We start from the raw sequence: 57,671 nt of genomic DNA on the forward strand, positions 1-57,671 counted from the left end.
GCATGAGCTTTGTCAAGAGCAACACGAGAAGAAAGTCTTTCCAGATCCAAAACTGATTTTAACATATCACGTATAGAGGAAAGCATAATCTGACTGTGATACAGCTCTGCCACAGCATTCTGTCTTTTATGTATCTCATCCACATTCACAAGAGGAAAAAGTATCCAAGATCGTAAAGCTCTTGCACCCAGTGGAGTACAAGTATTATTGATAACAGAATATAAAGAAAATTTTTCTGTAGAATCCGAAAGATTACACAATAGTTCCAGATTCCTTATTGTAGTCTCGTTTAAAACAAGGAAATCCTTATTATCATAGGGAACTATTTTCTTTACATGTCTTAAAACAGATTTGAGATTCTCCTCCACATATCTCAGTAATGGTCCCAGACTTACAAGTTCGGAAGAATCATAATCAAGTCCGTAAGCCTTGAGATTTATAGTACCAAATATATCCAGCAGCTTTTGATAAGACGAATCCTTATCAAAATACCAATCTGGGAATCTATTAATATACAGATTGTTTATTTCCAGAATATTTCTTACGGACTTAGATTCAAAAACAGATTCAGGGATAATAAGTTCGCTAGGAGAAAGCCTTGCTATTTCTCTTGAGAGAGTTTCTTCTATATTTTCTTCAAAAACAGTAGAAAAAAGATCACCTGTAGACACCTCCATACAAGAAAAAGAAACTCCTTTTTTTACAGGAGACAAACAAACTATATAATTATTCTTATCTCCCTCAAGAAGATTCTCATCTATCACTGTTCCAGGACTTATGACCTCAATTACTTCTCTGTTTACAATCTTGTTACCTTTTTGAGGCAACTCTGTCTGTTCTGCAATTGCTACTTTTTTACCAGCCTTGATAAGCTTGGATATATATCCCGAAGCAGCATGGAACGGAATACCACACATAGGTACTCCGTTCCTCTGGGTAAGTGTTATCCCAAGTATTCTACTTGCGACCTTTGCATCTTCGGCAAACATCTCATAAAAATCCCCCAATCTGAAAAAAAGTATTTCTTCCCTGTGCTTCTTTTTAAGTTCGGCATATTGACGCATCATGGGGGTATCCGTGCTTTTTGCCATAATATTACTTTGTTAACACCTCGATAACTTTTTCTGTTATGTCAACTTCTTTATTCCACCAAAGGAGATTAGGATCCGTGCTCTTTAAAATCACACTATATCCATTGTTCTCAGCAACATAAGATAAAGCATTCTGAAGCTCCTGCAAAAAAGTAGAAGATTCTGCAAGTTGCTTCTGTTTTTCCGCAAGCTGTTGAGATTTTACCCTATAATAATCTTGTATGTATTTTTGCTTATTAAATATGTCATTATCCAAACGCAAAGCTTCTTCCTGATTACCAGCCTCCTCTGCAAGGAGTTTCTTGTTTTTCAAATCATTGAGCTCATCTTTTAATCTGTTAAGAGTAGTTTGGATTTCCTGCTTAAAAGATTCTATCTGCTTTACAGCATAAGAGTTTTTAAAAAAAACCATAGCAACTTTATTTATATCAACAACAGCTACGGTTGTTAACTCCTCTGCAAAAGAATACAAAGGCAATATTAAAAATATTAGCAATATAAAAAACCATTTTTTCATACTCACCCTCCATCAATACAATTGATATCCAATAGTAAAAACAAAATCCAGCCCCAGAGAATCGGGAGACACTGTTCCTTCCTGCCATTGAATAGCACCATCAACAACTTTAAACCTCTTTGTAAGGAAAAAACCTATGGGGAATTGTGGGATTACAAATTTAAATCCGCCACCTATACCAAATCTGTAATTTTCTATGGATATATTCCATGGAGCTTTCACATCGATATCAAAGGCAGGAAATTCAAAGTAAAAATTCCACCATACAATCTGCTCTATTATAGGCATCCTTATCTCTGCCCAGTTATCCCAGAGAGTTCTGCCCCCTCCAGAAGGCTCCTGAGTCCAGCCTTTGCCAACAAAATAACCATCAATATACATTTGATCAAGAGAAGTGGCCTGATAAAGCTCACCTTGGGGAACCCAGAATTGATCTAAATTATACATCAATTTTGTATGTAAAGCAAAAACCCATTTAAAACTCCAATTATCAAACACAGGTATGTCAAATAAAGTAAAATATCCCTCCGCAGTAGAGGAAGACTTTATATAATGCCTTGAGCCTCCCAAAAATCCGCCCGTAAAAACAAAAGACTGACCAAGATAATAACCATTACTAGGAGCATATACTATATCCCTAGAATCAAGACCAATACCAAAAGACAGCTTATTGATAAAAGACCATTTCCCTCTACTTTCTCTTGTAGTTTCATCAAAAGGCCTGTAAATATCCGCATCATAATCAAGAAAAGACAAAGAAATATTAAGAGAAGAAGATGGAGTCAATCTTCCAAAGGGAGTATCAAACCTGTAAGAAGTATTTAAACCCAAACTCACCTCCCATGTCTGATAGCTCATGAGAAGAGAATCAGGAATACTAAAACCATTTGCTATTGCATATGCGTAATCCGTTATGACCTCACCGCTATCTATCTGTGTCTGAGAAGGATTGTCGACTACTTCACCTGTGGAAGAATCAACCCACTGTCCAGTATACAAACCATTATCAGGAACAGCATTGTCCTCAGAACCAGTAAAAATAACACCATCAACAGCTGTATCCTGAGGAATTGTATTTCCTGTATCCTTATGAGATACATTGAAACTAACACCTCCCGTAAGTCTCCTACCAAATAACCACCCATCAGTGTAATGAAAACCAACTGTTTGCTCATCCGGAGAAGCAACTAGGTTGACACCAAAATCCAAGCCTTTACCCATAAAATTCACATCAGACCAGTCCACAATAGCTTGAACAGGGAATTCAGACGACCCGCCAAAAGTAGCTCCAAAACGTATATTTGCAGTAGCACCTTCCTCAACATTGATGATAAGATTCATAAGGCCATCCGTACTACCCGGATAAGTTTCCGGCACTATGTTGGAAAAATACTGTAAGTTCCTAAGGTTTAACAATCCCTGTATTATCTTGGTTTTACTAAACACATCCCCAGGTTTTAAAGGAATTTCTCGTAATATGACATTTTCATCTGTTTTTGTATTTCCTTTTACTATTATGTTTTCTATATGAGCTCGGGGACGTTCTGTGATATTTATGACATATTTTACAGTTAGTGAGGATTCATCTTTTATCTCTTTTTTTTCTATGGTATTAAAGATATATCCGTTTTCGTAATATAAATCCAACACACGTCCATAATCAGCATTAAATCTTACCTCATTAAAAATATCCCCCTCTTTGGAATGTATGAGTTCCTTTAATTTATCTGTGGGGAAAATATTATTACCATTAAACTCCACCCCGCCAAATCTATACTGTCTACCTTCTGTGATAGAAATTGTTATATCGTAAAATACAGCGTCTTCTGTTTCTTCCACATCTTTTTTGACATCCTCTATCTTTACATCTATATATCCGTGCTCAGTATAATAATCTACTATTTTTTTCAAATCCGCCTGAAAAACAGAATCATCATACACTCCAGTAACGAGAAAACCTCTTTCCTTTGTCTTCATTAATCCTTTTAAAGTCTTTTCCGCAAAAACAGAATTACCCGAAAAACTTATTTTTCTAACTACATTCTTTGGTCCTTCCTCAATAGAAAAGACTATTCTAATTCCTTTTTCCTCTTCTGTCTTAGAATAAGAAACAACAACTGTAGGATATCCCTTCTCAACATAATAATTCTTTATTGCATCCAAATCCGATTTCAATTTTATTTCATTCAACAGGTCTCCAGGCTTGGTTATTATTTTATCCCTCAGATCATAAGAACTTATAGAGATATTACCTTCAAAATCTATACTCAATATGACAGGAAACTCTTTTACTATAAATCTTAAAATTACAGAAGAATATGATTCATCCCCTGGTTCTGCCTTTGGCTTTATCTCCTCAAAATAGTCAAGAGCATAGAGCTTTTCCTGCAATTCCCAGAAAAGTTCATTGGAAAAGTTCTTACCTATATATTGCTTTACTATACCGTTTATTTCATTTTCCGATACATAGTTTAGTCCATCAAAAACTATATTAACAATGGGTTTATCTATATACCAGTCCGGTGAAATATTATTCTCTTGTGGGAAAAGATCAAAAAGACCTATGATAATAAAAAACAATAAAAAATATGATTTTCTTTTTAACATAATAACTCCTTAATGATTAATTAATTTAATATGAAAAACCCCAATTAATAGATATAGATTGATCAGTAACAAATAAAGTATCCCAATTTTCAGGTTTTAACCTCCATGACAATAAGAAGAGTGGAGTATCAAGCTCAACTAATAACTCTGCAGATGCCTTAACACCTCCTAATAACAGAGCACTATTATCAAGGCCGTTATTATTACTTATGTTAAATGCCAATTCTCCAAATGCACTCTGTCCTATGTATTTTCCCATAATAATAGTAGTATTATCAAGATACCTACCTATAGAATCTTCCCCTGCTTCATAAGTTACATTATTTTCCTGGATATTGGAACTCGATAAGGCAGAAGTCAATATACTCTGAAAAAGATGTGTCCTAACAGAAAAAATATCAAGTCCAAAAGATTCTTTAACAGACTCCTCAAATCCTCTTACAACAGCAAACTGAGTAAAAACATCAGTACCTAAGCCCAATAAGGAAGCCGCTGTTTCTCCTCCTGATGAAACATTATATAAGCTTTTACCCAAAATTATAGCAAGTTTATCTTGGGATAAAAACGGTTGAGATTCAAAAGCCGGAGAGAACTCTGATAGAGGGGATTCGCGGGCAATAAGAAATATTTTGATGGGCTTCCCATCGTAAAAATCTCTCAGTTCTGCTTTTACACTTATACTAGGATCAAACGAATTCTCATTTTCATTAAAGCTTATATTCCCCTCTCTTATGTAAAAACTTTTTTCCAGATAGAAAACCTCCCCTCCTCTCAAAGCTATATTTCCATATAACTTATATTTCCCTGTTTCACTGTCAAGCGTATATGTCAATCTTTGATTAGTATCCGAATATAATTTTAAAACAGGTAAATTTTCAGATGGCCACAAAAAACTCACATTAGAACCGGATAAAAATTTCAAATTGACTGATGTACCTATGTTATATTCATTCGATTCATTGGAAGAATTCTGAGAAATGGTTATTCTCGCATCTTGCACTCTAAGTTCACCATTTATATCCAGATCTCTTGTGGAGGCTCCTATTTTTATATTACCTGTTACAAATCCATCAACATTTAGAATGCCAAAATTATATTTTACATGTACAGGCTGAGGAGTAACAGTGTTTATATTTATCACATAAGAGATATCTGTAAAATAACTTACAGAAAACAAAGAACTTATTAAAGCCGGAGTATCACCGGCATACACATATGATTCCGGAATTTCAATTGTGTTTTTATCAAAAATCAGTGTTATTTTAGAAGCGCTAAGTTTATCAGGAATTAAATCAAGAGAACAAATCGGTGAATCTATGTTTAAGAAACCATCTGCGTTTAACGCATCAATATCTCCATAGAACTTTATACTTCCATAAGCTATTCCGGATTCTATATTAAAATTACCAAATCTAAACAGAACGGATATAGGAGAAATATCTATTCGGGTTAATTCTGTATTTATCTCCAATCTGTTAGCCACTATTTTACCATACATTTTGCCTTGCACAGGCAAGGGACTCAAACAAGATAAAGTAAAATCCCCCTCTCTGGAATAATCAAAAAACAAGCTATCATCAGGAGCGCCTTTCAAAGAAAAATGGTTTCCATCATAAATAACAGAGAATCTCCAAATTGTTTGTTCCGGAACAAGCGTAATATTATCTAGAGAAAAACTGGCTTTAAAAGGAATATTAGATGCATTAATAATCTGCCAAAAATTTTCAAGTTGCTTATCTGTTTTACCAAGTATTGTTAATTTTGACTCATAATTTTTATCTGCTACTTTTAAAAAGACTTGTCCTATACCGGAAAATTCACCAGTATCAATATCGAGTTCTGTATTTATATCTTTTACGGCAAAGTTAAGGTATGAAAAACGTGTAATATTTAAAATTGATTTTTTATTTTCTATTAATAAGGAAAGATCAGCTTCAAGAGGAGAACCATCTATATAAACATTATCTGATTTTAGATTGATATAAAAATCTGGACTTGATCTTACGCCAGAAAAAGAAATAAAAGTAGTTATACTACCTGACGAATTGGAATACAAAAACCTATTAACAGGTACTCCCGTAGCATTGATCCTACCATCTATAAAACCTCTACTCAAAGAAACCGCCCCTTCGTATGTCTCGGTCCTATTGTTATTAGAAAGAAAGAAAACAGAATAAATATTGTCCAAATAGAAAAGAGAATATACATCAAAATAAGCAATAGAAATAGAACCAGCAATTTTAGAAACATCATCACTGAATGAAAAATCAGTAAACTCAATACGATTTGGAAAGACTATAAGAGAAGCTTCTATTTGAGTATTGTTAGTTCTATAAAAATTCCAGTTTTTTAAGACAAACTCATTTACGTACAGCTTCCATGACTTAGAATTATGATATTCTCCTAATGCATTAAAACTTATTAGAACAGGAATATGGGCATTTTTTAACAAAACTGGAAATTTTTCAAATTCCATAGTTATAGCATATGTACCATTATCAGCTTTAGAGGAAATTTTAAAATTATCACCTATTATTTTTATACCGTTCTCATAGGCTTTTCCATAGAACTCATAGAAATTATCAGATAAAGAAAAATTGCCATAAAATGCATTGCCTTCTTTAAAATTAAAGTCTGCTGCTACAGGCAAATTATATACCATACCAGTCAGCTGCTTTATATAAAAAGTTTTGTCTGAATATCCTATATGGAATGAGATATTGTCATCTGCGTTTTCTATAATCAATTTTTCAACACTTTCTAATTTCAAAGAAGAGTCGAAACTCCCGTCAATAACACCAGACACAAAGGTGTCTTTGAAGAAATACTTTATCTTTTCTTGTGATTTTAAAAAATAGAAAACAGAAGAAAGAGAATCATAAAAAGGTAAAACAGGAAAACTATCAGCAATAATTAGAAAAGAAACAAGCTTAGACTTAGCATCCCACCCTCCATCGATAGAAAGGAATCCTTGTTTTCCGGATTGAGCATCAATGAAAATATAAAAAAACATTTCATTAAGATAATTCCATTTTTTTTCTGTATAAAGCTCAAAAGAAATTTTATGTATTTTACTATCATTGATAATAGAATCCCTCAATATAAACTGCGATTTATACGGAGATACCGAAATATTAGAAGAAATAACAAAACTTGCTAATCTATTCTTGTTTGATATAGCATTTAGCTTGCCCGTAAAAGTTTCAGAAGAAAGTTCTAAAAAACCACTTAATTTGGAAGTAAAAAAAGAAGTTGAAAAATCTATATATCTAACATATGTATCATAGTTATTACCATCAATAGAATAATCTATATAATTAATGTTTTTATTTTTTACAACTATAGTTCCCGATGAGTCATAAATAAAACTTTTTTTATCAATATTATATTTACAATTTAAAGTAATCGTATACAAAGATTTTAAAAAGTATTCTCCAAAAGAATTCTTAGCTTTTATATCAGAAACAATAATAGAAGGACTGAAATCCTCTGTTTCCAGATGAAAATTAATTTCTTTATTTTTTAAGGATAATGTTAAATATGCATCATATGGCAACAGAGGATCCAATGAGCTAAATTCTATGCTATCATTTGCAAATCTCAAAAAGAATTTCTGAGGTTTTAAATCCCAATATTTATTTTTCAACGATATCCTGGTCTTAAGACTTATATTATCTTCTATCTTACCTTGTACGCTTAATGATATTTTCAAAGTTTTATCAAAAAGATATTTATCTATCAAATCAGAAATTATCAATATATCAGCGTTTAAATATACTTTCTTATACATATTATCATATTCAAACATTGCATCATTTATAAATATTTCAGAATTATTAACCAGCAAACGTAAGGTGATATTATTGATATGCACATCATAATCTAAGAAATCTGGAATCAAGTTAATGATATTTTTCAAAGAAGATATATAATTATCATAATTTATGTATGGCTGAGTATTTTGTGATATATAATTTATATATACTGTATTTATTCTTATGGTATTTATAAAATTATTTTTTAGATCAAAAAGATTAAAATAAAGAGAAAGTCTATCTATATAAACTACATAATCATTTTTTTTTGAAGAAACTTTAATGTTATTTACAGAAACAAAAGGATATATATATGGAGAGACTCCTTCATATTCCACATCTACATACCAATTATCTTCCAATTTAGATATATAAGATTCTACGTATGCTTCTATTTTGTCTTTAAAAGAAAAAAAGAGAAAATAATGCAAGCCTATTATAAGAAAGAATAATGATATTATTATAAAAATAAAATTAGCAAATTTTATATTAAAATTTTTTTTTGTCATAGCTTTAAAATTGTTAAAGGTCATTGCATAAAAGAAAGCTTTTCTCTAAATTCTACCACATGATAAAAAACATTAAAAGTCAATATTCAATCTTAAAAAATTTTTTTGTCCTGGAAGGAATAGATGGGTCCGGAACAACAACCCAATTAAATAGGGTAGCTGATCTTCTTTTAAAAAACAATATAAAAATATATAAAACTTATGAACCTACCAGAAATAAAATAGGAAGTTTTTTAAGAGAATGTCTATCTTCTCATCTGGATTTGTCAGAAAGAACATACGCACTGTTATTTGCTGCAGACAGACAAGAACACGTATTTGGAAAAAATGAAATAGCAGAAAAACTAGATCAAGGGAATATAGTCCTATGTGATAGATACTTATTCTCTTCTCTAGCATATCAGGGAAACAAGAACGATATGGATTTTGTATCCAGCATAAACTCATACTTCCCTTTACCGGAAGCTGTGTTTTTTATTGATATAGATGAAAAAACAGCACTAAAAAGAGTAGCTTCCAGAGCACAGAAGAAAGATATCTTTGAAGAAGAATCTTTTTTACTAAAAGTAAGAAAATCTTATAGAACCATATTTGAACATTATAAACACAATACTGATATGGAAGTAATTTATATAAATGGAAACTCTGAGATAAGTAACATAACAAATAAAATTTTCAACTTTATAATAAAAAAAATCGATAAACAAATGAATGAATAAAATAAAATTTATTTTTATTACACTGATATTCCTAGCAGTATGTTTTTCAAGTTCTGCATATAAAATATTATATGCAGAACAATGGTATAGATTGTTTCATCTGCATTTTTATCAATATCCAGAAAGGTGTGCAGAAAACATTCATTATCTGGAAGAAGCACTAAGAGCAGATTTTGCCAATCCTCTCAATGCTCTTGCAAAAATAAATAATAAAACAGAATGGGAATTATACAGATATCTTTTTTATACACATGTAAGCTTAAAACTTGTAGAACAATATCTTCTATGGGGTTCAAAATATGATAAACAGGTGGCATATTTTTATAACTACCCGTGGAAACAACAAAATCTAAAAAGCCTTGAAAAAGCAGAAAAACTTTACAAATATGCCTTGGTATATTGGGAAGAAGCAAAGAAATGGTCAGCAAAAGCCGCAAACTTTCAATTCCTATTTCTTTCTGACGTACAGTACTGGCACGATGAAAGCTATAGAATAGAAAATGGAGAGCTAAACTACGAAGAGATAATAAAAGAACATCTTGAAAGATTGGAAAAGGTGCGTTCCCAATTTATGAATATGGATGAAAATACTTATTAACTATAAAATAAGCATTGCATCACCGTAAGAAAAAAATCTATATTTCTTTTCTATAGCTATTCTATATGCCTCTTTTATAAGTTCGGTACCAGCAAAGGCAGAAACAAGCATAAGGAGAGAAGAACCCGGAGTATGGAAATTGGTAAACATAATATCAACAACATTAAAATTATATCCAGGGTATATAAATAAATTTGTTTTTCCATATTTGGATACAATTCTATCAACAGAATTATCATAAGAAGATTCCAGAGTTCTTACAGAAGTTGTTCCTATGGCACATATCTTTTTACCAGAAGCTCTTGCCTGATTTATTATACTAGCTGACTCATCACTCACAAAAAAAGCTTCCTCATGCATATGATGTTCCTCAACATTCTCTGTTCTCACCGGCAAAAAAGTTCCCAATCCCACATGTAGAGTAACATAAACTATGTGGTTATTAGTATTTAACGCTTGCAGCAGCTCATCAGAAAAATGCAGCCCTGCAGTAGGTGCAGCCACCGAACCTGTATTTTTTGCAAAAACAGTTTGATATCTCTCAAAATCTCTAAAATCATCCTCTCTCTTTATATAAGGAGGAAGTGGAACATGTCCATACTTATCAAAATAATCATCATCTACACTAGTGCTAAACCTTACAATCTTCTCTCCGTTTTCACAATCGCTATCAATTTTTACTGTTATACCTCCAGGGAGATAATACCAATCACCCGGTTTTTGTTTTTTTGATTTTGAAGTAATTGCTTTCCATAAAAAATCATTTATTTTTTCAATAAAAAGGAATTCTACTTTTGCTCCCGTCTGTTTTTTTTCTGCAATTATCCTTGCCTTCCTGACTCGTGTATCATTAAAAACAATACAAGCATCTGAGACATAGGAAGGCAGATTTTCCACTAAGCTATGTTCTATTTGTCCTGTTTTTTTATACAAGACCATCAATCTAGATTGCTCGCGTTTTTGAGAAGGATACTGAGCTATTAAATCTTCCGGCAAATTAAAAAAGAAATCCTTGGTCTTCATTATCTATATCATCTCCAGCTATATCATAAACATTTTTTATATGCTCTATTCCTCGAGGAGTTATAATTCTACCTCGTGAAGTCCTCTGAATAAAACCAAGTCTAATTAAATAAGGCTCATAATAATCTTCAAGGGTATCCAGGCTTTCCCCCAGAGCAATTGCAAGATTTTCTCCACCGACAGGTCCTCCGTTAAACTTCTTCAATATAGTGTAAAGTATTCTACGATCATGCTCCTCTAAACCATATGAATCGATTCCCAGTTTTTTCATTGTAATTGTGACAATCTCACTATTTATAAAATCATATTCATATACTTGAGCAAAATCTCGTACACGACGCAATATCCTGTTGGCTATACGTGGAGTACCTCTAGAACATTGGGCTAACAGGAACAGGGCATCATCTTTTATATCCAATTCCATGATAGAAGCAGAACGCTCTATAACCTTGACTATGTCATCTTTATCATACAAGTTAAAGTGAAATGTTATACCAAAACGAGAAATAAGAGGAGTGGATATTTTTCCAGCTTTTGTAGTCGCACCTATCAAAGTAAAAGGCGGTAGGGGGATTCTAACATTTCTAGCAGAAGGTCCCTGACCAATTATCCAATCCAGAGCATAGTCTTCCATGGCAATATACAACATCTCCTCTATTACCGGCTTTAATCTATGTATTTCATCTATAAAAAGAACACCATTGGGTGTTATGGTTGTAAGAAGCCCTGCAAGATCTTTGGGCTTTTCTATTGCTGGAGCAGAAGTAACTCTAAACTCCACCCCTCTTTCATTGGCTATTATTCCAGCAAGAGTTGTTTTACCAAGCCCCGGTGGACCTGTGAGTAAAACATGATCAAGTGCATCACCCCTGCTATCAGCAGCAGAAATAAAAACACGAAGATTTTCTTTTATGATATTCTGTCCTTGAAATTCATTAAGAAAAGATGGTCTAAGCCTTTCTTCATGAGCATCTTCTTCTCTAAAGTTGGGTGAAAGCATGCTATCCATATGTAGATATTATCCTTTTTACTTACTGAGAGCAATAATTGCCAATCTCAACAATTCCTGTTCCTTTTCCATTCTATCCATTTCTGGTGGGAGCGTCTTTTCTATGTCCGGCAAAATTTTTCTTATTTTTTCTTTTTCAAAGCCCATATCGGAAAGTGCCACAATAATATCATTATATATAGAATCAAGATGCTGGCTATCATCGTGCGGATATACTAAAATATCTTTTAAAACAAGAAGTATTTTTTGAGCAGTTTTCTTCCCTATTCCAGGGAGAAGTGATAATTTAGATATATCGTTTTCATTTATTATAGAGATAAAGGTATCAACTGTTGTTGCAGATAAAATCTTTATTGCCTGCTTTGGTCCTATTCCCTGAACCTTTAATAATTGCAAAAAAAGATTTCTAGATTTTACATCCCAGAAACCATAGAGCTGCATCATATCTTCTTTATGATACAAATATGTATAAACAGTGATATTATCCCCCTCTCTTGGCATGGCAGTGGAGTTAGAGGGCATGACTATTTCCCAGACTATGGAGTTATTTTCAAGATAGAGATAATCACCGATAAAGCCTTTATATATACCTGTTATACTATATATCATATCCACCCCTCTGATGTGCATGGCAAATTGCAATGGCCAATGCATCTGTCTCATGATCAGACATACTCTCTGTCGGCACACCCAAGAGCAAAGAAACAAAACGTTGCACATCCTGTTTGGAAGCAGTTCCATTGCCAACAATAGTTTGTTTGACAACCCTTGGAGAATATGCATAGGCAGGAATATTATGTTGTGCACTCAGTAAAAAAACAACTCCCATTGCTTGAGCTACAGAAATAGCACTGGTTGTGTTTCTATTAAAAAATAAATCCTCAATTGAAATAACATTGGGCGAGAATTTATTTATAATATTTTCTATATCATTATAAATTTTTAAAAGCCGCACATTGTGCGGCATCTCAACATCTGTTTTTATCTGACCGTGTGCAATATAAGTATGAGATATAGAAGTAGTTTTTATCAGTCCAAATCCAGTAGTAGCAAGTCCGGGATCAATTCCCAATACTATCATTCAACCAATTCATCCGGCAAATCAAGATTGGTGGAAACAGACTGCACATCATCATTATCTTCTAATGCCTCAACAAGCTTAAGCACTTTAGCTGCTGTATCTTTATCCAAGCTAACCTCCATATCTGGAATCAGACTTATCTCTGCAGTTTCCGGGACATATCCTTTATCCGAAAGTGCTGTCTGAACAGCCTCAAAAGAAGATGGATCAGTATAAACTTCTATAATCCCATCCTCTACACTTACATCCTCTGCCCCTGCATCAAGTGCAACCTCAAGGATATCATCCTCAGAAAACTTGGAAGCATCAAAAGTAAGAAGCCCTTTTTTCTTAAACATATAAGAAACACAACCTGTTTCCCCCAGAGAACAACCATGTTTGCTTAATATATGACGAACCTCAGAAGCAGTTCTATTTTTGTTATCTGTTAATGCCTCAATGATTATAGCTACTCCTCCCGGACCATATGCTTCGTATACAATCTCCACATAATCAGCTCCCCCTGCCTCACCCGTTCCCTTTTTTATAGCACGCTCTATATTATCCTTGGGCATATTTGCAGCACGAGCCTTTAATATAGCTGTTCTGAGCCTCGGGTTGGATTCTGGATCCCCACCACCCATACGTGCGGCAATGGAAATTTCTTTAATAAGCTTAGTAAATATTTTACCACGCTTGGCATCCATTGCACTTTTTTTATGCTTTATTGTAGCCCATTTACTATGACCAGACATTCTAACTCCTATATATCTTTATTGTATATATTCAAAATATTATCATATCAAAAATAGGGATGTCAATTAAGGCCATCTTGGGATGGGGATAACATCAAAACTATCTATACAACTTAAAATATCAAGCAAAATTTTATTTAATACAGCCCTAGCATCAAAAGACAGAAAAAGCTTGCCAGAATCTGTAATTATTTTTTTTTGTTTTACTGCTTGATCTATCATATTTTTTATAAAAAAATCAGGAGAATAACCCCATATAGACTTAAACCGTTCTATATCAATACCATGCGCAGTCCTTAATCCCATCATGAAAAATTCAAAAAGGAAATCACGATTGTCAATAATATCTATATTATAAAATGAGTTATTTTCAGCACAATAATCGGAAACAGAACGCTTTCCAGAAACCCTTATTATTCTTCCTTCTTTATCTTTAAGGGTAGATACAGCAGAAGCACCCAATCCAAGATAAGGTTCCATTTGCCAGTATCTCATATTATGTATACTCTCATTTCCAGGAATACAAAAATTGGATATTTCATAATGGTTATAACCCTTATCAACAAGATAAGAAGATATATCAAACCATTCTTGGGAAGCATATTCTTCATCAAAAATAATATTTTCATCTATGACCATAGAATAAAGAGGAGTATCTTTCTCAACGGTAAGACCATATACAGATATATGGGGAACTCCCATCTTTATAAAAAAATCCATATCATTAATAACCCCGTAAATATGCGAAATGGGTCTATTAGCAAGAATATCTACACTAATATTATTTTCCCAATATCTTTCTATAACAGAAAAAGCAGCTTCCACTGACTTCCTTTTTGTTGTTCTGCCTATAAGTTCTAGAAAACCATCATCAAGAGACTGTACTCCAACACTAAGACGATTTATCCCGTAATCAGAAAACAGTTTTATTTGTTTGCGATTTATAAATTCAGGATTACATTCTATAGTCTGTTCTCTTGAATCTCCTGCTACATCAGCTACACTGCTAAGAAGTTTTTTTAGCAAATATTCTGGAAGTAGATTGGGAGTACCACCACCTATATAAACACTTTCCCAGGAAGTATTAATTGACTTTAGCAAAGACATCTCCTCTATAAGAGTATCGATATAAAGCTCCATAGCGGAGACATCTGTCAAACTGAAAAAATCACAATAAAAACATTTCTTTAGACAAAATGGAATATGAATATATAAAGATAAAGTTCTGTAATCAGTACAGGACAAGACATCTCTTATCATGTTTACATCTTGAAATTCCAGATAATCTTACCTCTAATGCTGTCAAAAGAAATAGGACCATAGACTCTGGAATCCATAACCATATTTCTATTATCGGAAAGAACAAAATACTGGCCTTTTTGTAATTTTATTGAATTGTTTAAATAAGAAAAGAAATCATCAAAATAAAGTTTCTTATCATTATCCGACAATTTAAACTTATAATTAATTAGCAAATCTTCTCTGATAAAATCAGTGTTGTCTCTGGGTTTTATATAAGCAATATTGTCTTTTATATATATCAAGTCACCAGGAATACCTATTATACGTCTCACCTGGTACTTACCTTCCCATGATTCTCCCATATGTAGATTACCTGCAGAAACATAATCTATTATACTATTAAAAAAATCTAAAACAGGATTCATTTTATTCCAAAAAGGAGATAAGAATACAATCACATCACCTCTCTTAGGACTTGAGACAGGAAAAAGATTTATACCAAAAAATCTGGGGCCGTAAACAACTGGACTCACAAGCAAAATAGAGTCTTGCTCTATAGAAGGCTCCATAATACTTGATGAAATTTTATATGTCCTAATAAAGAGCATTGTTATAATATTAAATATTATTAAAGCTAATAAAAAACGCTTTATACGAAGAACAACCCGCTGTCTCTTCCTTTCTTCCATTGAGACAAAATAGGTTGAGCTTTTCATTATTCTACACTCCCTACCCTGGCAGGTGGCCAAAAACGAAAAATAACAACCCCAAGTATATTTTTATTATCTACAGGACCGAAAAACCTGCCATCATGAGAATTATCTCTGTTATCCCCTAGTGGCAAAATCTTGTTGGGGGGGACATATATGCCCCCAGTAACATCCATATAATAAGACAAATACTGCTTCTCAGAAGGATATAAAGCAATATTCATATAATATCCCAATAAGGAAGAAGTATAAGAATCTTCATGAGGAAGCTTTTTCTCATAAAGATTCTCCATTATATTTTGTAGTTTAACAACAGCCAACCTATCTTCTACAGAAGAATAGATTCCCGCTCTGTTTAAAAAAACATATCTGATACTCTTATGCAAAAGCTCATAATAATCTTTGTCAAAAATCCTTCTGCTCGGATTACCACGGAAAAAAGGATTATCTTTTAGAAGCTCTTTTTCTGCAATATCAACACCTTCCCATGGAATAAAAAAATACAGATCACCATTAACAAAATGAAGTATATCGCCAGGAACACCAACAGCACGTTTTACAAGAAGAACAGCCTTAGGGCTGCCATCAGGATTTCTATTGATATCCAATTGCCCCAAAGTAATCATATACAAAAATCTATAGACAATTTCAAAAAGAACTCCGGGACTAACATAAGATGGATTCTCAAATACTATTATCTCTCCCCTTTTTATTTCTCTTAATGCTGGCAATTTACCAACTGTAGGCAACAACTCTGGACCCAGAGTAAACTTATCAACAATCAATCTATCCCTAACAAGTAAAGTATCAACCATAGAAGTAGATGGTATAGTATAGGCTTGCAATATATATTGATTTATTACAAGGACAATAAGAACAACTTCTACAATCTCTCTTATTATACCAAGTATCTTTTTTACAAGAGTATTTCTTTTTTTCCATTTATTTTTTGCCTTGAGTTTTATCTTATATTTTCTGCGTTCTCTCCATGTAAGAAACCTTTCTGTAATTTCCACTGTATTATAAAAAAAACTCATATACCGACACCTTAAAAAAATATAATCAAGACTATCATAAAGGTATCAGCGTTGACAAGAACTAACGCCATTCATATACTTCTCAAGATGAAAAGATATAATTTTTTTAAAGCAAAAAAAGAAAATAACAAAATAAAAGATATAAACGAAATCAATATAAAATTAAAGCCTATATTATTTGTACCTCCTGTTATATATGTTCCTATAATATGGCTAATCCTACTCATAGGGGCTTTTTATGCCATATTTTTCCTGCCAGCCAATCTTAAACCTGGTAAATACATAGAAATAGACAGCATGCCAGCTCCGGTATCTGTCTATGTAAATAATAAATACGCGGGCAAAACACCTCTTTCAATTTTTGTTAAAGACGGTAAAAACTCCCTGAAACTTGTAAAAAACGGATGGGAGGAAGCTGTATCTGAGCTGGAAATAAAATCAAGACGATTTGCCACTCTTATCTTCCCTGACAAAACAAAACTCACTATAAAAATGAAACCATCAAAAATCTCCAGTCTTGCAAATTACAGCCTTGCAGAATATGCAAAGTGGTCAATAGCAGAAAATTCTTCCTATTATACCAAAGATATACCACCTATTATGTCATGGCTTGCAAAAGACATATTACTGACAAGCAGAATCAAAAAAACAGATTTTACAGAAATATTTTTAAACACAGTTAAGCAAGCATTAGCTTTTTCCCAGAAAGAAAACTCCATCAAAGATATTACAAGTGCAACATTGATAGCCAATGGGACATCCCCTCTCTCTACACTAAAAGTCATAAAAAACTTTATACAATATTCAAACGATAATAAGGGGATATATACGGCACTTGCAGACATGCTTTCCGAGCTAAAAATAGAAAAATACAACTCAAGTGTTTTTTATAAATCCCTAAAAAAAGAATTGGAAAAAGAAAACATCGTTAATATCATAACAGAAAAAGCAAACAGTCCCAACAATATAAAAGTCCAAAACTATAATTTTATTCATGTTCCTGCAGGCTACCTTACTCCAGTATCGGAAACAGAAGACATACTAAGTACAACTCAAATATATATAAATGATTTTTACATACTTGATAGAGAAGTCTCTACAGGCCTTTACAGACAATTTGTAAAAGAAAACCAGGAATGGAAACCAGATAATCTGAGCAAACTCTTAGAAAAAAACCTTAGTGACTTTTCGTACAGGTATAACGACAGTCTTACAACCGATGCAGAACCAGTAAGTTTTGTACCTTTGGCTGCTGCACTTGATTTTTGCAAATGGCTAGAAACAAAGCTCCCAGAGCAAATAAAAAATAAATATACAGTAAGTCTTCCTACAGAATACCAGTGGCAATGGGCAGCACTCCTTAACAATCAACAAAAGAAAGTCTACAACCACATAGCAGGGGCTCCTTTGCCGGCAAGCAAAGAAAGAGCAGGAAAACTTGGAATAATGGATATGGAAGGCAATGTTTGGGAGTGGACACTAAGTCCGTACACATATCACATACAGCTCGGATACGATATAGACGTAAAAACAGGAATCTACACAGTAAAAGGCGGCTCGTATTTGGATTCTCAGGATAAGGTAAATCCTTATATAAGAGGTATACAACTAGAAACACAGACAAGTCCCACAGTAGGCTTTAGAGTAGTACTAATAAGGAGAGGCAATGAGTAAGGATTACTATAAAAAGCTGGGAGAAAACAAAAAAGCAAGATTTAACTATCATATAGAAGACTCCCTGGAATGCGGCATGGAGCTTAAGGGTTCTGAAGTAAAATCCCTCAAATCAGGCAAGTTTTCATTCGGTGATGCTTATGTGAGAATAACTAACAATCAGTTATGGCTGATTGGTCTTCACATTACTCCATACAGTTTTGGCACTATTGAGAACCATGAGCCTACAAGAAAGAGAAAACTTCTTGCTCATTCAAGAGAAATAAATCAGCTAAGAAGAAAAACAGAAGAAAGAGGATACACTCTTGTACCTCTTAGCATATACATAAAAAACGGGCTCATAAAAATCCAAATAGGACTAGCAAAGGGAAAGAAACGGCATGACAAAAGAGCTGTGATAAAAGACAGGGATATAAAAAGAGACCTTGCTAGAGAGCTTAAAAAATAAATCCAGCAATATAACAAAAACTAAACTTTATATACTTTATTTTTTTTTAAAACAAGCTATATTATAAATATGGAAGACAATAACACTATTTTCAGAGAAATAGATATTCTATTGGCACAAGGAAGATATCAGGATGCAATACCGTTGCTACTCAATATTCTATACGAAGAACCAGACAACAAAGATGCTCTACACAGAATAGGTGTTGCATATACAGAATCTGGCGACCAGGACGCAGCTCTCAAAACTTTAAAATATATCCTTACCATGGAACAAAATGATGCTGATATTTGGGAAGCATATGGTTGTGCATGCTATAGAAAATCCAATCTTAAAGAAGCAAAAATTGCCTTTGAAAAAGCCATAGAAATATTCCCCCAGCATGCATCTGCCCTTAGAAACCTGGGAGTAACACTCAATATGCTACGAAAATTCAAAGAGAGCTATGAAATTCTCCACAAATCCTTGGAAATCAACGACAATGATTATCTGACTCTTTTTGCCCTGAGTAACGTATGTATAAATCTTGATTATCTGGAAGAAGCAAGAAAAACGCTCAACAGACTGCTCAATATGGACATTCCTGAGGACATAAGGAAACAAGCTGAGATAACTCTGCAAAACGTGGATATACATAGAAAACACTTCTAACGCCAATTTTATCATAAAAAGAACTGTTCTCTTTGTTTCTTTGGGTGTATCATTTATATAAGATGAAAAAACTGATAATAACATTATCCATATATGTACTTGCTTCTCCTTTATTACTAGCAGAAGAGGACTGGATTATACAAAAACGGGAAGAGGCGGATTTTTTTATAACAGAAAACCAAATAAAATCCAACGATCCACTCATGATGCAAAATGCAATAGACAACCTTGAGAAAGAAATAGAAAACAAAGAATCATCAATGAGCACAAGAGAAATATCCTATTTTGTCTCAAGTCTGGCAAAGCACTCCCTGGAGGTAGGTGATATTAGACTCTTGGAACGCACAATCAACATCATAAAAAAAATGGGCGGACTCCAAGCTCACGACACTGCTATAACCATACTCGCACAATACGGAGAAGAATCTGAGGTTGTAATATATTTCCTACCACTAATAGGAGAATACATATCAGCAACAGATGTAGACACTATCGCAAAAATTACAAGATATTATGGCATAATAAAACCATCGCTATCTGTTTTTTCTTTTATTCAAAACAATATAGAGACTCTTTGTAAGGCACATCCCGATTACTTCAAAAACCGCTTTTTTATTGAATCATTGACTATAAGTCTGGATTCCGGATTTCCGGAAACAATCAATAAAAAAACCTACTATCTTTTGGAAGGTATACTCTATGATAACTGGTGATAAACAATGCTTTAATATCTTCTTATATTCCGAACGGCTTTCCCTGCTCCAGGTTGTACAAATAAGATATAAGATGCAGGTAAAGCCTGCCTGCCGGCGCATAATATAAAAATAAAACATACAAAATACTTTCTTTCACAAGAAACAGCCCTGAGAAGCTGTGGTTCTCAGGGCGTTCGGTATAAAATATTATTTTGAAAGAGATGATAGAGAAACCTCTACTATGCTTCCGTCTTCTTTTTGTGCATAGAGATACTCGGGAGTAAAGGTTATCCCGGTGTAGGGTGCAACGCGTTCGCGTGTATATGCCGTGAGTACAAGATTCTGGTCAAAGGCGCCTATGTGCCAAGCAGAGTCCTTCTCAAAAACAGCATATATCTGCCCGTCATGAATCTCTAAAACAGAGTAAATGCTTATTTTCTCGGCAGACTGTTTCTTGATGTCTAGAGTTTTCTTATCCAGAAGGTACATCGTAGCATATGTGGAATCCACAGGAGAGAGAACAAGATACTGCTTGTTATAGTCAGCAGGACTCCTCCCCACTATGTTGACCGCAACACCAGCCACAGGCTCGTATGTAGTGGTATCAAGCAGTACAAACTGGCTTTTTATTGGCCCAGAAGTATCAATAACCTTTACAAGGGGGATCTGTGCCGGGCTACCTCCAGCCTGAGTCTCCATTACTTTTTGCTGATCTTGAGCAATCTCCTGACGTTCCTGCTTGACCTGCTTTTCTTTCTCCGCAACTTGCTGTTCTTTTTGTGCCAGCTCTTCTTTCTTCTGTACTGTTTCTTGCTCTTTTTTTGCCAAATCCTGCTTCTTCGTATCAAGTTGCTGCTTCTGCTCCTCTACAGTTTTAAGCTCCTCTTTTGCCTGCTTTTCTTCCTGGCTACCAGGCGGAGCTGTTTCAAGTTTTTTCTGAGCTTCTTCTTCTTTCTGCGCAAGCTCTTTTTCCTGTTGAGCTATTTCCTGTTTTTGCGTTTCCAGGCTCTTCTTTTGCTGAGTAAGCTCCTGTTTTTGCTCTTCTATAGTCTGCTTTTCCTTCTCAATCTGTTTTTCTTTTATATCTACAAGATCTTTTCTCTCGCTTATAGCCTTGTCTTCTTGCTTTTTAAGCTCCTGGACAACTTCTCTATCAGTAAGCCCCTGCGTATCAACTGCAGTTATATCTCTGTCAGAAAAATTATCCGACAAAGGAATTACTATCTGGCTCTTTCCGGGCCAATCCTTGTAATGAGTGGCAAGCCCTACTTTATCCTCTCTCAGATAAGAATTTACTTCTTGTGTATACATTTGTTCAAAGTAGGTTATATTTCCACGCAGCACAGCGTTATACACTGTGATAAAAAAAGCGAGGGTCTTTGCGTCCTCAGGACTGTAAGAATATGCATCCTCAAGATATCCTGCGATAATTCTCCTGAGGTTGAGTATATGATCCACACCTGCTCCTGGAAGTAGCTCTATGATATCCGCCTTAAGAGTTGCGGGCTCCGTAGAATTGACAGCATGAATAACCCTGTATTTATTTCCATAAGAACGCGTAAAACTAGCAGAATAGTCGGGAGAGGATGCAAGCACTCTTCCTATGCCCTTTATCTGCTCTATTGTATCTATTTTGTCATAGGGCCCCTGATAATTGATAAAAGTTATTTCTGCATCCTGATATATACTAAGCTCGCTTCTCGATACCTCAAGACCATAGACCATGAAAAGACTAAGTAAAACTATAAAAAGCGCCAAGCATATCCTTCTCACACCAGCCTCCTTACCCTATTGTAAAAGCTCAATAGCTTTTTTTCTAATCCCGGCAGGAAAAGGTCCATGTAAAATGTATGCTACCATTTCCGCAGCCTGTTTTTCTGCTGTATTACCTCTATTATACTTTAATATTACAGAAAGTGCAGTAATAAATTCCTCAGATATTGCAAAAATAGTATCGTTGGGAAGTCTCTTGAGCATTCTTGACATGTGTGTGCTTATGACCCCATTGGGATCAAATCCATAATAAGCAATGCCTTTAAGTACTCCCTCTAGGGTGTAAGGCAGAGCCTCGTACTTGAGTCCGGATACAAGGAGATAAAGCATACTGCTGTCACCAACAAGACCTGCAAGCTCATAAGCCTTTGCCCTAACTTGACTGTAACGCCTGGACATATCCGCATCTTCTATACCCTTTTTAACAAGCAAATCTATACAATAGATATAAAAATCAAGCTTGCCGGCAAGATTGCCTTTTTCTATCTGCTTTTCTATTATCCTTGCAGCCCTCATGTTCTCATCTACGTCGCTGCTGTCAACAAGAGACTTGAGATATAAGAACTCATCGGTTTTTTCCCACCATTTATAATTGGCAGAAGACATATCATAATATCCTGTATTATTAAAACCTCTAGGAGAGGTCCAAGAAGACTCCGAAATTACAAAGAAATCCAGACCATAAACAATCCAATCTGTGGTACTAAGGATAACCTGTCCTGTAACAGGATGAGCAGAAACAGACAGGGGAGTACCCCTATAAGGCTGAGACTTACCTGGACTTATATCTTTTACTGCTCCATCAAAAGATACAGCAAAAACCCTGTTTTTTTCCGACACAAGAATCAATGTACTATCAGAAGAAAGATAGCTCAGAGAGGACTTTACGACAAAAGGAGTCCTAAAGGATTTCTCAAGAAGCCCAGTGTAAGAAAAAAAGAAAACATCGCCACTTCCTGCAATAAGAACAATATTACTACTGTTAGAGAGAAGAACAGCATCGTAAAGACCAACAAGCGGGAAGCTCCACTTTATATTGTTATCCGTATCCAGAGAAATAAGAGTCTTGCCTGTATATAGCACTAGTTCCCTGTTACCGTAAGGAGCTATAGAACGCACATCATCTGGAAACTGCCTCTGCCACATTATATGACCACCATAAGTTACGGCATACAGCACATTATCTTGCAAAACAAACACAAGTCCGTAAGCAGATATAACATACGGCACTGACCTGCCAGAAAAATTGATATGCCACAAAGATCTGCCAGAAGGATTGAGCCGTACGAGATTATTGTCTTTTGTTACGGCAAACACATCCCCATATCTTGATAAAGCCGGATAAGAGGCCATACCAAGTCTGTATTTCCACAGCAAAGACAAATCACCAGAAAAGGCATAAAGAGTACCATCCTTATCAGAAAGGAAGACAGGGCCATAAGAGGATAAAGCAGCAAATCCATATGGCCGTATATCCAACCATCCTGCACGCAATTTTACGCCACTATCAGCAAGAAAAACATAGCTGCCATCCCTGTTTACGGAGATAATTCTACCAGAAGGAGAAAAAAGAGGAGAAAGAACCGTATTGGCAGTAGAAACATACCACCATCCTGCAGACTCCTCATCGGAGAAAACAGCAAAGCAAATAAAAAATACGATAAAACATGCAAGCACTTTTTTCATACGCCTAAGATACCCTTATTGGCGATAATTTACAATTAATTTTTGTAATAACCACAATACAAGCTTGACGGCCATGAGAAAACAGAGTAAACTTAAATTGAGCTAGGATTTATAAAGTTGGGTTCTATTGTCCATCGTTCTTTTCTTTTTTTCAGCATGAAACAACTTAAACCCTACTCCCCTATTGTTGATAGGGTGTGATGATGATTCTCTCATATGAGAGAAAAAGGATTTTATTGTATGTCTTTTAAGATTTATGTTGGTAATCTCAATTACCAGACAACAGAAGAAACTCTCCGCAGTACTTTTGAGCAGTATGGAGAGGTTGAGTCAGTAAAAATCATTACTGACAGAGATTCCGGTTATTCCAAGGGTTTTGGATTTATAGAGATGGCAGAGCAGGATGCAGGAGAAGCTGCAATCAATGCTCTCAACCAGCAGGAGCTGGATGGCCGTCAGCTCAGAGTCAACAAGGCTAATGAGCGCGGAGAAAGCAGAGGAAACAGAGGCTCCTTCAGAGGAAATAGATCAAGCTCTTATCGCTATTAAAATATAGTAAACAGACGGCTTTAGAAGAGCCATAAGGCCCGCCAGAAGGTGGGTCTTTTTTTGTACCGAATGTCGGGACTGTATGTCTGCAGCAATATAAAGCAAAAAACTTCACAATCCCTCCTGCCTACGGCAAAGAATAAAAAAACTCCAGCCCAATATGCGCCGCAGGCAGGAAGAGCTGCTATAGCTTTTGTCTTCTCTTCTTATAGGCAAGCAGGTCTGACGTTCGGTATATTTTTATTTTTTTTACTGAAATCTAAAAAAGGCTCCCAGAGAAAGGAGGAAAACTCTGGAAGCCAATATAAAAGGGGGGACTGGAGGTTGTTGATAATAATATAAATAGTTTTGTCAGCTTTGTCAATAAAAAATTGGAGTTTTTAGAGTTTTTTATATGCTTGAAAAGGCCTGCTATTGTTTATATGATATTTATATGAGTAATTCCGGCAGATGGTTTAGACTTGATAATGCTGCTAAAATTTTCCCGTCTGTTATTTCTCCCAGAAGAACTACTCTGTTTAGAGTTTCTGCAAGAATGTATGAGCCTGTAAACCTGGATATGCTTAAGCAGGCTTTGGAGAAGACTTACGAGCGCTTTCCCTACTATCGAGTAAGGATGAAAACAGGTTTTTTCTGGTACTATTTTGAGGAATGCCAGGAGATTCCAGAGATAGAAGCAGACTCAAGATACCCTTGTGTGTGGTACAAGAATCAGAATCCACAGCGTTTTCCCCTACGGGTGCGTGTTTTTGACCGTCAGATTGCTGTTGAGATGTTTCATTCTCTCACAGATGGCACAGGAGCAACGGAGTTTTTAAAAACCCTTATATCTTTATATTTTAACATAAGATATGGCGTGCAAACTCCTCCCAATGAGGGGGTGCTACTTCCTGGAGATGAGTGGTTGGAAGAAGAAGCAGAAGACAGCTTTAGTAAGCATTATAACAGCTCAATTCCAAAGTCTGCACTGCCTCCAAAAGCTTTTCATGTACCTGGCAAGCTGGCAGAACCAGGAGTTTACTATATAACCACTGCGACAATCCCCATGGCACAGTTAAAAGATACCGCAAAAAAACTGGGGGTAACTGTTACTGTTCTTCTTACAGCACTTTACTTTTGGACATTTTATCTGATTCAAAAAACCAGCGATAAAAAAGACAAAAACCCTATAATAATCCAAATACCTGTAAATCTTAGAAAAATACTTGATTCTTCATCAATGAAAAACTTTTTTCTTCTTGTATTTCCATCTATAGACTCCAGGCTGGGCGAATACAGTTTTGAAGAGATATTAAATTATGTAAAATATTACTTTAAATTGGAAATAAACAAAAAAAGCATACTGCAGCAGATAAAAAGAAATGTTTCATCAGAAAAGAATATCTTTGCAAGACTTACTCCACTTTTTATAAAAAACATTATTCTCAGTAAGGTTTACGAAAGCTGGGGGGATATGAGAGCAACAAGCAGCCTGTCCAATATGGGGTTGATAAAACTTCCGGAAGAGATAGAAAAATATATTGAGAGATTTGATTTTTACCCGCCTCCCAACCCCACTATGAAGGTATGCTGTACAGCTGTTGCATTTAAAGATAAAGTCAATATAAGTTTTGGCAGATCCATAGAAGAAACTACCGTGGAAAAAACCTTTTTTGCTATGCTAAAACAATACAGCATGAATATTTTCGTAGAAACAAATTATAAGTACGAAGAGCATAAAGGAGTTATGCTATGAAATATTGCACAAATTGCGGAGTAGAACTCAGTGATTCACATACAAAATGCCCTCTCTGCGGCTCCGAGCTAGGAAAGGAAAAAACAACAAAAAAAGAACCATTTCCAGAGCATGTAACAAGAGAAGAAATGATAAGAAGACCTCCCGCAGGAAAAACAAAAATAGCTTTCTCTGTTCTTTCTTTTATCATACTAACAACTATCCTTCTTTTGTTAACAGTCGATTACGAATTGAACTCCAATATAACATGGTCTGTTTATCCTATTCTTTCTCTCCTTATGGTATGGGCTCTTATTACTACTGGTGTCTATTCTTATAAGCGCCCCTCTCTTATGGTAGTGATTTATTTTTTTATCATATCTCTATTTCTGCTTGCCATTGACTTATACTCAACAGGAAAACTAAGCTGGTCATTGTTTTTGGGGATTCCTATTGTCTTTATAACCTTTTTATCAGGATTTTTTCTCATAGCTTTTATGGCAAAGGGGAAAAAAGAAGGTTTTTTCTTTATAGGAATTTTTATGTTTGCCATAAGTATACTCTGCACGGGTATCAATGCTTTTATCAATTCATATCTTAAAACAGATATGATTATTAACTGGTCACTTATAGTTGATGCCATAACTGTTCCGGCCGGAACGTTTTTTCTATATCTTCACTTTGGACTAAAAAAAGAACTGCATGTGGAAAAGATATTTCATTTTTAAGATTTAAAATGCGTCCAGAGCTGCTTTTGCATATTTTTTTATAGTGATGTTTTTTTCGGTATCAAATATCTGCTGGATTCTTTCTCTGTACTGTGAAAACCTGTTAATACGGATACCTTGCAGTCCATACAGTTTTAAAACAAAATTCTTATGATCAAGCATTTTTTCAAATATCGGAGCAAGCCAAGAAGCCTTTTGCATAGATATCTCTTTTGCAACTTTTTCCAGAAGGACAGATTTATCCTTTTCCCACTCTTCCCTCAAAAGCTCCTGTATCTCATCCTTTATAAGATTGATATCCTTGTCGATAAGCACCGTATAAACGGATAGTTTAATAGCATCAGATGTTTTTTTATCAGCAATCATCTCCTTTAAAGCATTCTTGCTCTGTCCCGTGTTTATATCCGCAAGAGCCTTTATTGCCGCCTTTTTAACAGTGAGTTCCGGATCATTTTTTGCTCTGTAAATGAGTATTGGCAAAATTTTATTATAAGAATCTGGTTTTCCTGATACTACGGAGCATGCCGTAACCCTTACCTTCCAAAAATTATCTCTAAATGCATCAAAAAGAGCCTGGTTGACCTCCTCACCTGCAAAGTTCTTTAGAGCTTTTACAGCTTCTACTCTCAAATAAGGATCAGAATCCTGCATGGCTTTTATGATAACAGGCAGAGAGTTTTCTTCTCCTAACTCGCCCAAGGCCTGACAGGCTGCCCTTTTTACGGATTTTTCATCAGAATCCATAAGCTCCATAAGAGTATCAATAGCAGCATTATCTCCAAGTTTGCCCAATGTTCTTATTGCTTCCAGTCTAACCTGCTCTGCAACACTAGAATCCTCAGAAAGGCTTCTAATCTTCTCAAGAAAGTAGGTAAGTTTAAGTTCTCCTATGTACTCTATAAGCTTTGTGCTTAAGTCATTTTCTTCCAGTTCAAAAAATGACTCAATATAGGCAACCGCCTCTTGAGATTTTATTGATTCTAAATAGTCAATTATATTAACAAGATAGGAGCTGCCATATTGATCATAAACATCATCATAAGTATCCAGCTCTTTTTTTATTGACTCTATAAGTTTATTGGATTTCTGATTTTTATAGTAGCTTATGATTTTTTCTTTTATTGACTTTGACTTTGTCTGGGAGAAAATATCAGGCAGCACAGTATCATATGCAGACTCAGGCTGAGACTCTATTTTATCAAGAACATCCAATATCTCCTGCTCAATACCAAATTGTAAAATTTCAATTCTTTCTTCTATGATGGACTTTATATTTTCTTCTTGAGAAAAAACATAAAAAATATCTATAAGTATTAACAGTATAAATACTGTAATCTTTTTTATCCTCATAATTGCCTCTTAACACTTGCAAAAACTCTTTTTGTGACACCTGCACGCCAATACAAAAATAAAATTAAGATGACAAGAAAAATAACCATGCTCATGACAGCAAAAAAATAAAAAAAGCTACTTCCATCCTTCCATTTATCGTCAAGCAAACGGTATGACAATACTGCAAAAAAAACAAAAACAAGATTTACAACAATAATCTTTATCAGTGTTATAATGCTATCCTTCTCTATTAAAAACGAAGCAATTTTTCTTGCCTTTGTGAAGAGAATAATAAAACCAATAAAATAAGAAATAGAATGCGCAACAGCCAAGCTGAGTACACCAAATCCGATATTGATCATCATTATAGACAGTGCAATATCAAGTATTGCTACCATAGTGAGTATTTTAAAAGGAGTTTTGCTGTCTCCAGAAGAATAAAAAAGCCTCTGGAGAAAATTATACCCTCCTAAAAAAATCATACCCGGCAAATAACCTCGCAATACAGTTGAAGCAATTATAGTATTTTCTGCGGTAAAATTTCCGCGTTGGAGAGCAGCGGATATTATATGCGGAGCAAGAATCCACATGGCAATACCTGCAGGCAAAAGAAAAAATAATATAAAAATGAGTCCCTGTTCTATTGTTTTCTTTAGCTCGACAGCATTCTCTTTTTGAATATTTTCTGCCATTCTGGGGAAAAAAACAGTAGAAATAGAAGTAGAAAATATACCAAAGGGCAATTGCCAGAAAACAATCGCATTTGCAAGAGCCGAGGTGCTGCCATCTGATAAACCGGAAGCTAACAAAAAAGCAACTTGCTGACTTACTACAGATATCAAGGAAGTTAAGGCTATTGGATACCATAAACGAAGAATTTGTCGAAAAGGAGGATAGCTAAATTCTAAATCCGGTAAAAAAGAATATCCCTTTCTTATTACAGAAGGAAGTTGAAAAACTATCTGAAGAACCCCACCTGCAAGAACACCTAATGCCATGGAATACACACCTAATCTACTGGAAAAAACAAAAATACATGTTATCACACTTATGGAGAACAAAATCGGAGTAATAGCAGGAACAAAGAATTTGCTATGAGAATTTAGTACTCCCATAAGAATAGCACTTATGCTCACCAAAAGTACATAAGGAATAAAAAACCGAAAAAGAGAAACCGCAAGCTGCATTTTCTCCGACTCTCTAAACTCCAATAATATATCTATAACAGGTTTTGCAAAAATAATGGAAAGTATAACTAACGGAATAAGTATTATGATCTGAAAGGTAAAGAGAAGTCTTACTGTCTTTCTAGCCCTATATCCTTCAGGATCTATGATATGGCTCTTTGTGAGCTCAGGAATAAAAGCAGAAGAAAGGGCACCCTCTGCCATAAGTTTTCTTAGATTATTTGGAATTGTAAAAACTGCATTAAGAACATCCGCAGCACCGGACGCACCAAAAAAAGAAGCAACCACTGCAATTCTGACAAAACCAAGAAGCCTTGAGAAAAGAGTGGAAAACATAACAACAAGTCCTGACTTTGCAGTAGAACTGGCTTTTATTTTACCTATCACTCTTTTCCTCCAGAGTATGCAGACAAAAAATCAGCCTTAAACTTGGCATAATCCCCCGTTGTAATATGCTCGCGTATTTTATCAACAAGGTTTTTTAAGAAATAAATATTATGATGGGTTGCAAGAACAGAAGCCATTATTTCTCCTGATTTAAAGAGATGTCGCAAGTATGCCTTGGAATAATTCCTGCATGTGTAACAATCACAAGTATTGTCTATCGGAGAAAAATCTTTCTGATACTCTTTTCTCTTTAGAGAAATTCTACCTGTATGAGTAAACACAGAAGCATTACGCGCAGTTCTCGTAGGAAAAACACAGTCAAACATATCAATACCTTTCTCAACTGCAGTCAAAATATATTCTGGCGTTCCAATACCCATAATATATCTGGGCTTATTCTGGGGGATAAAACCTACAGTATAAGCTAGAGTATCTTCAAAAACAGAAAACTCTTCCCCTACTGATAAGCCGCCTATAGCTATACCAGGTAAATCAAGCTGTAAAAGCTCTTCGGCACTTCTTTTTCTAAGCTCAGGAAAAAAATTGCCTTGGATTATGGGGAAAAGTACTCCAGTGTAATCATCATAATTAGCAAGTTCTTTTTTGCTTCTTATTGCCCAGGAAGTAGTCAATTTCACAGCCTCTAAGGCCTCTTTATAACTTATACCCGGAGACGTACATACATCCAGCTGCATCATCACATCGCTCCCCAAGATCCTCTGTATTCTGACGACTTCTTCCGGAGAAAAGAAATGACTGGAACCATCTATATGGGAACGAAAGGCAACACCATCGTCTGTTATTTTCCTAAGCTTTGATAAAGAAAAAACTTGGAAACCACCGGAATCTGTAAGAATGTTTTTATCCCACCCTATAAACTTGTGTAATCCCCCTGCAGCAGAAATAACTTCCATACCTGGACGAAGATAAAGATGATAGGTATTACCAAGAATCATATTAAAGCCCATATCTGTAAGGTCGGAGAAATCTATGGCCTTAACAGTTCCCAGTGTACCTACCGGCATAAAAACAGGAGTATCCACAACACCATGTGGTAAAATCATCTTACCCGTACGAGCATCACTATCCTTGTCACGAGAAACAACAGAAAAAAAACTCACATAAATCTCCCAGATTAAGTTTTTGCATACCTAAAAAGAAGTATACCCAAAATAGTAAATACAAAAAGAGGCAACCATGCTCCCAAAAAAGCAGGGAAATACCCCAGCCTTGCAAAAAGCATGGTAAGCATTTGAAAAACATAGTACAAAACACCAAGAGCAAGGCTTGCACCGAGACTAAAGAGTAAGGCAAAAGCCTTAAATCTTCCGCCTATGGAACTGGCAAGGAAACCAACGATCAAACAGGTAAAAGAAAAAGCTATTCTTCTATGAAATTCCACAAGCTGTTCGCGATAATCAAGTCCTGCTCTCCTTCTGTAATCGATCCACTTTCTTGCTTCCTTCAAAGTCATATAGTCTATAGTATTCTTTGTCTGGAGAAAATCATCGGGAGTAAGTCCTCCCATTGGAATAATAAAATTGGAAACATCTTTTTCTATCAATTTCATGTTATCAAGTCTATATTCCGCAGCAATCCCAAGCCGCCACTTAGATTGGGACTCCAACCAAACAGCGGAATCGGCTTCTATTCTTTTTTCAAAATGACCATCATCAGCTATGTAATATAAAACTAGATCTCTAATCGTATTATTCTTCTCTTCGTATCTTAGAGCACTTATAATCAGCTTGTGCTGATCTGCAATAAGATTGATATCTGTAATAGAAGAAGGAGAAGTCCTTCCTAAAAGTTCTGCAGTAAGGTCTGCTCTTTTTACTTTGGAGGGAATAGCAATACTATCCTGAATAAAAAAATATGAAACACTTAAAAAAAGCCCCAGACACAAAAAGGGAATAACAAATCTGTAAAGAGAAATACCAGCTCCAAAGATGGCAATAAGTTCATTTCTGCTTTGCAATGTACCAAGCGTATATGATATTGCAAACAGCGCGGACAAAGAAAGACTGTTTATAATACATTCCGGAAGATATAAGAGCTGCAAATAAAATATCTCTAACATGGACAGATCGGCTTTTAAATAATTTACAATATTACTAAAGAGATCAATTAGTTGAAAAAAAATAACGAAGGAAAGGAGAGTAAATATAAAAACAGGTAAAACCATCATCAACGCTAGTCTGGTAAAAATTCTCATCCCCTCCCCTTAAGAAGAAACAGAATAAAGGCAATCATAAAAATAAAAATATCAGGAAACCACATAGCAAAAACAGGAGACAAATCTGTTCTTATTCCAAGAGTATTACCAACAAAAAGTAGTGACCAATATATTATGGATAAGACAACACCTATAAGAAACCCTACCCCTCTGCCCCCTCTTATATTAAAAAGACCAAGAGCAACCGCCAGAAGAGAAAAAGGAATACATATAAAAGGTATGGCAAATTTTTTATGGAATTCCAACAAATACCTCTGGAGGCTCCTATCAGTAGTCGGGAGATTGTTAAGGTTTTCATACTGATTATAGGATGTTGCAAGAGAAGAATACTTTGTAACTGGATTTTCTGCCAGAACAAGAGAAAAATACTGATTATTTATTTTGTTTTTTAATTTTTCTATCTCTATTTTTCTGGAAGCAAGTTTTTCCTGTAATTTTTTTTCTTTTTCCTCTATTGCCCTATATACATCCAAAGAAGACATTTTTTCAGGACCGGTGTTTTGTAGGTTAATGTTTATATCTTTCATATATATAGAATAAATAAGAGAATCTGCAAAACTATATTCATAATCACCCCTGTTTTTCTTTATATTGGAAATAAATGTATCCGACATATCAAGGGATAAAAGAGTTCTTGAATCCTTCCCCATCATTAATTGAGCCTTTTGAGCATGTATTATTTCTTTACCTTCATTGTTTTTTTCTATGATTATGAAGTTATCTATGTTTTTATCTTTTACACTACCGGGAATAATAATTGTATTTTTATATTTTTTGATTGAATATGATTCTAGCTCTATTTCTGGAGTGGAATATAATATCTTCCTATAAAGCTTAGAAAAGTTTATATTTCCCAAAGGTAAGAAATAATCATTTGCAACAAAGGACACTCCTGATAAAAGAATACTTAGAACAATAACTGGAACGTATGCTGTATATAAAGAAATACCACCTGCCTGCAAAGCAATGAATTCATTATCAGAACTTAGTCTGCTTATTCCCATTATAGCTCCAGATAAAGAAGAAAAAGGAACCGCTATTGCTATAACAGAAGGTAAAGAATAAATAATCAGCATAATGACATCTATGGGACTCGCATGTTTTGATAATATCCTTTCTGCCAGATATAAAAATTGATTAATAAGTAATATAAAGAAAAAGAATAAAAAAGCTATGAGAAAAGAGAAACCTACTTCCTGAGCAATATATTTGAACAGAATAAAATATCGTTTCCTCATAATGAGAAGCCCTTCCTGACGGAAGGGCAATCCTTTATTTTCTTCTATTATTATAAGGTCTGTTATTTCTTGGAGAAGGAGTTTTGCCTCTTGGCTGTTGTTCTTTATCAACAAGCATAGTCAGATTCACTCGTCCCATTTTATCTATTTCTATTATTTTAACCTGGACACTCTGATCCAATTTTACTATATCGTGAGGCGATTTTACATGGTAATCGGCCATTTGAGATATATGGCACAAACCTTCTTTACCTGGCAAAAACTCTATAAATGCACCAAAATCAACTATTCTCTTGACAGTACCATCATATATTTTACCTACCTCTGGCTCTTCCAGAAGTTTGTCTATATGTTCTCTGGCATTTTCTGCATTCTCTTTTTGCTTGCTATAAATTACAACACTTCCATCATCATCTATATTGATTGTAACGTCGTATTTTTCTGTTATGTGTTTTATATTTTTACCGCCTGGACCTATCAACATACCAATCTTATCGGGATCGACAGCAAAGCGTATTATCCTAGGAGCATACTCTGATATTTCTTCTCTAGGAGAATCTATGGCTTTGTTCATTATTTCCAAGATATGGAGACGACCTTTCTTTGCCTGCTCCAAAGCTTTTCTCATTGTATCAGGAGATATATTTTTTACCTTAATATCCATCTGAAATGCAGTAATTCCATCCTCTGTTCCAGCGACTTTAAAATCCATATCTCCCAGATGATCTTCTTCCCCGAGAATATCAGAGAGAACGACCGTTCTTTCCCCATCTGTCACCATACCCATCGCGATTCCTGCAACAGGCTTCTTTAAAGGAACTCCAGCATTAAGAAGAGATAGTGTACCGCCACATACTGTAGCCATAGAAGAAGAACCATTGGACTCAAGTATCTCAGAAACGACTCTCAAAGTATAAGGAAATTCTTCCTTAGAAGGAATAACAGCCTCAAGTGCCCTATGAGCAAGATGTCCATGACCTATTTCTCTTCTGCCTGTCATCATCCTGCCAACTTCGCCTACAGAAAAAGGCGGGAAATTATAATGCAAAAGGAAATTCTCTCGCTTATCTCCCTCAAGATCGTCCATTATCTGTTCATCAAAAACTGTACCAAGAGTAGTTATGGCAAGAGCCTGTGTTTCTCCTCGAGTAAAAAGAGCAGAACCGTGAGTCCTTGGCAAAACATCTATCTCGCATGTTATAGGTCTTATATCCTCCGGACCTCGACCGTCTGTTCTGAGTTTATTATCAAGTATGGAGCTTCTTACAATCTCCTGCTCTATATCATCCAATAAGCTATAGAATCTCTTTATATCGGATTCTTCCAATCTTTCTAGAAAATATTCTTTTACCTTATCTTTTACTTCTTTTATTGCTTTATTTCTGTTGAGTTTTCCCTTTACAAAGCATGCTTCTTTTAAGAGAGAAAAAGCATAGTCTCTTATTTCATTTTCCAGAGAAAATTCTTCTGACTCAATGAGAGGTAGCTTTTCTTTACCTACTGCTTCCCTTAACTCAAGCTGAGCTTTACATATATCAAGAATACTTCCTCTTGCAAACTCTATTGCCTCTACAAGTTGATCTTCGGAAACCTCCTTTGCTCCTCCTTCTACCATGGTTATACCATCAATAGTACCGGCTACAACTATATCCAACGATGCTCTTTCTACCTCATCAAAAGTAGGATTAATTATGTAATTACCATCTATTAGTCCTACCCTAACTGCACCGACAGGTCCATCAAAAGGTATATCTGATATTGTTACAGCAGTAGAGGCAGCAACCATAGCAACAACATCCGGCGGATTAATTTGATCTACCGACATAGTTGTAGGAACAATCTGGATTTCTCTCTTAAACTGCTTAGAGAAAAGAGGACGCATTGGCCTGTCAATAAGCCTGGAAACCAGAATTTCTTTCTCCCTTGGTTTCCCCTCTCTCTTAAAAAACCCTCCAGGAATCTTTCCCGCAGCATAATACTTCTCATTATAATCAACAGAAAGAGGGACAAAGTCCAAGTCTTCTTTTATATCGCTTCCACAACATACGGTTGCAAGAACACATGTCCCCCCATAAGTTGCAAAAACAGAACCATTGGCCTGCTTTGCAACTTTTCCCGTAGAAAGAATAAGTTCTTCTCGTCCTAGTTTTATCTTTATTATCTTTTCTTCCATCTAAAATTATTTCCTTAATCCGAGAGAGTTAATAAGTGTCCTATATCTCTCTATATCCTTCCTCTCTATATACTTGAGAAGAGATCTTCTCTGACCTACAAGCTTAAGAAGCCCTCTTCTTGTGCTGTGGTCCTTTTTGTGAGTTTTTAGATGTTCGGTAAGGTGATTGATTCTCTCCGTCAGAAGAGCTACCTGTACCTCAGCCTGGCCAGTATTCTTCTCAGAACCACCAAACTTTTCTATAATCTCTTTTTTCTTTTCTTTTGTAAAAGCCATTAATTTTCTCCTTATAATGTATATTTGATTCTAACCTCAGCTATCGAGGTATCTTGTATGTTTTTTTTATCAAAAAAAACACCTTTTTCTTCTATCCTCATCATGGAAGGATAAAAATCACACATATTATGTGTAATATCTACATAATATTTTCCTTTGGGAGGCATGACCTGCACTATCTTCTCCACAGGGAATACTATATATTCTTCAAACGAATCAGGTTCAATGCCGTAAAAATCAAAGCAATACTCTCTTCCTAGTAACTCATTGACTAATAATAAATTGCCTTTTTCTATCTCTTTCCGTATCAAAGAACTGCTTATTTTATTATCTTTATATCTAACATCCTCCACTATCTCTATATTTACTACATTATAAAATAATCCGGAAATTGTATCTATATCAGTATCCAGATTATAGCCACATCTAAAGTCCTGTCCAAGACACAGATGCTTTATGTTTAATTTATCTATAAGTGTGCGTATAAAAACATCTCCTCTGATTTTACTAAATTCATGAGAAAAGTCAATAACGATTATATCATCTATGTTTTTTGATTTTAAGTAGTTGTATTTTTGCCTAAGAGTATTTATTCTGTTTCTTTTATGCTTAAATAAAAGCTCCTCTGGGTTTTTATCAAAAGTTACCACAACTGTTCTAAGGGCGGTTCTCTTTATAGCTTCCAGCAACGCAGTATGCCCTCTATGAACACCATCAAAAACTCCTATTGTTAAGGCAGTCCCTTCACCATTATAATTATTTTTAGTACTACAAAACTCGTACCAATCTTTTACATATTGCATAAGAATAAAAACCTGTCATCTTTATAATCTACAAAAGATAATAACTCTTCATCTCTTGAAAAGATAGCATATACCCCATCTTTTATATGAGGAGTCTCCAGCATCTCTATTTTTATCATCCCGTTTTTTATTTTATACCTGTTATCTTCTTTTATATAACATTTTTTGAATATATCTGGATATATCTCCAAAAAAGAATTGATATCAAGAATATTATCTTTTTGTATCGAGTCAAAACTTACAGCAGTATCAATAGTTATAGGCCCTATAGATTCTCTTCTAAGTTCCTCTACATAAGAACAGGAGTGGGCTGATTTTGCAATATCTCTTGCCAATGCTCTAATATACGTTCCAGAGGAACACAGTACCTTAACCTCAGCATAAGGAGGATTCCATGTGAGCAGTTCCATAGAATATATATTTATCTTTCTAGAAGGTATAACAAAAGCTTCTCCATTTCTGTGTCTATCCGATGCTCTTTTTCCGTTTATTTTTACTGCAGAATACACAGGAGGAGTCTGCAATATTTCTCCAATAAAATTCTTTATGGCATTTGTAAAGCTCTCTCGGGAAGGAACAGGCTCTTCTGAAACGACTTCACCTGAGGGATCAAGGGTATCAGTCTCAAGCCCCAATCTTATTTTTGCCGTATAAGACTTGGGAAAAGTATTAAAAACAGAAGAGAGTTTTGTAAACTTACCTACCAGAAGAAGCAATATTCCTGTAGCAAACTTGTCTAGTGTGCCTGTGTGTCCCAATTTTTCTTTTTTCAAACCAAGCTTTTTTTTTATTCCTATTATAATATCGTTGGAAGTAAAACCAGATGGCTTATCGACTATGAGAAAACCGTTCATATTATGTATTACTATCTTTATTTTTAAAAAGCTCTTCTATTTTTTTTGTAATCTCCAGACCTTCTTCTATGGACATATCCTTCTGGAACACAAACTTAGGCACAACTCTGGTTTTAAGTTTTTTTGCAAAGACAGAACGGATATAGCCTGCAGCATTGTTTAAAGCTGCAACTGCTTTATCAACATCCACATCATCCGAAAACCCGGAGATAAAAACTCTGGCAAGAGAAAAATCTCTCGCCAGTTTTACATGACTTACTGTTAAAAAAGAGCCAATCCTAGGATCCTTTAACTCACCCATCACAATCATAGAAGAAAGCTGCTCCAGGATAAAAGCACTCAATTTATCCAGTCTTTCTTGTGTCATTCTTTTTCCTCTGATAAGGTCTTGGCAACTTCCTTTTTCTCAATAACTTCAAACTGGTCCCCAACCTTGATATCGTTAAAACCTTCTAAGCCTATACCACACTCATAGCCGGCATCAACTTCTCTTACATCATCTTTAAATCTCTTAAGCGATGAAACCCTTGTAGTATGAATCACAACTCCGTCTCTTATGATATTCACCTCAGACTTTCTTTTTATTTTACCATTGAGAACAAAACAACCTGCTATCGTACCTATTTTGGGAACTTTAAAAGTATCTCTTACCTCCACAAGACCTATTACCTCTTCCTTAATATCAGGAGATAACATACCCTCCATAGCCGCTTTAATATCATCAACAACATCATAGATAATATTATATTTTCTAATCTCAACTTTCTCTTTTTCTGCAAGTACTGAGGCCTGATTTGTAGGTCTTACGTTAAAAGCAATTATTATTGCATTGGAAGCAGAAGCAAGCCTTACATCGCTTTCATTAACAGCTCCTGCTGCAGCATGTATAGCCGAAAGTCTTATTTCTCTGGTCGAGAGTTTTTCCAAAGCTGTTTTTATAGCCTCTGCAGATCCATGAACATCTGCTTTTATTATAACCTTGAGCTCAAGGATTTCTCCGTCCTGTATGCTGTCATAAAGATTATCAAGAGTAATCTTCTTGACATTTTTGGACTCTTCCAGCTTCTTGAGCTCCTGCCTTTTGACAGAAACCTGCCTTGCTAATTTCTCGTTTTCTGTGACCTGAAAAGGATCACCGGCCTCAGGCACACCATCACAGCCTAAAATCTCCACAGGTGTAGAAGGTTCTGCTTTATCAACCCTTTTGCCATGATCATCAAACATGGCTCTCACCTTACCGGAATAAACACCTGCTACAAAAGGATCTCCAATTTTGAGAGTACCTCTTTGTACAAGAACTGTCGCTACAGAACCTCTTCCATGGTCTATTTTTGACTCCAGAACCCTTCCTTCTGCTCTACAATCATAATTGGTTTTTAGCTCAAGCAGTTCTGCCTGTAGGAGAATAGTTTCTAAAAGTTCATTTATACCCTTTCTTTTGAGAGCGGAAACTTCGCAAAACAGAGTACTACCACCCCAATCCTCAGGAAGCAGCCCATAATCGGAGAGCTGCTGTTTTACCCTGTCAGGGTTTGCCTCAGGCAGGTCTATCTTGTTGATAGCTACGATAATTGGAACCTTTGCTTCCTTGGCATGGTTTATGGCTTCTACCGTCTGTGGCATAACACCATCATTTGCCGCGACAACAAGAACGACTATATCAGTAACCTGAGCACCACGGGCCCTCATCAATGTAAAAGCCTCATGTCCAGGCGTATCAAGAAAGGTTATCTTACCTTGGGGAAGATTAACCTGATAAGCACCTATATGCTGAGTAATACCGCCAAACTCACCTTCTGCAACATTGGCAGATCTTATGGCATCCAAAAGTTTTGTCTTACCATGATCAACATGTCCCATTATAGTAACAACAGGAGCACGTCCTCTCAACGAATCCTCGGAGTCCTGTTCTTTCTCTATCACAGTCTCATCATAAAGAGAAACAACATTTACTTTACAGCCAAACTCTTCTGCAAGAATAGTGGCGGTATCAGCATCTATCTGCTGATTTATCGTCACCATCATACCCATAGACATAAGCTTGGTTATAAGAGAAGAAGCTTTAAGATTCATCTTTCTTGCAAGCTCGGAAACCGTTATAGCTTCTGTTATATCTATCTCCTTAGGAACGGGATTTGTTTCTATTTTTTTCTTCTTACGCGCAAGCGCAAGGAGCTTTTCCTCCTGTTCCTGCTCTTTATCCTTTTTATAATATTCTTTCTTTTTATCTTTTACCTGGCGGATTTTGGATGCATCCTGCTGTGGCGGTGGAGCAACAGATGGCTTAGGTCTTTTGAATCTGTATTTGCTTCCAGAACCAGCTCTCTGATTATCAGCCCCCCCCTGGTTTTTGTCCTGCTCTTGTCGTGGACCTCTACCTTGTCCCTGAGCACCACCCCTATTGGAATACGGCCTTCTCCCGCTGCTTTGACCTCCGCTCCCCTGACCTCTTCTAAAAGGTCTTCTGTTATCATTAGCGTTCCCAGATGGCTTGTCTACTTTTCTATCAGAAACATTTTTATTTTTCTGTGTTTCTTTTTTTACAGTATCAGGGGTCGTATTTTTCTGTTCTACCACTGAAGAAGTTTTTACTTCTTCTTTTTCTTCTTTAGAGGATATATCCGGCTTTTGCTTCTTCTTTACAGCCTTTTTTACTACAACTACTTTTTTCTTTGGCTTTTTCTCAGAAGCGCCTGTATTTGTATCTGACTCATCAGTCTTAGCCGGCTTTTCCACATCGCTATGCTTTATTATACCGACAAAACTTGACTTGGTATCTTTCTCATTTGCCATAATATAAACTCTACTCCTCTTCTTCTATTTCTTCCTCTGCAAAAATAAGTTCTACTCCGCAATTGGGACACTCTGCCATATCTGTTGATATAGGAGCAGAACATTCCGGACAAAAATACTCCTCATCTGCCTCGACTTCCGGAGCATTCTCGCTCTCTTCATTATCAGGTTCTTCCTCGATAATCTCAACACTATCTTCAAGAACCTTTTCTATAATCTGCATATATTCATCTGTCATTCCGTCAAGAGAAGCAAGCTCTCCCTCTGTAAATCTGTAAACAAGTTCTTCTATCTCTACAATATTATTGTCCTCTAACAACCTGACAAGCTCTGGCGGAAAGCCCGGTAGTTCATCTATCCTTGTTATTTCTTCTGTCTCCTCCTCGGTGTTAGAGAAAACAGCCTCCATAGCTTCTATGGCACCGGAAAGAATACCGTTCTCCTGTGCCTGTTCCACAGTATTGACATCTATTATCCAGTCAAGAAGACGATTGGCAAGCCTTACATTTAGCCCCTGTTTACCTATTGCCAAAGAAAGCTGATTATCTTTAACAATGGCAACAGCATGTTTTTTATCCTTGTCAATAACAATAACTCTTTCTACCTGTGCCGGAGAAAGAGCTTCCTTGATAAAAACAACAGGATCAGGACTATACCTTATAACATCAACTCTCTCACCCTCAAGTTCATTGACAAGTGCCTGTATTCTGCTGCCCTTAACCCCAACACATGCTCCCACCGGATCAACACCTTCTTTACGCGAGAAAACCGCAATCTTGGTTCTGTAACCAGGTTCTCTTACTATCTTATATATCTCAACAGTCTTATCATAGATCTCAGGAACCTCTGCCTCAAGAATCTTCTTTATAAATTCAGGATGAGTCCTGGACAGCACGATCTGAAGTCCAGAAGACCTCTTGTTTACCTCATATACAAGAGCACGTATCTTGTCATTGGCTTTATATACCTCACGCGGAGATTGATACTTCTTGGGGAGAATTCCTTCTGTCTTACCAAGGTCAACATAGATATTACCATTACTCTCTCTTTGATAATAACCTATAATTACCTCACCGACCTTATCCTTAAACTCTGAGTAAAGAGTATCTCTCTGTATATCTTTTATTTCCTGTTGTGCTCTCTGCTTAGCAACCTGAACAGACCCACGGTCAAAAGTCTTGGGATCTATCTCAAGAATAATCTCATCCCCAGCTTCTGCCTCCGCAGTAAGCTCCTTTGCCTCAGTGAGAGGAATTTGTGTAACATCATCATCAAAATCATCGTCATCAACAACAATTTTTTTGGAAAACAAAGAAACCTGATAACCATCATCAGAAAACTCTACAATAACATTTTCCGCGGTACCAAAATGTTTTTTATAAGCTGCAATGAGAAAATCCTCTACAGTCTTCTTTACAAGCTCCTCGGACAAACCGCGCTCATGCATAAGCGACTGCATAGCTTCGGAAAGATCTATAGCCATAAAAGCCTAAGCCTCCTCAAGATAATCTAATTTTGCCTTAAGAATACCAGCAACAGGCACGTCAAAAGAACTACCTTTTTTTTCTATTCTGATACTCTCATCCGTGACAGAAGTAAGCACACCGGATATCCAATTACCATCTTCTGTGAAGACACGGATACCTCTGTTGATAAAAATATAAAACTCATCCAGAGACCGCAGTTTGCGGTTTATCCCCGGAGACATAACATCCATAGAAACATCGGGCGTATCAAGCACGACCTCGGCCACAGGCCTTAACAATCTGGTAATATCCGCACACTTATCAACTGTAAGGTTTTCCGCACTAATAACAAGCTCTATATGATAGGAACCCTTTTTAGCTTTACAGGAAAGCTCCACAATATCTACCTTCTTACCCTGTAAAATCTTATAAAAAGAGTCAAAAAGCTTCTGTTCGTGAGGACTAAAAATCCTCCTAGTAAGCATAAAACCTCCAAGTACAAAAAAGGAGTCGAGAAGCTCGACTCCCGCAGTCCAGCAATAAGTTGTCAATCAAGGATACCAAATATGACAATACAATGTCAATCATAACATAAATAATACAAAAAAATTACACATATGTAAAACAATTATAAAACATACCGAACGGCCTTGCCTGCCCGCTTGATGAAAAACATGAGTAAAAGCTAGGCAAGGCCTGCCTTCGGCATATAAAAATAAAGAAAATAAGTTTTTTATTATTTTTCTCCTGCAGGATGCAGCAGTGCCGCATATCAATGCGGCGCTGCGTTCGGTATAAAAACTAACATGGCAAGCTATTACCAAAATAGAATCAACAGTAAAAATGCTTTTTGTTTTGCAGCTTTTTTTATATATTGAAGAAATGAGAAAAATACTTAAATCACCGGTCTTCTGGACAACTTTTTTGAGCTTTATATTTCTGGGAATGGCACTTACCCTTTTCGGTGCAACGATTCCCAGTCTCAAGAAGGACTTTGGCTGGTCATATCTGGAGAATGGTATAGTTATTGCCGCAGGTTCTATAAGTTTTTTTGTGTTTACTTTTCTTATAGGGAAAATATCCCACACGGTTAGAGTAAGCACTCTTTTCTTTGCCGGTTTTGCCAGCATAATAGCAAGTCTTGCTTTTTTTGCAAGGACTCCGCTTATTCTGCCCAACCTGCTTCTAAATGTTATTATGTCTGCAGGGTTTGCCGCTGTTGAGATTGCAGGTAATCTTGCTATTCTTGACCTAGAAAAGGATGGCTCAGGTAAAGCTCTCAACCTTATGCACGCTTCTTTTGCCGTGGGAGCAATTGGGGGACCTGTTATTGTAAGCAAGCTGATAAGCTCCTCATACTCATGGAAAAATATATACATGATTATGGCTGTATCTTTTGCAGCAATCACTCCGGCTGTAATTGCAATAAGAAAAAAACTGCCAATACCCCAACAAGAGAGAGAAAGCAAAATAAAGAAGACCAGTTTTTCCAATCCTGTATATTGGCTCGGATTCTTTACACTGCTTCTCTATGTAGGGGCAGAACTGGGACTTTCTAACTGGATAGCAGAATACGGAAGAGAGGTCTTTAAGGTAGATATAGCTATCGCACCATTTTTGGTTTCTATGTTCTGGACAGGGCTGCTTCTAGGAAGAATTTTTTCTCCATTTTTTCTGCGCATAGATAATAGGAAAAAAGCTCTCATTATTTCTTCTCTAGTATTTTCCGCAAGCATAGCTATGTTTGCTATACTGGGAAACATCAATCCTTCTGCTTCTGCTGCTCTTCTGTTTTTTCTGGCCTTTCTGGGGGGTACAGGTGCTGCTATCATCTTTCCGACGACTTTGCTTCTTGTAAGCAGCCTGATGCCCGACAAAAAGGGTGACGCCATAGGTTTTGCTACAACAGGAGGGGGTATAGGTGCCTTTGTTTTTCCCTTTATTATGTCTGCCATTTCTGACAGTCTTGGGCTTGAGAAGGGGTTTATAGTATACACGCTGTGTGCTCTCATGCTTACGGCAAGTATTGCCATGCTCGCTTCTCAAAAAACAAGGAAATAAGGTTTATTCATATAGAGAGGCTGGCTCGGTTTACTCGCCAATGAGCCAGCCAATATTGATAACAGATAGATTTAAAATTCTGCAATCATAAGTGCTATGTCACCGACTTCCATAGTACCTTTCTCTACACTTTATATATAATCTCCAGGACGGTAGCATTTAACAGATAACAATATGGTCTATTCCCGAGTATTTTATCGAATGGGAGGGATTACTGATATTAAAAAAATTAATATTATAGTCAATATCAATACTTATTGCATAATTTTTATAGATTTCAACAATAGAATTTGTTGTGGCGACATATGCATAATTCTCGTAAGTTATAATCTGCCGGCACATTGAGGAGGAAAAAGATTTATATCCAATTTCGATGTTTTACAGGGTTTTCCGAGTTACTGACATTAATAACCATGACAATATCTCTTTGAAAGCGTTGTTATGTAAGCCTAATTATCGGATAATGCTATGAATACAGGGAAATCAATATCACAACCGGCTGTTTTCTTAGGATTAGCAGGGTTGCATATATCAACTATATAGACAGGCCATTACATGTTGATGTTATATGTGTAGGTATAATTACAGGAAATGCTTATCCCCAACATATCAACACCCATGTGTTCTTCTGCTATCCAGTGCAGACCTTTTTCCTCTGTATCGGTGACGAATGGGGCAGACAGTCTGTAATAAGCAATAAGAGAAGTGTTGCTGACATAAATAATGTTGTTTTATTTTCATACTTTACTTCTAGATATATTGATATAGCTACATTTTACCTACTTCCTGTATTTTAGAATTATACTTTCGGTATGATTTTGTATTTTTACAGGCTTTTCTTGCGCCAAAGGCAGCGCATGGCGAGCTCTGGGAGCCTATGCGCGTTAGGTTTAATTACAGGTTTATGCAAAATGGCTTTTGTTTCTTTGTTACAGAATATTGTTGCAGTTATGTAAGAAAAAGTATAATCTATGGCAATGAGTTTGCCGCAAAAGACGCTTTCTGTTTCTGAGCTTACCACTCTTATCAAGTCTTACCTTGAGGATTCTTTTCCTTATGTGTGTGTGGAGGGCGAGATTTCCAATTGCAGGCCATCCAGTTCTGGTCATTTGTATCTGAGTCTTAAGGATAATTCTGCTCTTATCAATGTGGTTATGTTTTCTTCCAGATTGCGCAATCTTGGTTTTAGTCCTGAGGATGGGCAGAAGGTTGTAGTGCGGGGTGCAATAAGTGTTTATCCTGCAAGGGGTAGTTACCAGATTATTGCAGAGGAGATGGAACTCAGCGGCAGGGGGGACATTCTCAGGATTATAGAAGAGCGCAAAAGAAGGCTTGCAGAAGAGGGGCTTTTTGATTCTTCGCGTAAGAAACCTATCCCGCTTGTTCCAAAGACGATTGCGGTTGTGACGTCACCTACAGGGGCTGCGATACGGGATATTATCAATGTGCTTTCCAGGCGTAATGCGGCTATAAAGATTATTGTCGTTCCGGCTCCTGTCCAAGGTGAGCATGCGGCACCTGTTATTGCAGAGCAGATAAGGCGTGCTGATGCGTGGAGGCTGGGCGATGTTATTATAGTTGGCAGGGGCGGTGGTTCTCTTGAGGACTTGCTGCCTTTTTCCGAGGAGGTTGTGGTAAGGGCAATTGCTGAGTGCAAGACTCCTGTAATTTCTGCAGTTGGACATGAGATTGATTATGCTTTGAGCGATTTTGCTGCGGATCTCAGGGCTCCTACGCCTTCTGCTGCAGCCGAACAGGTCAGTGCCAACAGAGAGGAGCTTATAACAAGGATTGCCAACGCGCGTTCTGCAATAGAGAATGCGATGTATAGCAGAATCAAAGAATATAGGATTAGGCTTTCCGTACTAAATCCTGATAATCTTAAGAGGTATTTTACTCTGTACACTGCTCCGCTTGCCCAAAAACTTGATGAACTTAAAAACCAGCTTATAAGCTCTATGGACAACAGACTCAAGGATATACGGCATAGACTGCAAATAGCAAGTGCGGGGCTTTCTGCCAGCAGTCCCGATGCCATATTAAAGCGTGGCTATGCTATCGTACGAGACAAAAAGACAGGTAAAATACTAAGAATGGCAAGTGAGACAGAAAAAGGAAATATTCTTGATATAATGCTTTATAGAGGTAATATTATTGCAATTACAGAGGAGGTTACAGATGGCTCAGAAAAAAAGCTTTGAAGAGAGGCTTAAAAAGCTAGAAGAAATTGCAGAGGAGCTAAAAGAGGGAGATATTCCTCTGGAAAAAGCCACAGAATATTATAAAGAAGGAATAAAACTTGCAAAGGAACTGGAAGAAGAGCTAGGTCAGGTAGAAAAAAAGATAGAGATAGTGCTCAATGACCCGTCAAAACCGGAAACAGGACCAGAAAGAAAAAAAGCAGAGCTTGAGCTTTTTGACTTGGAGTGAGAATGTTATGGTAAATAAGATAAGCTGCCTGCTATGTGGTTTTCTAATTACATTTTAATTATAATCTTATCTCCGGGCTTTATACCATGTTTTTTAAAAAAACCGCGGTTCACCTCAAGTGCATATAATACAGGATAATTGGAACGTACCGGCTCTATCGAAAGAGGTTCCAGCTCATATATTTCTCTTATAACACCGTTGTTATCTATAAAAGCAAGAGAGAGAGGGATAATAGTATCTTTCATCCAAAAAGCGGGTTGAGTGACTTCAGGAAAAACAAACAACATTCCCCTGTTCTCCGCAAGCTCTGTTCTGCCCATAAGACCATGTCTACGTTCTTCCAACGTGTCGGCCACCTCTGCCTTTATTTTAACCTTGCCCATATCTATCACCGCCAATCCGTCTTCCTGCAGACAGGAAACGATAAAGAGCAAAAACACAGACAGGCTAAAACTCTTCAAGAAACGCATCACGTGCAACATCCTCCGTACTTTTTAATATCTGTTTGTTTTCTCTTATCTCATCATCTGTTTTTTTATCTATATATTTAACTGTAAGAGGTTTCTCTAGTACAATAATAGTATCCTCATCCTGCCACTTTACAACAGAAGGGCTAAAACTAGCAGCATCACCATATTTCTTTGTCAAGGTCCTGTAAATACCAAAATAATCCAAAATATCTGTATCAAGTTCTAGCACTATCAGAGCCAGCTTTCCTTTATAAAACTGATAGTGCGCTGTCTTTATATATTTCCATGCGCTTGTTTCTATGATTATATCGTCTCTCTCGGGATTCATGCTGACATCCAAAGAATCCCTATAGAAAAAAAGCGTATCCTTTTGCAGCCTTTGCTTTACTGTCTCAACATCATCCCCTAAAAAAACCCCTCTGAAACCACGCTGCAGACTCATCTTTTTTGTATCATCCAAAGCTGTTGAATCAGTAGGAATATCCGCTGACGAGGCAGTATTCTCTTTAGAATCAATAACAGCTAGGGAATCATTGCTGGTTTGAGGGAAACACAAAAAAGCGAGAATAAAAAATACTATTAAAAAAAGCCCCATCCTCTGCATACTATCTCACAACGTCAGATATAGATAAAGCAAGACAAAAAAACCAATCCCCAAAAAACCCATAATTATCCAGAAAACAGGTCTGGAATAATAAGCAATTTTTTCATCCGCAAGATCTATTTTTTTTCCAGAATGCTGTGGAGAGTCTGCCTTAAAAAAGGAAAAACCCCTCTGTCCTGTATTCTTATCATCTGTCCCTGCTGTAAGATAACCACAGCTCGGACAGCCATTAACAAACTCCTTGACATCCCCCGTGTATTCACAACGGGGGCACTTAACGTCCGTAAAGAATCTTCCACAATGAGGACATACTCTATCCTTGGGCCTCACTTCCTTCTGACAATATTCACAATAGAATTTACTCAACGCCATGATACAGTATCCTCAAGCTCAGATAAGGCAGAACTACCTATGATAAATTCTTCCCTATATCCCTTTCCATCCGACATAGCGACGCTTATGATAACACGACTTACCCCATTAAGCAAAGACTCGTCAATTTGCCATCGTGCCTCAATATTTTTATTAGCATAAGTAAAAACACCTACAGGCACAGGTTTGCCATCATCCCACTGTACAACATACCCCTTACCCTTATCCCCTTGGGACAGTACTGGAAGCTCCAAAAGCCACAGGGCATTATCGGAAGAATCATAACCATAGACATATACGGACATTCCCTCTATGCAATCCAGGTCTGCAAACCCCGCATACCATAAGCCATCTTTAAACAGCCACACATAGTCCGGCAGAAAATCATAACCAGCATAACGGGACACCTCAGGCTCAATATCCTCTGACACATTATCAGAAGTCTTTATAATTCGCTCAAAAGCTCTGCCTGTAATGGAAGGCACATAACGTTTCCACTCGGAAAAATCATAATCTGGCATAACAGGCGCAGACGGAAGATTGAGAGCCCACAACGGAATTTCAATTACTCTGCCATGCTCCTCAAGCATGTGTTCATCCCCCACAGAAAACCAGCCGCCAGAAGAAGCAGAAATATCAGCCACAACAGGCACAGCTCTAAACCTTTGTTTATCAAGAAAATACCCCACAACAACAGAATCTTTCTTATCAAGCTCCATCCAACCTCCCGGAGCCAACAAAGAAAGAGAATCAGAATTATCATCCAAAAAAGAATGCAGAAAAGCCGAGTCAGAAGAAGCAATCTTCTCAACAATGGACTCATCCGTAACCTGCATAAGATAAAGCGGCCAATTTGCAGAATTATACACATAAGCGCGCGCATCATCGCCATGCAATGCAGCAAGGACAATAAGAAATAACAGCGCAATCACATAATATCTGATTTTCATTGTTTTTTTATCGGCAAAATGCGCCTAATACTTACACCTCAGTAAACAAAATCCATACAACACATACAATAATAAAAAATACCGAACGGAGTGCCTGTGCCAATAAAGCAAAATAAATCAAGAAAAGCTCAGGCACTCCTGCCTCCGGCAGATATACAGCTGATGTCAGCAAACACTTCACAAGCTTCTGCCAGAGGCAGCAGAGGGACGCATATTTTATGCGTCCCTCTGCGTTCGGTAAAAAAAACATTTATCCTTTAAAATCAGTTATATATGTAATCTCCAATTGTTTCCGCTTTTTCCTTGAGCTTTTTTATTGCCCTAAGCTCTATCTGTCTTACCGTCTCAGGAGAAATTCCCAAGTCAAGGCTTATACCTTTTAACGTTTCCCTAGGACCTCCGTCAAGCGAATACCTGTGAATCAAAACCTTTTGTTCTCTCTCATCAAGAGACTCTTTTATCAGATTGATAGTATCTTCTTTAAAAGCCTTTTTGCATATTTCTTCCTCAGGAGAATCTCCTCCGACACAAATATCCATAAGCACTCCATTGGAGTCGGAAAGCTCAGAATCCAGAGAAGCCATCTCCTGCCCCAGCGACAAGAGCTCAGCAACCTCAAAAGGGTCCATATCCATTCTTTCTGCGATTTCCTCGCAAGTAGGTTCTCTCATAATCCTTTGCCTTAACTCCATTCTTATAGTTTTAATACGCCTTATGGTATCTTCTTTTCTGTTGGGAAGCCGTATGGTTCTTTTTTTGTTCATTAGTGCCCTGTTTATGGACTGGCGTATCCACCAGGCAGCATAAGTGGAAAAACGCACATTTCTTCTGTAGTCAAACTTCTCCGCTGCCCTCATGAGTCCGATATTGCCTTCCTGTATAAGATCCATAACAGGCAAGCCGTGTCCGGTATAATGAAGTGCAATTTTCACAACCAATCTCAGGTTGGAAGTTATAAGTTTTTCTCTGGCATTTTTATCTCCCTTTCTTATAAGACGTGACAGTTCCTTTTCTTCCGCTGCTGACAGGAGAGGCGTTTTCTTTATCTCTCTAAGATAAGCAGAAAGTGTTTCTTCTATTGCAGAATTATTCTTTTTCTCTTTTGCATCCATAACACGCTCCTTGCCTATTAACAAGCAAGAAGCATGCCAACAATAAAAACATTTTCCAAAGATATAACTTATTTGCATATAAAAAAATAGACAACAACAATTCTCTAGGCCAAATTGTTTTTTTTTAAGAATAAAAACTGTATACTTTTTAATACAGGTTTTCCGGCAAAATATAGTAAATTTTTATAGTAAAGCAATAAAAAAGGCAGCCGGATAAGATGGCTGCCACAATATCTATAGAGTTATCTATTTATATTCTTGAAAGTTGCTTGTAAAGCATATCAGCAAGCCCCAAGCTGGAGGTTTTTGCCATTTTTCTTGCGTATTCATCATAAAGCATGTCTTCAAAAACATCCTCAGCCATGTTTCTTTCTATAAGATTACTTCTGTGGACTGTTTTTCTCATTTGATCAAGCATTTTCTTTATAAAAATAGCCTCAAACTCCTGTGTAGCCTCTTTTAATCTTGCTTTATCAGCTTCTTTGGGATTAAGGTTGGGTATATTGGTGTCTGTTATTTTATACAGGTCTGTAAGCTGAATCACGATTTACTCCTATCTCTTGAGGTTTACTGCTGTAGAAAGCATGGAATCCGATGTCTGTACTGCTTTTGAGTTGAGCTCATAGGCTCTCTGTGCGACTATCATTTCTACCATCTCATTTACAACAGAGACATTGGACATCTCCAAAAACTTATGCATAACCTTGCCCATACCATCAAAACCAGGTCTGCCTCCTACAGGGTCTCCTGATGCATTGGTAACCTTGTACATGTTATCACCTATAGCCTGCAGTCCAGATGGGTTTACAAATCTATACAGTTGTATTTGAGCCACATCGATAGGATCATCCTGTCCGGGAACTTTTACAGTAACTCTTCCATCCTGAGATACAGAGAGAGTATCGGGAATAAACCCCTCCGGAAGGGTTATATCAGGCATAACCCTATAACCGTTAGAGGTTACAAACTGTCCATTGCTGTCTATCTTAAAGGAACCGTCTCTAGTATAGGCATAACTTCCATCATAAAGCATAACACGGAAAAAACCGTCTCCCTGTATAGCTATATCACTTATATTGCCTGTATTTTGCAATGCCCCCTGGGTAAACTGCTTTGCACTTGCAGCTACCCTGACACCATGTCCTACTTGCGTAGGAGTAGGAACAACAGTTACCTCTGTTGCAGGTGTTCCCGCCATTCTTACGGTCTGATATATCAAATCCTCAAAATCCACTCTGTTTTTCTTAAAGCCAGTCGTGTTTACGTTGGAAAGGTTGTTTGCAACAGTATCAATGTGGTATTGTTGTCCCACCATTCCGGATGCTGCTGTCCATAAAGATCTCATCATAAACTATACCTCCTACACTCTGAGTGCTTCGTTAATCAGTCTACCAAGAAGGCTGTCCTGGGTCTCTATTGTCTTCTGGTTTGCTTCATAAGCTCTGTTTACTTCTATCATCTGCACCATCTCTGTGACAGGATTGACATTGGATGCCTCAAGAAAGCCTTGTCGTATCTTAGGTCTTCCTTCTTCCATAAGCTGAGCATCACCGCTTTCTGTTGTTGTTTTCCATAGAGAATCACCCTGTTTTGCAAGGTATCTTGGTCGCTTTACTTTTACTATCTTTAACCTATCCAGAAGCTCTGTCTGATCCCATTCGTTTTCTTCCATAGATACCAATCTGTTGGGGTCAGAAAACTTTGTATTTACAAATATTCTGCCGTCCTCGTCGACCATAAAATTGTTTGCTTTTATTTTTATAAAACCATTCTCCCCCATAACAGGATATCCTTCTTTTGTTACCAGCATACCCTCAGGTCCCAGTATGAAAGAACCGTTTCTGGTGTATCTCTCTCCATATGGGGTCATGACAGTAAAAAAGCCCTGTCCGTCAAGCGCAAAATTAAATGGGTCCTGTGTTTCCTTGAGCGGCCCCTGCTCAAAAACTGTGTACACCTCATTGGTTTCCACACCGGTACCCAGCTTTCCTACCACAGGAGTGTTATCAACAGAGCCCATGGGAAACTTATAGTATTTATCTCCCATTCTCCTTATCAGGAGCTCAGGGAAAGCCTTGAAAACAGCTGTATCTCTTTTGTATCCCGTAAGATCAACATTAGCAAGATTGTTAGCTATGGCATCCATCTTGTTAAGCTGGCTTGCCATACCGCTTGCACCTATATAATACCCTCTAATCATACGTTTTTATTATCGTCGCAATAGATGAGAGGTTGATTGTTATTTTTTGTATTATGAGGGTTTTGTTTTTTTTATACGTATTGATTTTGAGACTTTTTTTGAATATACTGCTCTTACTCGCCAGAATAGCTCAGCGGTAGAGCAACGCTCTCGTAAAGCGTGGGTCGTGGGTTCAAGTCCCACTTCTGGCTTAGTATAAAAGGCCAGGTAGCATATAAAGACCTGGTCTTTTTTTATTTGGCACGGATAAAATGCACAATAAGAGCTATCCCTAAAACTCCGGTTACAGTAAGACCTATGATTCCAAGAAGAGAGACTCCGTTTATTAAAGGAGGAATCTTAGACTGTATGATTATTGACGAGCCTATTATAGCAGCAGAAATTATCAAGCTCAGAGAAAAACGTGTCGTGGATTGGTCAATCTTATGAGAAAGAGTTTTGAGGTCAGTATCGCTTAGGTCAACTTCTATCTTGCCTTTTTTAAGACGCTCTAGAAGCTGAGGTAGCTCAAATCCGCTACGGTTAAAGACATCTACAGCCTCGGAGATGATAAAGGGTATGTTCTTTACTGCAGATGCAGGTCTCAGATTATATTTTATAAAATCCTCAACATGAGGCCGCATATAATCTATCAAGACAAAATCAGGATCAAGTTTTCTTCCCAAGGACTCTAGAGTGATAAGTGTCTTTATAAGCATATAGAGAGAAGGAGGAAATAGAAGATTATTATTTATTATTATGTTTAAGAATCGCTGCATTATATCTCTGACATTTAGCTCTCTAAGAGGGAGCTGAGCATATTCCTCTATGAGGTCATACATCTCTGCTTGTATTTTTTCTCTGTTCTTTATATCCACCGTTGAAGCAAGAGATAACAAGCCATAGGTTGCTTTGGCTGCATCCTGATCAGCAACTCCAAGAAGGAGTTGTGCCAAGTTAATACGCATTCTTCTGTCCAGATTTCCCATAGCCCCAAAATCAAGAAAACATATATTGCCATTCTTAAGCACTTTCATATTGCCAGAATGAGGATCCGCATGAAAATAACCGTGCTTAAATATTTGCTGGAGTATGTTATCCGTTCCTATTCTTGCTATATTTACAGGGTCAATATCATACTGCTTAAGCAATTCTATATTCTCGATATCTATCCCTTCTATATATTCCATTGTAAGAACTTTTCTTGTAGAAAGATTCTTATACACAGCAGGAGCTGTTATTCCGGCAGAATTCTTATTTTGCAGATAAAAACGCTCTATTCTTCTTGCTTCTCCCGTAAAATCCAATTCTTTATGCAGTTGTCGTGAGAACTCTTCCAAAACCTCTGTGACAACCACATTTCCCTTTAAAAATAACTTTTCTATTACGCCTGCAAGATGCAGCATAAGGTCCAAATCAATATCAACTATCTCTCTTATGTTAGGCCGCTGGATTTTTATGGCTACTTTTTGTCCAGACATTAGTCTTGCATGATATACCTGTGCAATAGAAGCGGAAGCAACAGGACTATTATCTATCTCTATAAAAAGTTCTTCTTTCCTTTTGCCAAGCTCTGATTCCAACAGCTCGAAAGCTTCTTTATCTGGAAAAGGAGCCACATCATCTCTGAGTTTTATAAGCTCTTCGGCAAGAGAAGGCGGTATTATATCTGGCCTGTTGCTCAAAATCTGGCCAAACTTGATAAAAGTAGGACCTAGGTCCTCCAATAAAAGACGCAACCTTTCTTCTCTTCTTAAAATTTTTTGTCCCTTTTTTATTCTTCTTTTTTTAAAAAAAAGCTTTGCAGGAGATAGAAGGCCAAAAACCTCATCAAAGCCATAAGTTATAAGATGATAGACTATCTCTTTGTATCTGGAGAGATGAGTTATTTTTTTCTTTTTTTTATCTTTGCGCATTATTTCTTTATCACAGGTCTTCTGGAAGAAACAAAGCGTCTGAAATCATTGATATTGTGCACTATTATGCTGTTTTGTTTTAGGGTTATTCTGTGCTGAGTAGCAAACTGGTTGAGTATGGCCTGACAACGCGCAGGCTTCATCCCTACCCAATTGGCTATATCATCAATACTTGTTTCAAATACCATAGAATCTCCAGCTTCTTCTTCCTGTGTCTTGGTATCCGCAAGCATTACAAAGACATCTGCAACCTTTGCAGCCTCATCCTCTATGGTAAGGCTCATGAGTCTCCTTTTCTGGTCGTATATTCTCTTTACAAAGGTTTTTAGAAGTTTAAGAGCAATCTGAGGATTCCCCTCCAGCAAGACCTGAAAATTAGCTTTATTGAATTCTAGCAGTTTTACATTATCCAGTGCTATGGCACTTGCAGAACGTGGAGCATTTTCCAGAATTGCCATCTCACCAAATATCTCTCCAGGCTGCAGAATATCGACTGTTTTTTCTATGTCTTCCATTATTTTGGTTATCTGAACTCTGCCTTCCTGTATGAGATAAAAGGTTTCTCCGGGCTCATATTCACAAAAAATTATATCACCCTTTTGATATTTGACAGCAAAGCGTTCAAAGCTCTCCCCGGTCATACCGTCTCCTGTTTTTTTATACAATAATTATATTTTAAAATGCTATTAATTTCTATCAATAAAATTATTTTAAATACTTTCTTCTATTTCTCTGAGAGCCTGTTTGCTTTTTCTTGCTATTGGCAAAGAAGGCTGCACCATGCTTAGAATTTTTTTATAAAAGGAGCTGGCTTTTGTCTTGTCTCCTTTGCCCTCATAGCTCTGTCCAATATGGAAAAGTGCATCAGGAACCTCTTTGCTGTTGCCATATTTCTGAACAAACGATGTAAAATGCTTGATACAAGCATCGTAGTTTTTTAAAAAGCAGAGACAGCGGCCAATTTCAAAAAGAGCCTTCTTAACCATATCCGCATCATTTGCATTCTTTGCAAGCTCTTTAAACTTATCAAGAGCTTCCTGATATTTCTCTTGCCCCATAAGGCTCTGTGCATCATAAAAGATCTCTTCTTGAGAAGTAAGCTTTATGGGCTTATGCTCTGACACATCCGGCATCTCCTCAGTATCATCTGTAGCCGCCCTTCTACCCCTCTGTGCTAACAGCTCAGCTTTTTTTATAAAAGCCTCTACATCACCTATATGCATACCGGAGGGATAGTACTCTTTATAGCGCCTTAGTGCATACAAAGCCTGAGGATATTTTTGTTTTTCCATATAATACTTGCATATGACAAAGAGCCCCTCTTCCGGATTGACCTCCTCTGCAACTGCAAGCAGACCTTGCACTCTCTTGTGTATGCGTCTAAGCTGCATGGAAAAAACCTGCAACATCTTGATAAGAATACGCGGATTTCTGGCAAGAAACTCTTCAAATTCTTCTATGGTAAAGATGAGAACATATGCATCGGATAGAACACTTACAGTCTCTTCTCTGGGGAAATGCCCCAGAGCGGATTTTACACCGAAAAACTCACCACGCCCCACACGCTCATGTATCTCCTGCCCCGTCTCAATGTCAGTGGACGCAAGATCGATAACCCCTTTTTGAAGAACATAAATTTTATCGCCTACATCACCCTCAAAGTATATTATAGAACCCTTTTTGTAATTCATGCTGCGAGGCATTTTTTTCTCCTTTTTTGACTGTAAAGCCTAAGCACAAGAAAATCAAGTATAATTTTATAACAAAATTTTCCCTTTTTTTTAAAATATATCACATTTTATTTTTTATACCGAACGGCAGAACCGCACAGGATAAGATAAAGAGAAAAGCAAAAAGCGTTTCTGCCTGCCTGCGGCACATAAAGAAAAAATCCAAACATCCAAGTTTTCTTCCGCCAGGAGGCAGCACAGACCGCTTGGCGGTCTGTGCGTTCGATTTATTTTATTTCTGCGTATTGAGAAATGATTTTTTTTATATTAGACTCTTTTTGATGAAAGAACGTTTTTTTGATTTTCATGCACATAGCACAGTGTCGGATGGTGAGCTTTCCCCAGAAGAACTGGTAGCCTATGCTGCAAAAAGAAAGCTGGATTTGCTTGCAGTAACAGACCATGACAGCTACGAGGGGATAGAACCGGCTATGTGCGCTGCATCAGAGCTGGGGATAACTCTCATACCAGGGATTGAGCTTGAGGTTGAGTACGATGGCGGTGAGTTTCATCTTCTGGGATTAGGGATTGATGAGGATTGTCCAGAACTCCTAGGGCTTATAGAAAGGATGAGAGAAGAAAGAGTGAGACGCAACAACAGGATTCTGGATAAGTTGGATTCTGCAGGGATTCCCATTTCTATAGAAGAAATTGCCGCAAGAGGGGTAATCACAAGACCGCATATTGCAAACGTCCTTGTGGAACGAGGGCTTGCGGCCTCTGTTTCCGAGGCTATGCAGGAGTATTTGATATATGGCAAACCTTTTTACGAACCAAAGGTTGCTGCCAGTTTTGAGGAAGCTGTTTCTGCTGTCCACGCGGCAGATGGTGTGGCTGTTATGGCTCATCCTGTTACACTGAGGCTTTCTCCCGAGGATTTTATAAATAGGCTGCGCTTTTATAAAGAAGCAGGATTGGATGGGATTGAGGCTTATCATACTTCACATAGAGAGAGTGAGGCAGAGTTTTTTTGCTCTGTTGCACAAAGCCTGAGGCTCATGGTTTCCGCAGGTTCCGATTTTCACGGTAAGGGCAGAAGGAATGCCGAACTGGGTAATACATGCTGTAACATGAGAATAAAAGACTCTATGGCCATGGAGCTTGTAGAAAGGCTTGTAGGTATAAGTGTATAGCTAAAAGTGTTGTAAGTATTTTATATTGTGGCATTTGTCGTATTTTGAGGGAGTTGTAGGATGATGTCCCTTTTTGAGAGACTTGGAAACAGACTTATAAATGCAGTGGGCAACATGCTCTATGCTCTTGGCTATACGGCTTTTGTGCTCAAGTCCTCTCTTTCTTTTTTACAGAAAAGAAACGATGCCTTTAGAGTGATGGTGATGCAAATTCTATTTACAGGAGTGGAAGCTCTAAGTGTAATATCTGTTTTATCACTTGGCATAGGAGCAATGATAATAATACAAGGTGTTTCCCTTTTGCCACAATTTGGACAGGGAGACCTTGTTTATCCAATACTAATAACAGTAATTACCAGAGAACTAGGACCCATACTTACCGCTTTTATTGTTACAGCACGCTCCGGTACAGCAATGGCGACGGAAATAGGAGGAATGGTTGTATCACACGAAATAGAAGCCTATATGTCCTTTGGCATAGACCCTATTTCTTACATTGTAGTGCCGCGTTTTTTGGGAGCAATCATCTCCGTTGTGTTTCTTAATATTTATTTCAACATTTTTGGTCTTTTGGGCTCTTATTTTGTTACAGTAATCATTCATCCGATTCCTTTCCTGGAGTATTTTCATAATCTGCTGCTCAACCTCAGACCTCAGGATATAATTGCTTCTTTTGTAAAAAGCGGGGTGTTTGGTGCAATAATAGCCCTAGTGGGAACCTACTCTGGTTTTCAGGTTAATCGGTCTACAACCGAGATTCCTCAGGTTGCCATAAAAGCTGTGGGAAAGGGATTTGTGTACTGCATAATTGCAGATGCAGCAATAACATTGGTGTATTATTTATGAATACGGATATCATAAAATTAAAAAATGTTTTTGTCTTATCTCTGGACGGATTCACTATCCTAAAGGATATAAATATATCTGTTCCTGCTGGTAAAACATCCGTAATAATGGGACTGTCTGGCTCCGGAAAGTCCACACTACTCAAAGTAATGGCAGGCTTGTGCGAAATAAGCGAGGGAGAGGTTATATATAAAGGCCGTAACATAAGCCGCTTATCTCATACCAAGCTTCTTAAAACAATGAGAAATACCGCTTTTGTGTTTCAGGATGCTGCTCTATGGGCAAACATGAGTTTGTATCAAAATCTTACACTACCCTACAGTTTTTCCAGTAAAAATACAGAGAAAGAGGATATAGATAAAAAGATAGAAAAATTGTGCAATGAGTTTTTATTTGATGATGACCTTGTTTTGAGGCCCGCTCAGATATCGATTGGAGAAAGAAAGATAATATCCTTTATGCGCGCAATACTCCAGGAACCTAAAATTCTGTTTATGGACGAGCCTACAAGCT

53 protein-coding genes and 1 tRNA gene (2 of these 54 running past the window's edge) are annotated in these 57,671 nt (G+C 36.8%); 16 read left to right on the forward strand and 38 right to left on the reverse strand.

The window, feature by feature from the left end:
• The 4 genes in view from mutS to WKV44_04420 are tightly spaced (at most 25 nt apart) and all read right to left on the reverse strand, a layout consistent with a single transcriptional unit that may run on beyond the window.
• Nucleotides 1–1,091 carry the start of a DNA mismatch repair protein MutS gene (gene mutS / locus WKV44_04405; GenBank protein MEM5947780.1) on the reverse strand. The gene continues 1,471 nt to the left of window position 1, outside the view, so only the first 1,091 of its 2,562 coding nucleotides appear in the window; the start codon lies at nt 1,089–1,091; its stop codon lies beyond the left edge, outside the window.
• Between the two features lie 4 nt (nt 1,092–1,095).
• Nucleotides 1,096–1,608 (reverse strand): OmpH family outer membrane protein, encoded by a 513-nt coding sequence (locus WKV44_04410; protein ID MEM5947781.1) that lies wholly within the window; start codon nt 1,606–1,608, stop codon nt 1,096–1,098.
• A 12-nt stretch (nt 1,609–1,620) separates the two neighbouring features.
• Nucleotides 1,621–4,215 carry an outer membrane protein assembly factor BamA gene (gene bamA / locus WKV44_04415; GenBank protein MEM5947782.1) on the reverse strand — a complete coding sequence of 865 codons (2,595 nt, stop codon included), beginning with the start codon at nt 4,213–4,215 and terminating at the stop codon, nt 1,621–1,623.
• Nucleotides 4,216–4,240: 25 nt separating this feature from the next.
• The gene (locus WKV44_04420; protein ID MEM5947783.1) at nt 4,241–8,539 is read right to left on the reverse strand and encodes a translocation/assembly module TamB domain-containing protein; all 4,299 of its coding nucleotides are present in this window, start codon (nt 8,537–8,539) and stop codon (nt 4,241–4,243) included.
• 59 nt (nt 8,540–8,598) lie between these two features.
• Here WKV44_04420 and tmk point away from each other — a divergent pair, with 59 nt between their 5' ends.
• Nucleotides 8,599–9,258: a dTMP kinase gene (tmk, locus tag WKV44_04425; GenBank protein MEM5947784.1), complete on the forward strand. Its 660-nt coding sequence runs from the start codon at nt 8,599–8,601 to the stop codon at nt 9,256–9,258.
• The gene (locus tag WKV44_04430) at nt 9,251–9,856 is read left to right on the forward strand and encodes a hypothetical protein (protein MEM5947785.1); all 606 of its coding nucleotides are present in this window, start codon (nt 9,251–9,253) and stop codon (nt 9,854–9,856) included. Before tmk ends, WKV44_04430 begins: the two co-directional genes overlap by 8 nt.
• On the opposite strand, the gene queA is transcribed toward WKV44_04430, so the two are convergent.
• The 8 genes from queA to lepB (WKV44_04470) all read right to left on the reverse strand — a co-directional run bounded on the left by queA (nt 9,857) and on the right by lepB (WKV44_04470) (nt 16,692).
• On the reverse strand, nt 9,857–10,879 hold the full coding sequence (gene queA / locus WKV44_04435) for a tRNA preQ1(34) S-adenosylmethionine ribosyltransferase-isomerase QueA (protein ID MEM5947786.1): 1,023 nt from the start codon (nt 10,877–10,879) through the stop codon (nt 9,857–9,859).
• On the reverse strand, nt 10,854–11,888 hold the full coding sequence (gene ruvB, locus WKV44_04440; GenBank protein ID MEM5947787.1) for a Holliday junction branch migration DNA helicase RuvB: 1,035 nt from the start codon (nt 11,886–11,888) through the stop codon (nt 10,854–10,856). Before ruvB ends, queA begins: the two co-directional genes overlap by 26 nt.
• A gap of 18 nt (nt 11,889–11,906) precedes the next feature.
• Nucleotides 11,907–12,497 (reverse strand): Holliday junction branch migration protein RuvA, encoded by a 591-nt coding sequence (gene ruvA, locus WKV44_04445; GenBank protein MEM5947788.1) that lies wholly within the window; start codon nt 12,495–12,497, stop codon nt 11,907–11,909.
• Nucleotides 12,487–12,969 (reverse strand): crossover junction endodeoxyribonuclease RuvC, encoded by a 483-nt coding sequence (ruvC, locus tag WKV44_04450; GenBank protein MEM5947789.1) that lies wholly within the window; start codon nt 12,967–12,969, stop codon nt 12,487–12,489. Before ruvC ends, ruvA begins: the two co-directional genes overlap by 11 nt.
• Complete coding sequence (locus WKV44_04455) at nt 12,966–13,703, reverse strand: YebC/PmpR family DNA-binding transcriptional regulator (protein MEM5947790.1); 738 nt, start codon at nt 13,701–13,703, stop codon at nt 12,966–12,968. The genes ruvC and WKV44_04455 overlap by 4 nt, the downstream gene beginning before the upstream one ends.
• 66 nt (nt 13,704–13,769) lie before the next feature.
• Nucleotides 13,770–14,963: a radical SAM family heme chaperone HemW gene (gene hemW, locus WKV44_04460; GenBank protein ID MEM5947791.1), complete on the reverse strand. Its 1,194-nt coding sequence runs from the start codon at nt 14,961–14,963 to the stop codon at nt 13,770–13,772.
• Nucleotides 14,964–14,965: 2 nt separating this feature from the next.
• Nucleotides 14,966–15,661 (reverse strand): signal peptidase I, encoded by a 696-nt coding sequence (gene lepB, locus WKV44_04465; protein MEM5947792.1) that lies wholly within the window; start codon nt 15,659–15,661, stop codon nt 14,966–14,968.
• Nucleotides 15,661–16,692: a signal peptidase I gene (gene lepB / locus WKV44_04470; GenBank protein MEM5947793.1), complete on the reverse strand. Its 1,032-nt coding sequence runs from the start codon at nt 16,690–16,692 to the stop codon at nt 15,661–15,663. Before lepB (WKV44_04470) ends, lepB (WKV44_04465) begins: the two co-directional genes overlap by 1 nt.
• An 87-nt stretch (nt 16,693–16,779) precedes the next feature.
• On the opposite strand from lepB (WKV44_04470), the gene WKV44_04475 reads away from it, so the two are divergent.
• The 4 genes from WKV44_04475 to WKV44_04490 all read left to right on the forward strand — a co-directional run bounded on the left by WKV44_04475 (nt 16,780) and on the right by WKV44_04490 (nt 20,178).
• Complete coding sequence (locus tag WKV44_04475) at nt 16,780–18,366, forward strand: SUMF1/EgtB/PvdO family nonheme iron enzyme (protein ID MEM5947794.1); 1,587 nt, start codon at nt 16,780–16,782, stop codon at nt 18,364–18,366.
• Nucleotides 18,359–18,814, forward strand: a complete 456-nt coding sequence (gene smpB / locus WKV44_04480) for an SsrA-binding protein SmpB (GenBank protein MEM5947795.1) — start codon at nt 18,359–18,361, stop codon at nt 18,812–18,814. Before WKV44_04475 ends, smpB begins: the two co-directional genes overlap by 8 nt.
• A gap of 69 nt (nt 18,815–18,883) precedes the next feature.
• Nucleotides 18,884–19,465, forward strand: coding sequence for a tetratricopeptide repeat protein (locus WKV44_04485; protein MEM5947796.1), 582 nt, complete (start codon nt 18,884–18,886; stop codon nt 19,463–19,465).
• Nucleotides 19,466–19,527: 62 nt separating this feature from the next.
• The gene (locus tag WKV44_04490) at nt 19,528–20,178 is read left to right on the forward strand and encodes a hypothetical protein (protein ID MEM5947797.1); all 651 of its coding nucleotides are present in this window, start codon (nt 19,528–19,530) and stop codon (nt 20,176–20,178) included.
• A 189-nt stretch (nt 20,179–20,367) separates the two neighbouring features.
• Here the strand turns inward: WKV44_04490 and WKV44_04495 are convergent, their stop codons facing one another.
• On the reverse strand, nt 20,368–21,933 hold the full coding sequence (locus WKV44_04495; GenBank protein MEM5947798.1) for a P83/100 family protein: 1,566 nt from the start codon (nt 21,931–21,933) through the stop codon (nt 20,368–20,370).
• Between the two features lie 15 nt (nt 21,934–21,948).
• Complete coding sequence (locus WKV44_04500) at nt 21,949–23,619, reverse strand: PQQ-binding-like beta-propeller repeat protein (GenBank protein MEM5947799.1); 1,671 nt, start codon at nt 23,617–23,619, stop codon at nt 21,949–21,951.
• A gap of 240 nt (nt 23,620–23,859) precedes the next feature.
• On the opposite strand from WKV44_04500, the gene WKV44_04505 reads away from it, so the two are divergent.
• The 3 genes from WKV44_04505 to WKV44_04515 all read left to right on the forward strand — a co-directional run bounded on the left by WKV44_04505 (nt 23,860) and on the right by WKV44_04515 (nt 26,610).
• Entirely contained in the window at nt 23,860–24,168 is a 309-nt protein-coding gene (locus WKV44_04505) for an RNA-binding protein (GenBank protein ID MEM5947800.1), read from the forward strand.
• A gap of 433 nt (nt 24,169–24,601) precedes the next feature.
• The gene (locus WKV44_04510) at nt 24,602–25,903 is read left to right on the forward strand and encodes a hypothetical protein (protein ID MEM5947801.1); all 1,302 of its coding nucleotides are present in this window, start codon (nt 24,602–24,604) and stop codon (nt 25,901–25,903) included.
• A complete protein-coding gene (locus WKV44_04515; GenBank protein ID MEM5947802.1) occupies nt 25,900–26,610 on the forward strand; it encodes a DUF6320 domain-containing protein in 711 nt (236 codons plus the stop codon). Before WKV44_04510 ends, WKV44_04515 begins: the two co-directional genes overlap by 4 nt.
• 3 nt (nt 26,611–26,613) lie before the next feature.
• Here the strand turns inward: WKV44_04515 and WKV44_04520 are convergent, their stop codons facing one another.
• The 13 genes from WKV44_04520 to WKV44_04580 are packed head-to-tail and all read right to left on the reverse strand — an operon-like array spanning nt 26,614 to nt 41,840.
• The gene (locus tag WKV44_04520) at nt 26,614–27,960 is read right to left on the reverse strand and encodes a HEAT repeat domain-containing protein (protein MEM5947803.1); all 1,347 of its coding nucleotides are present in this window, start codon (nt 27,958–27,960) and stop codon (nt 26,614–26,616) included.
• A complete protein-coding gene (gene murJ, locus WKV44_04525; GenBank protein ID MEM5947804.1) occupies nt 27,957–29,516 on the reverse strand; it encodes a murein biosynthesis integral membrane protein MurJ in 1,560 nt (519 codons plus the stop codon). Before murJ ends, WKV44_04520 begins: the two co-directional genes overlap by 4 nt.
• A complete protein-coding gene (gene tgt / locus WKV44_04530) occupies nt 29,513–30,637 on the reverse strand; it encodes a tRNA guanosine(34) transglycosylase Tgt (protein MEM5947805.1) in 1,125 nt (374 codons plus the stop codon). Before tgt ends, murJ begins: the two co-directional genes overlap by 4 nt.
• Before the next feature lie 14 nt (nt 30,638–30,651).
• Entirely contained in the window at nt 30,652–31,731 is a 1,080-nt protein-coding gene (locus WKV44_04535) for an LptF/LptG family permease (protein MEM5947806.1), read from the reverse strand.
• Nucleotides 31,728–33,101: an LptF/LptG family permease gene (locus WKV44_04540; GenBank protein ID MEM5947807.1), complete on the reverse strand. Its 1,374-nt coding sequence runs from the start codon at nt 33,099–33,101 to the stop codon at nt 31,728–31,730. The genes WKV44_04535 and WKV44_04540 overlap by 4 nt, the downstream gene beginning before the upstream one ends.
• The gene (gene pnp / locus WKV44_04545; protein ID MEM5947808.1) at nt 33,025–35,163 is read right to left on the reverse strand and encodes a polyribonucleotide nucleotidyltransferase; all 2,139 of its coding nucleotides are present in this window, start codon (nt 35,161–35,163) and stop codon (nt 33,025–33,027) included. The genes WKV44_04540 and pnp overlap by 77 nt, the downstream gene beginning before the upstream one ends.
• Before the next feature lie 6 nt (nt 35,164–35,169).
• Nucleotides 35,170–35,439 carry a 30S ribosomal protein S15 gene (gene rpsO, locus WKV44_04550; GenBank protein ID MEM5947809.1) on the reverse strand — a complete coding sequence of 90 codons (270 nt, stop codon included), beginning with the start codon at nt 35,437–35,439 and terminating at the stop codon, nt 35,170–35,172.
• Nucleotides 35,440–35,450: 11 nt separating this feature from the next.
• Nucleotides 35,451–36,242 (reverse strand): FAD synthetase family protein, encoded by a 792-nt coding sequence (locus tag WKV44_04555; protein ID MEM5947810.1) that lies wholly within the window; start codon nt 36,240–36,242, stop codon nt 35,451–35,453.
• Nucleotides 36,230–37,096 (reverse strand): tRNA pseudouridine(55) synthase TruB, encoded by an 867-nt coding sequence (gene truB, locus WKV44_04560; protein MEM5947811.1) that lies wholly within the window; start codon nt 37,094–37,096, stop codon nt 36,230–36,232. The genes WKV44_04555 and truB overlap by 13 nt, the downstream gene beginning before the upstream one ends.
• 1 nt (nt 37,097) lies before the next feature.
• Entirely contained in the window at nt 37,098–37,463 is a 366-nt protein-coding gene (gene rbfA, locus WKV44_04565) for a 30S ribosome-binding factor RbfA (protein MEM5947812.1), read from the reverse strand.
• Entirely contained in the window at nt 37,460–39,889 is a 2,430-nt protein-coding gene (gene infB, locus WKV44_04570) for a translation initiation factor IF-2 (protein ID MEM5947813.1), read from the reverse strand. Before infB ends, rbfA begins: the two co-directional genes overlap by 4 nt.
• A 10-nt stretch (nt 39,890–39,899) precedes the next feature.
• Complete coding sequence (nusA, locus tag WKV44_04575) at nt 39,900–41,372, reverse strand: transcription termination factor NusA (GenBank protein MEM5947814.1); 1,473 nt, start codon at nt 41,370–41,372, stop codon at nt 39,900–39,902.
• Nucleotides 41,373–41,378: 6 nt separating this feature from the next.
• Nucleotides 41,379–41,840, reverse strand: coding sequence for a hypothetical protein (locus WKV44_04580; protein MEM5947815.1), 462 nt, complete (start codon nt 41,838–41,840; stop codon nt 41,379–41,381).
• A 397-nt stretch (nt 41,841–42,237) separates the two neighbouring features.
• Between WKV44_04580 and WKV44_04585 the strand changes: the two genes are divergently transcribed.
• The 3 genes from WKV44_04585 to xseB all read left to right on the forward strand — a co-directional run bounded on the left by WKV44_04585 (nt 42,238) and on the right by xseB (nt 45,846).
• Nucleotides 42,238–43,416 carry an MFS transporter gene (locus WKV44_04585; protein MEM5947816.1) on the forward strand — a complete coding sequence of 393 codons (1,179 nt, stop codon included), beginning with the start codon at nt 42,238–42,240 and terminating at the stop codon, nt 43,414–43,416.
• A gap of 977 nt (nt 43,417–44,393) precedes the next feature.
• Nucleotides 44,394–45,617, forward strand: coding sequence for an exodeoxyribonuclease VII large subunit (xseA, locus tag WKV44_04590; protein MEM5947817.1), 1,224 nt, complete (start codon nt 44,394–44,396; stop codon nt 45,615–45,617).
• Nucleotides 45,595–45,846: an exodeoxyribonuclease VII small subunit gene (gene xseB / locus WKV44_04595; GenBank protein MEM5947818.1), complete on the forward strand. Its 252-nt coding sequence runs from the start codon at nt 45,595–45,597 to the stop codon at nt 45,844–45,846. Before xseA ends, xseB begins: the two co-directional genes overlap by 23 nt.
• 47 nt (nt 45,847–45,893) lie before the next feature.
• Here xseB and WKV44_04600 read toward each other — a convergent pair whose 3' ends face one another.
• The 8 genes from WKV44_04600 to WKV44_04635 all read right to left on the reverse strand — a co-directional run bounded on the left by WKV44_04600 (nt 45,894) and on the right by WKV44_04635 (nt 51,554).
• The gene (locus tag WKV44_04600; GenBank protein ID MEM5947819.1) at nt 45,894–46,316 is read right to left on the reverse strand and encodes a DUF192 domain-containing protein; all 423 of its coding nucleotides are present in this window, start codon (nt 46,314–46,316) and stop codon (nt 45,894–45,896) included.
• Nucleotides 46,294–46,911, reverse strand: a complete 618-nt coding sequence (locus tag WKV44_04605) for a hypothetical protein (GenBank protein ID MEM5947820.1) — start codon at nt 46,909–46,911, stop codon at nt 46,294–46,296. Before WKV44_04605 ends, WKV44_04600 begins: the two co-directional genes overlap by 23 nt.
• A gap of 15 nt (nt 46,912–46,926) precedes the next feature.
• Nucleotides 46,927–47,292 carry a zinc ribbon domain-containing protein gene (locus WKV44_04610; GenBank protein MEM5947821.1) on the reverse strand — a complete coding sequence of 122 codons (366 nt, stop codon included), beginning with the start codon at nt 47,290–47,292 and terminating at the stop codon, nt 46,927–46,929.
• Nucleotides 47,283–48,242 carry a hypothetical protein gene (locus WKV44_04615; protein MEM5947822.1) on the reverse strand — a complete coding sequence of 320 codons (960 nt, stop codon included), beginning with the start codon at nt 48,240–48,242 and terminating at the stop codon, nt 47,283–47,285. Before WKV44_04615 ends, WKV44_04610 begins: the two co-directional genes overlap by 10 nt.
• Nucleotides 48,243–48,505: 263 nt before the next feature.
• Nucleotides 48,506–49,354 (reverse strand): RNA polymerase sigma factor RpoD/SigA, encoded by an 849-nt coding sequence (locus WKV44_04620; GenBank protein ID MEM5947823.1) that lies wholly within the window; start codon nt 49,352–49,354, stop codon nt 48,506–48,508.
• Nucleotides 49,355–49,604: 250 nt separating this feature from the next.
• Nucleotides 49,605–49,898: a rod-binding protein gene (locus WKV44_04625; protein ID MEM5947824.1), complete on the reverse strand. Its 294-nt coding sequence runs from the start codon at nt 49,896–49,898 to the stop codon at nt 49,605–49,607.
• Nucleotides 49,899–49,907: 9 nt separating this feature from the next.
• Nucleotides 49,908–50,702: a flagellar basal-body rod protein FlgG gene (gene flgG / locus WKV44_04630; GenBank protein ID MEM5947825.1), complete on the reverse strand. Its 795-nt coding sequence runs from the start codon at nt 50,700–50,702 to the stop codon at nt 49,908–49,910.
• 12 nt (nt 50,703–50,714) lie between these two features.
• Nucleotides 50,715–51,554, reverse strand: coding sequence for a flagellar hook-basal body protein (locus WKV44_04635; protein MEM5947826.1), 840 nt, complete (start codon nt 51,552–51,554; stop codon nt 50,715–50,717).
• A gap of 119 nt (nt 51,555–51,673) precedes the next feature.
• Between WKV44_04635 and WKV44_04640 the strand changes: the two genes are divergently transcribed.
• Nucleotides 51,674–51,745, forward strand: a tRNA-Thr gene (locus WKV44_04640).
• 42 nt (nt 51,746–51,787) lie between these two features.
• Here WKV44_04640 and WKV44_04645 read toward each other — a convergent pair.
• The 3 genes from WKV44_04645 to WKV44_04655 all read right to left on the reverse strand — a co-directional run bounded on the left by WKV44_04645 (nt 51,788) and on the right by WKV44_04655 (nt 55,140).
• The gene (locus WKV44_04645) at nt 51,788–53,449 is read right to left on the reverse strand and encodes an AarF/UbiB family protein (protein ID MEM5947827.1); all 1,662 of its coding nucleotides are present in this window, start codon (nt 53,447–53,449) and stop codon (nt 51,788–51,790) included.
• A complete protein-coding gene (locus WKV44_04650; protein MEM5947828.1) occupies nt 53,449–54,090 on the reverse strand; it encodes a Crp/Fnr family transcriptional regulator in 642 nt (213 codons plus the stop codon). The genes WKV44_04645 and WKV44_04650 overlap by 1 nt, the downstream gene beginning before the upstream one ends.
• A gap of 69 nt (nt 54,091–54,159) precedes the next feature.
• Nucleotides 54,160–55,140 carry a cyclic nucleotide-binding domain-containing protein gene (locus WKV44_04655; GenBank protein ID MEM5947829.1) on the reverse strand — a complete coding sequence of 327 codons (981 nt, stop codon included), beginning with the start codon at nt 55,138–55,140 and terminating at the stop codon, nt 54,160–54,162.
• 320 nt (nt 55,141–55,460) lie between these two features.
• On the opposite strand from WKV44_04655, the gene WKV44_04660 reads away from it, so the two are divergent.
• The 3 genes in view from WKV44_04660 to WKV44_04670 are tightly spaced (at most 60 nt apart) and all read left to right on the forward strand, a layout consistent with a single transcriptional unit that may run on beyond the window.
• A complete protein-coding gene (locus WKV44_04660; protein ID MEM5947830.1) occupies nt 55,461–56,312 on the forward strand; it encodes a PHP domain-containing protein in 852 nt (283 codons plus the stop codon).
• Between the two features lie 60 nt (nt 56,313–56,372).
• Nucleotides 56,373–57,158 (forward strand): ABC transporter permease, encoded by a 786-nt coding sequence (locus tag WKV44_04665; GenBank protein MEM5947831.1) that lies wholly within the window; start codon nt 56,373–56,375, stop codon nt 57,156–57,158.
• Nucleotides 57,155–57,671, forward strand: partial view of an ATP-binding cassette domain-containing protein gene (locus WKV44_04670; GenBank protein MEM5947832.1) — the 5' portion only. Its footprint extends 281 nt past the window's final position; 517 of the gene's 798 nt are visible here — the first part of the coding sequence; the start codon lies at nt 57,155–57,157; the stop codon falls past the right edge of the window. Before WKV44_04665 ends, WKV44_04670 begins: the two co-directional genes overlap by 4 nt.

The organism is Spirochaetia bacterium 38H-sp (assembly GCA_039023545.1).
In the GTDB taxonomy this organism is placed as follows: domain Bacteria; phylum Spirochaetota; class Spirochaetia; order Winmispirales; family Winmispiraceae; genus Rarispira; species Rarispira pelagica.

Coding starts and splice junctions, on each gene's coding strand:
- WKV44_04410 (MEM5947781.1), bottom strand. CDS start 1,608: ATGAAAAAATGGTTTTTTATATTGCTAATATTTTTAATATTGCCTTTG.
- bamA (MEM5947782.1), bottom strand. CDS start 4,215: ATGTTAAAAAGAAAATCATATTTTTTATTGTTTTTTATTATCATAGGT.
- WKV44_04420 (MEM5947783.1), bottom strand. CDS start 8,539: ATGACAAAAAAAAATTTTAATATAAAATTTGCTAATTTTATTTTTATA.
- tmk (MEM5947784.1), top strand. CDS start 8,599: ATGATAAAAAACATTAAAAGTCAATATTCAATCTTAAAAAATTTTTTT.
- WKV44_04430 (MEM5947785.1), top strand. CDS start 9,251: ATGAATAAAATAAAATTTATTTTTATTACACTGATATTCCTAGCAGTA.
- queA (MEM5947786.1), bottom strand. CDS start 10,879: ATGAAGACCAAGGATTTCTTTTTTAATTTGCCGGAAGATTTAATAGCT.
- ruvB (MEM5947787.1), bottom strand. CDS start 11,888: ATGGATAGCATGCTTTCACCCAACTTTAGAGAAGAAGATGCTCATGAA.
- ruvA (MEM5947788.1), bottom strand. CDS start 12,497: ATGATATATAGTATAACAGGTATATATAAAGGCTTTATCGGTGATTAT.
- ruvC (MEM5947789.1), bottom strand. CDS start 12,969: ATGATAGTATTGGGAATTGATCCCGGACTTGCTACTACTGGATTTGGA.
- WKV44_04455 (MEM5947790.1), bottom strand. CDS start 13,703: ATGTCTGGTCATAGTAAATGGGCTACAATAAAGCATAAAAAAAGTGCA.
- hemW (MEM5947791.1), bottom strand. CDS start 14,963: ATGATAAGAGATGTCTTGTCCTGTACTGATTACAGAACTTTATCTTTA.
- lepB (MEM5947792.1), bottom strand. CDS start 15,661: ATGAAAAGCTCAACCTATTTTGTCTCAATGGAAGAAAGGAAGAGACAG.
- lepB (MEM5947793.1), bottom strand. CDS start 16,692: ATGAGTTTTTTTTATAATACAGTGGAAATTACAGAAAGGTTTCTTACA.
- WKV44_04475 (MEM5947794.1), top strand. CDS start 16,780: ATGAAAAGATATAATTTTTTTAAAGCAAAAAAAGAAAATAACAAAATA.
- smpB (MEM5947795.1), top strand. CDS start 18,359: ATGAGTAAGGATTACTATAAAAAGCTGGGAGAAAACAAAAAAGCAAGA.
- WKV44_04485 (MEM5947796.1), top strand. CDS start 18,884: ATGGAAGACAATAACACTATTTTCAGAGAAATAGATATTCTATTGGCA.
- WKV44_04490 (MEM5947797.1), top strand. CDS start 19,528: ATGAAAAAACTGATAATAACATTATCCATATATGTACTTGCTTCTCCT.
- WKV44_04500 (MEM5947799.1), bottom strand. CDS start 23,619: ATGAAAAAAGTGCTTGCATGTTTTATCGTATTTTTTATTTGCTTTGCT.
- WKV44_04505 (MEM5947800.1), top strand. CDS start 23,860: ATGTCTTTTAAGATTTATGTTGGTAATCTCAATTACCAGACAACAGAA.
- WKV44_04510 (MEM5947801.1), top strand. CDS start 24,602: ATGAGTAATTCCGGCAGATGGTTTAGACTTGATAATGCTGCTAAAATT.
- WKV44_04515 (MEM5947802.1), top strand. CDS start 25,900: ATGAAATATTGCACAAATTGCGGAGTAGAACTCAGTGATTCACATACA.
- WKV44_04520 (MEM5947803.1), bottom strand. CDS start 27,960: ATGAGGATAAAAAAGATTACAGTATTTATACTGTTAATACTTATAGAT.
- WKV44_04535 (MEM5947806.1), bottom strand. CDS start 31,731: ATGAGAATTTTTACCAGACTAGCGTTGATGATGGTTTTACCTGTTTTT.
- pnp (MEM5947808.1), bottom strand. CDS start 35,163: ATGGAAGAAAAGATAATAAAGATAAAACTAGGACGAGAAGAACTTATT.
- rpsO (MEM5947809.1), bottom strand. CDS start 35,439: ATGGCTTTTACAAAAGAAAAGAAAAAAGAGATTATAGAAAAGTTTGGT.
- WKV44_04555 (MEM5947810.1), bottom strand. CDS start 36,242: ATGCAATATGTAAAAGATTGGTACGAGTTTTGTAGTACTAAAAATAAT.
- truB (MEM5947811.1), bottom strand. CDS start 37,096: ATGAACGGTTTTCTCATAGTCGATAAGCCATCTGGTTTTACTTCCAAC.
- rbfA (MEM5947812.1), bottom strand. CDS start 37,463: ATGACACAAGAAAGACTGGATAAATTGAGTGCTTTTATCCTGGAGCAG.
- infB (MEM5947813.1), bottom strand. CDS start 39,889: ATGGCAAATGAGAAAGATACCAAGTCAAGTTTTGTCGGTATAATAAAG.
- nusA (MEM5947814.1), bottom strand. CDS start 41,372: ATGGCTATAGATCTTTCCGAAGCTATGCAGTCGCTTATGCATGAGCGC.
- WKV44_04580 (MEM5947815.1), bottom strand. CDS start 41,840: ATGCTTACTAGGAGGATTTTTAGTCCTCACGAACAGAAGCTTTTTGAC.
- WKV44_04585 (MEM5947816.1), top strand. CDS start 42,238: ATGAGAAAAATACTTAAATCACCGGTCTTCTGGACAACTTTTTTGAGC.
- xseA (MEM5947817.1), top strand. CDS start 44,394: ATGAGTTTGCCGCAAAAGACGCTTTCTGTTTCTGAGCTTACCACTCTT.
- xseB (MEM5947818.1), top strand. CDS start 45,595: ATGGCTCAGAAAAAAAGCTTTGAAGAGAGGCTTAAAAAGCTAGAAGAA.
- WKV44_04600 (MEM5947819.1), bottom strand. CDS start 46,316: ATGCGTTTCTTGAAGAGTTTTAGCCTGTCTGTGTTTTTGCTCTTTATC.
- WKV44_04605 (MEM5947820.1), bottom strand. CDS start 46,911: ATGGGGCTTTTTTTAATAGTATTTTTTATTCTCGCTTTTTTGTGTTTC.
- WKV44_04610 (MEM5947821.1), bottom strand. CDS start 47,292: ATGGCGTTGAGTAAATTCTATTGTGAATATTGTCAGAAGGAAGTGAGG.
- WKV44_04615 (MEM5947822.1), bottom strand. CDS start 48,242: ATGAAAATCAGATATTATGTGATTGCGCTGTTATTTCTTATTGTCCTT.
- WKV44_04620 (MEM5947823.1), bottom strand. CDS start 49,354: ATGGATGCAAAAGAGAAAAAGAATAATTCTGCAATAGAAGAAACACTT.
- flgG (MEM5947825.1), bottom strand. CDS start 50,702: ATGATGAGATCTTTATGGACAGCAGCATCCGGAATGGTGGGACAACAA.
- WKV44_04635 (MEM5947826.1), bottom strand. CDS start 51,554: ATGATTAGAGGGTATTATATAGGTGCAAGCGGTATGGCAAGCCAGCTT.
- WKV44_04645 (MEM5947827.1), bottom strand. CDS start 53,449: ATGCGCAAAGATAAAAAAAAGAAAAAAATAACTCATCTCTCCAGATAC.
- WKV44_04650 (MEM5947828.1), bottom strand. CDS start 54,090: ATGACCGGGGAGAGCTTTGAACGCTTTGCTGTCAAATATCAAAAGGGT.
- WKV44_04655 (MEM5947829.1), bottom strand. CDS start 55,140: ATGAATTACAAAAAGGGTTCTATAATATACTTTGAGGGTGATGTAGGC.
- WKV44_04660 (MEM5947830.1), top strand. CDS start 55,461: ATGAAAGAACGTTTTTTTGATTTTCATGCACATAGCACAGTGTCGGAT.
- WKV44_04665 (MEM5947831.1), top strand. CDS start 56,373: ATGATGTCCCTTTTTGAGAGACTTGGAAACAGACTTATAAATGCAGTG.